At 73.5% G+C, this 57,671-nt stretch carries 44 protein-coding genes; 17 read left to right on the forward strand and 27 right to left on the reverse strand.

Going from position 1 to position 57,671, the window contains the following annotated elements; genetic code table 11:
* The coding region (locus ADK60_RS45975) for a hypothetical protein (RefSeq protein WP_053650409.1) at nt 1-1,041 on the reverse strand (1,041 nt) is incomplete at its 3' end.
* On the reverse strand, nt 1,038-1,907 hold the full coding sequence (locus ADK60_RS31445) for an RNA polymerase sigma factor (RefSeq protein WP_234371391.1): 870 nt from the start codon (nt 1,905-1,907) through the stop codon (nt 1,038-1,040). The genes ADK60_RS31445 and ADK60_RS45975, both read right to left, overlap by 4 nt.
* Before the next feature lie 338 nt (nt 1,908-2,245).
* Between ADK60_RS31445 and ADK60_RS31450 the strand changes: the two genes are divergently transcribed.
* The 4 genes from ADK60_RS31450 to ADK60_RS31465 all read left to right on the forward strand — a co-directional run bounded on the left by ADK60_RS31450 (nt 2,246) and on the right by ADK60_RS31465 (nt 5,576).
* On the forward strand, nt 2,246-2,938 hold the full coding sequence (locus ADK60_RS31450) for a hypothetical protein (RefSeq protein WP_053650410.1): 693 nt from the start codon (nt 2,246-2,248) through the stop codon (nt 2,936-2,938).
* 211 nt (nt 2,939-3,149) lie between these two features.
* A complete protein-coding gene (locus ADK60_RS31455; protein ID WP_053650411.1) occupies nt 3,150-3,854 on the forward strand; it encodes a VC0807 family protein in 705 nt (234 codons plus the stop codon).
* 152 nt (nt 3,855-4,006) lie between these two features.
* A complete protein-coding gene (locus ADK60_RS31460) occupies nt 4,007-4,747 on the forward strand; it encodes a tyrosine-protein phosphatase (RefSeq protein WP_053650412.1) in 741 nt (246 codons plus the stop codon).
* Between the two features lie 67 nt (nt 4,748-4,814).
* Complete coding sequence (locus ADK60_RS31465; RefSeq protein WP_053650413.1) at nt 4,815-5,576, forward strand: Clp protease N-terminal domain-containing protein; 762 nt, start codon at nt 4,815-4,817, stop codon at nt 5,574-5,576.
* Nucleotides 5,577-5,693: 117 nt separating this feature from the next.
* Here the strand turns inward: ADK60_RS31465 and ADK60_RS45235 are convergent, their stop codons facing one another.
* Together ADK60_RS45235 and ADK60_RS31475 are read right to left on the reverse strand one after the other, a co-directional pair.
* Nucleotides 5,694-6,185 carry an NUDIX domain-containing protein gene (locus tag ADK60_RS45235; RefSeq protein ID WP_053650414.1) on the reverse strand — a complete coding sequence of 164 codons (492 nt, stop codon included), beginning with the start codon at nt 6,183-6,185 and terminating at the stop codon, nt 5,694-5,696.
* A 64-nt stretch (nt 6,186-6,249) separates the two neighbouring features.
* The gene (locus ADK60_RS31475) at nt 6,250-6,687 is read right to left on the reverse strand and encodes an SRPBCC family protein (RefSeq protein WP_045937680.1); all 438 of its coding nucleotides are present in this window, start codon (nt 6,685-6,687) and stop codon (nt 6,250-6,252) included.
* Nucleotides 6,688-6,815: 128 nt separating this feature from the next.
* On the opposite strand from ADK60_RS31475, the gene ADK60_RS31480 reads away from it, so the two are divergent.
* Nucleotides 6,816-7,217 carry an STAS domain-containing protein gene (locus ADK60_RS31480; RefSeq protein ID WP_053650415.1) on the forward strand — a complete coding sequence of 134 codons (402 nt, stop codon included), beginning with the start codon at nt 6,816-6,818 and terminating at the stop codon, nt 7,215-7,217.
* On the opposite strand, the gene ADK60_RS31485 is transcribed toward ADK60_RS31480, so the two are convergent.
* From ADK60_RS31485 to ADK60_RS31495, 3 genes are all read right to left on the reverse strand, one after another.
* Nucleotides 7,122-8,102 carry a sigma-70 family RNA polymerase sigma factor gene (locus ADK60_RS31485; RefSeq protein ID WP_199839800.1) on the reverse strand — a complete coding sequence of 327 codons (981 nt, stop codon included), beginning with the start codon at nt 8,100-8,102 and terminating at the stop codon, nt 7,122-7,124. The genes ADK60_RS31480 and ADK60_RS31485 overlap by 96 nt on opposite strands.
* Before the next feature lie 142 nt (nt 8,103-8,244).
* Nucleotides 8,245-8,508, reverse strand: a complete 264-nt coding sequence (locus ADK60_RS31490) for a hypothetical protein (protein WP_159400672.1) — start codon at nt 8,506-8,508, stop codon at nt 8,245-8,247.
* Nucleotides 8,509-8,691: 183 nt separating this feature from the next.
* Nucleotides 8,692-8,958, reverse strand: coding sequence for a UBP-type zinc finger domain-containing protein (locus tag ADK60_RS31495; protein WP_045937683.1), 267 nt, complete (start codon nt 8,956-8,958; stop codon nt 8,692-8,694).
* Nucleotides 8,959-9,035: 77 nt separating this feature from the next.
* Between ADK60_RS31495 and ADK60_RS31500 the strand changes: the two genes are divergently transcribed.
* Nucleotides 9,036-11,621: a lysylphosphatidylglycerol synthase transmembrane domain-containing protein gene (locus ADK60_RS31500; protein WP_159400673.1), complete on the forward strand. Its 2,586-nt coding sequence runs from the start codon at nt 9,036-9,038 to the stop codon at nt 11,619-11,621.
* A gap of 34 nt (nt 11,622-11,655) precedes the next feature.
* On the opposite strand, the gene ADK60_RS31505 is transcribed toward ADK60_RS31500, so the two are convergent.
* The gene (locus ADK60_RS31505) at nt 11,656-11,847 is read right to left on the reverse strand and encodes a hypothetical protein (protein WP_053650418.1); all 192 of its coding nucleotides are present in this window, start codon (nt 11,845-11,847) and stop codon (nt 11,656-11,658) included.
* A 211-nt stretch (nt 11,848-12,058) separates the two neighbouring features.
* On the opposite strand from ADK60_RS31505, the gene ADK60_RS31510 reads away from it, so the two are divergent.
* The 3 genes from ADK60_RS31510 to ADK60_RS31520 all read left to right on the forward strand — a co-directional run bounded on the left by ADK60_RS31510 (nt 12,059) and on the right by ADK60_RS31520 (nt 13,873).
* Nucleotides 12,059-12,526 carry a carboxymuconolactone decarboxylase family protein gene (locus tag ADK60_RS31510; RefSeq protein ID WP_053650419.1) on the forward strand — a complete coding sequence of 156 codons (468 nt, stop codon included), beginning with the start codon at nt 12,059-12,061 and terminating at the stop codon, nt 12,524-12,526.
* A 118-nt stretch (nt 12,527-12,644) separates the two neighbouring features.
* Nucleotides 12,645-13,289 (forward strand): class I SAM-dependent methyltransferase, encoded by a 645-nt coding sequence (locus tag ADK60_RS31515; RefSeq protein ID WP_053650420.1) that lies wholly within the window; start codon nt 12,645-12,647, stop codon nt 13,287-13,289.
* A complete protein-coding gene (locus tag ADK60_RS31520) occupies nt 13,286-13,873 on the forward strand; it encodes a TrmH family RNA methyltransferase (protein ID WP_045937687.1) in 588 nt (195 codons plus the stop codon). The genes ADK60_RS31515 and ADK60_RS31520 overlap by 4 nt, the downstream gene beginning before the upstream one ends.
* Before the next feature lie 59 nt (nt 13,874-13,932).
* On the opposite strand, the gene ADK60_RS31525 is transcribed toward ADK60_RS31520, so the two are convergent.
* From ADK60_RS31525 to ADK60_RS31550, 6 genes are all read right to left on the reverse strand, one after another.
* Nucleotides 13,933-14,991: an MDR family NADP-dependent oxidoreductase gene (locus tag ADK60_RS31525; RefSeq protein ID WP_053650421.1), complete on the reverse strand. Its 1,059-nt coding sequence runs from the start codon at nt 14,989-14,991 to the stop codon at nt 13,933-13,935.
* The gene (locus tag ADK60_RS31530) at nt 14,988-16,814 is read right to left on the reverse strand and encodes a phytoene desaturase family protein (RefSeq protein ID WP_234371375.1); all 1,827 of its coding nucleotides are present in this window, start codon (nt 16,812-16,814) and stop codon (nt 14,988-14,990) included. The genes ADK60_RS31525 and ADK60_RS31530 overlap by 4 nt, the downstream gene beginning before the upstream one ends.
* Before the next feature lie 65 nt (nt 16,815-16,879).
* Entirely contained in the window at nt 16,880-18,070 is a 1,191-nt protein-coding gene (locus ADK60_RS31535; RefSeq protein WP_053650422.1) for a cytochrome P450, read from the reverse strand.
* Nucleotides 18,071-18,200: 130 nt separating this feature from the next.
* On the reverse strand, nt 18,201-27,689 hold the full coding sequence (locus ADK60_RS31540) for a non-ribosomal peptide synthetase/type I polyketide synthase (RefSeq protein WP_079008841.1): 9,489 nt from the start codon (nt 27,687-27,689) through the stop codon (nt 18,201-18,203).
* Nucleotides 27,690-27,878: 189 nt separating this feature from the next.
* The gene (locus tag ADK60_RS31545; protein ID WP_079008842.1) at nt 27,879-28,757 is read right to left on the reverse strand and encodes a sterol desaturase family protein; all 879 of its coding nucleotides are present in this window, start codon (nt 28,755-28,757) and stop codon (nt 27,879-27,881) included.
* Between the two features lie 179 nt (nt 28,758-28,936).
* A complete protein-coding gene (locus tag ADK60_RS31550) occupies nt 28,937-29,968 on the reverse strand; it encodes an Lrp/AsnC family transcriptional regulator (RefSeq protein WP_053650424.1) in 1,032 nt (343 codons plus the stop codon).
* Between the two features lie 128 nt (nt 29,969-30,096).
* On the opposite strand from ADK60_RS31550, the gene ADK60_RS31555 reads away from it, so the two are divergent.
* Nucleotides 30,097-31,626 carry an MFS transporter gene (locus ADK60_RS31555; protein WP_053650425.1) on the forward strand — a complete coding sequence of 510 codons (1,530 nt, stop codon included), beginning with the start codon at nt 30,097-30,099 and terminating at the stop codon, nt 31,624-31,626.
* Here the strand turns inward: ADK60_RS31555 and ADK60_RS31560 are convergent.
* The 4 genes from ADK60_RS31560 to ADK60_RS31575 all read right to left on the reverse strand — a co-directional run bounded on the left by ADK60_RS31560 (nt 31,555) and on the right by ADK60_RS31575 (nt 33,990).
* Nucleotides 31,555-32,934, reverse strand: coding sequence for a hypothetical protein (locus tag ADK60_RS31560; RefSeq protein ID WP_053650426.1), 1,380 nt, complete (start codon nt 32,932-32,934; stop codon nt 31,555-31,557). The two genes, ADK60_RS31555 and ADK60_RS31560, sit on opposite strands and share 72 nt — an antisense overlap.
* A gap of 248 nt (nt 32,935-33,182) precedes the next feature.
* Nucleotides 33,183-33,398, reverse strand: a complete 216-nt coding sequence (locus ADK60_RS31565; protein ID WP_053650427.1) for a hypothetical protein — start codon at nt 33,396-33,398, stop codon at nt 33,183-33,185.
* Nucleotides 33,395-33,628: a hypothetical protein gene (locus tag ADK60_RS31570; protein WP_053650428.1), complete on the reverse strand. Its 234-nt coding sequence runs from the start codon at nt 33,626-33,628 to the stop codon at nt 33,395-33,397. Before ADK60_RS31570 ends, ADK60_RS31565 begins: the two co-directional genes overlap by 4 nt.
* Entirely contained in the window at nt 33,625-33,990 is a 366-nt protein-coding gene (locus ADK60_RS31575; RefSeq protein WP_053650429.1) for an ATP-binding protein, read from the reverse strand. The genes ADK60_RS31570 and ADK60_RS31575 overlap by 4 nt, the downstream gene beginning before the upstream one ends.
* 252 nt (nt 33,991-34,242) lie before the next feature.
* Here ADK60_RS31575 and ADK60_RS31580 point away from each other — a divergent pair, with 252 nt between their 5' ends.
* The 6 genes from ADK60_RS31580 to ADK60_RS31605 all read left to right on the forward strand — a co-directional run bounded on the left by ADK60_RS31580 (nt 34,243) and on the right by ADK60_RS31605 (nt 38,485).
* Nucleotides 34,243-35,106: a helix-turn-helix domain-containing protein gene (locus ADK60_RS31580; protein ID WP_053650430.1), complete on the forward strand. Its 864-nt coding sequence runs from the start codon at nt 34,243-34,245 to the stop codon at nt 35,104-35,106.
* Nucleotides 35,099-35,290, forward strand: coding sequence for a DUF397 domain-containing protein (locus tag ADK60_RS31585; RefSeq protein WP_053650431.1), 192 nt, complete (start codon nt 35,099-35,101; stop codon nt 35,288-35,290). The genes ADK60_RS31580 and ADK60_RS31585 overlap by 8 nt, the downstream gene beginning before the upstream one ends.
* A 50-nt stretch (nt 35,291-35,340) precedes the next feature.
* Nucleotides 35,341-35,532 (forward strand): DUF397 domain-containing protein, encoded by a 192-nt coding sequence (locus tag ADK60_RS31590; protein WP_045941207.1) that lies wholly within the window; start codon nt 35,341-35,343, stop codon nt 35,530-35,532.
* A gap of 269 nt (nt 35,533-35,801) precedes the next feature.
* Complete coding sequence (locus ADK60_RS31595; RefSeq protein ID WP_053650432.1) at nt 35,802-36,212, forward strand: hypothetical protein; 411 nt, start codon at nt 35,802-35,804, stop codon at nt 36,210-36,212.
* 148 nt (nt 36,213-36,360) lie between these two features.
* Entirely contained in the window at nt 36,361-37,080 is a 720-nt protein-coding gene (locus ADK60_RS31600; RefSeq protein WP_045941205.1) for a hypothetical protein, read from the forward strand.
* 148 nt (nt 37,081-37,228) lie between these two features.
* A complete protein-coding gene (locus ADK60_RS31605) occupies nt 37,229-38,485 on the forward strand; it encodes a hypothetical protein (protein WP_053650433.1) in 1,257 nt (418 codons plus the stop codon).
* Between the two features lie 20 nt (nt 38,486-38,505).
* Here ADK60_RS31605 and ADK60_RS31610 read toward each other — a convergent pair whose 3' ends face one another.
* Nucleotides 38,506-39,021 (reverse strand): DUF6879 family protein, encoded by a 516-nt coding sequence (locus ADK60_RS31610; RefSeq protein WP_053650434.1) that lies wholly within the window; start codon nt 39,019-39,021, stop codon nt 38,506-38,508.
* A gap of 148 nt (nt 39,022-39,169) precedes the next feature.
* On the reverse strand, nt 39,170-40,381 hold the full coding sequence (locus ADK60_RS31615; RefSeq protein ID WP_053650435.1) for a glycosyltransferase: 1,212 nt from the start codon (nt 40,379-40,381) through the stop codon (nt 39,170-39,172).
* 18 nt (nt 40,382-40,399) lie between these two features.
* On the opposite strand from ADK60_RS31615, the gene ADK60_RS47900 reads away from it, so the two are divergent.
* The gene (locus tag ADK60_RS47900) at nt 40,400-40,534 is read left to right on the forward strand and encodes a hypothetical protein (RefSeq protein ID WP_286185315.1); all 135 of its coding nucleotides are present in this window, start codon (nt 40,400-40,402) and stop codon (nt 40,532-40,534) included.
* Nucleotides 40,535-40,664: 130 nt separating this feature from the next.
* On the opposite strand, the gene ADK60_RS31620 is transcribed toward ADK60_RS47900, so the two are convergent.
* From ADK60_RS31620 to ADK60_RS31650, 7 genes are all read right to left on the reverse strand, one after another.
* Nucleotides 40,665-41,369 carry a 4'-phosphopantetheinyl transferase family protein gene (locus ADK60_RS31620; protein WP_053650436.1) on the reverse strand — a complete coding sequence of 235 codons (705 nt, stop codon included), beginning with the start codon at nt 41,367-41,369 and terminating at the stop codon, nt 40,665-40,667.
* Between the two features lie 85 nt (nt 41,370-41,454).
* Nucleotides 41,455-41,940 carry a nuclear transport factor 2 family protein gene (locus tag ADK60_RS31625; protein WP_045941200.1) on the reverse strand — a complete coding sequence of 162 codons (486 nt, stop codon included), beginning with the start codon at nt 41,938-41,940 and terminating at the stop codon, nt 41,455-41,457.
* Between the two features lie 57 nt (nt 41,941-41,997).
* On the reverse strand, nt 41,998-44,160 hold the full coding sequence (locus tag ADK60_RS31630; RefSeq protein ID WP_045941199.1) for an MMPL family transporter: 2,163 nt from the start codon (nt 44,158-44,160) through the stop codon (nt 41,998-42,000).
* Nucleotides 44,157-45,590 carry a flavin-containing monooxygenase gene (locus ADK60_RS31635; protein WP_159400675.1) on the reverse strand — a complete coding sequence of 478 codons (1,434 nt, stop codon included), beginning with the start codon at nt 45,588-45,590 and terminating at the stop codon, nt 44,157-44,159. The genes ADK60_RS31630 and ADK60_RS31635 overlap by 4 nt, the downstream gene beginning before the upstream one ends.
* A gap of 84 nt (nt 45,591-45,674) precedes the next feature.
* The gene (locus ADK60_RS31640) at nt 45,675-48,218 is read right to left on the reverse strand and encodes a KR domain-containing protein (RefSeq protein ID WP_053650438.1); all 2,544 of its coding nucleotides are present in this window, start codon (nt 48,216-48,218) and stop codon (nt 45,675-45,677) included.
* A 7-nt stretch (nt 48,219-48,225) separates the two neighbouring features.
* Nucleotides 48,226-56,121 (reverse strand): cytochrome P450, encoded by a 7,896-nt coding sequence (locus ADK60_RS31645; RefSeq protein ID WP_053650439.1) that lies wholly within the window; start codon nt 56,119-56,121, stop codon nt 48,226-48,228.
* Nucleotides 56,118-57,617, reverse strand: coding sequence for an acyltransferase domain-containing protein (locus ADK60_RS31650; protein ID WP_053650440.1), 1,500 nt, complete (start codon nt 57,615-57,617; stop codon nt 56,118-56,120). Before ADK60_RS31650 ends, ADK60_RS31645 begins: the two co-directional genes overlap by 4 nt.
* Nucleotides 57,618-57,671 lie beyond the last annotated feature (54 nt).

The following is a 57,671-nucleotide window of genomic DNA, read 5'->3' on the forward strand; positions in this document are numbered from 1 at the left end:
GGGCTGGGTGCCGGGGCGGGGCTGGGTGGCGGGCGGCTGGGTGGGTGACGGCGGAGTGGCGCCCTTGGGCGTCTTGCCCGAGCCGCCGTTCTCGCCCGAACCCGAGCCGGAGCCCGAGCCGGAACCGCCGGAACCGGAACCACCGGGACCACCGGAACCACGGCCGGTGGAAGCGTTGCCACCGGTCGCGGAACCGGTCCCGGAACCGCCCTGGTGGTCGCCGTCGCCCGTGTCGCTGAGCACCCGGGCGCAGTACTCCTCCGCCCGGTCCGGACCGCCGGCCTCCAGGACCAGCCCGCCGAACTGGGGATCGGCGACCAGCGTGCGCGGGCGCTCGCCCTTGCCCGCCCGGTCGGAGAACGCCTTGCAGAGTGCGGCGATGCCCGTCGGGTAGGAAGGACCGTGCCCGTCCGCCGACGACGGCGCGGACGCCCCGGGCGTCTGCGGCCGGTTCGCCCGGGCCGACGGATCGCCGGAGGTCGGACCGCCGGACACACTGCCGGAGGCGCCGTCCGTTCGGCCGGAGCCGAACGGTGCGACCGCCGGACCACCGGTCGGCGCACCCGAGCGGGTGTCCTGGGTGGACGGCGGAGCGGACGTCACCGGGACGACGCCCCGGCGCGGCTCGTCCGAACCGCCTCCCAGCGCCGACGGCAGATTGCCCGTCCCGGCCGCGACCGCGACCCCGCCGAGCGCCGTGGCACCGAGCACGACGGCAGCGGCCTTCGTGCTGAAGGCCCTGGTCAGGGCTGCGGTGGCCATCGAACGTCTCCGAACGGGTGCGGGTGTGGTGGGTACTGCTGGGACGGGCGCGAGACGGGCCTCCCGGAAGGCGGCCAGGGCCGCTTCCTCCCCGGCCAGTTCGTCCTGCGTCACCGGAGCCGCGGCGGCGGCGAGCACACGGGCAACCCCCGTACGCCCAGTGCTGCCGTCCGGGCCGGTGAGCGAGGCGTCCTGCCCGTCCGACGGGCCGCCCACGGCACCGGCGAGCAGCCGCTCGGCGGTGTCACGGTCGATCCGACGGGATCGGTTGGTGCTCATCTCATGTCCTTCAGCGTCGCGGCGCGGCGTTCCGTCACACCCTGCGGAGAATCTTTTCTCGCGGCTCTTCCGCGGCTCTGCCGGGCGGCCGGATCGGCGGCGTCCCGGCCCGACCGCGCGGCCGGGATCCCGGCGCCGACCGCGCCCGCGCCGCTACCCGGACCGCTCGCGCCGCCGCCGGCCCCGCCGCCCGCCGGGGAGGACTGCTCCAGCAGCTTGGCCAGCCGCTTCAGCCCCCGGTGCGCGGCCATCCGGACGCTGCCGGCGCGCTTGCCGAGTACCTGGGCGGCGCTCTCCGCGTCCAGCTCCATCACCACCCGCAGGAGTACGGCCTCGGCCTGGTCCCGGGGCAGCCGGGAGATCAGCGCCAGCGCGTCCGAGGTGCCGACCGAGGCGAGCGCCGCCCCCGCGGTGTCGTCCCCGGCCGCGCGGTCGAACATGAACTCGAAGGGCAGGTCGGCGACCGGCCGGCGGCGGCGGGCGCGCAGGTGGTCCAGCGCCCGGTTGCGCGCGACGGTCGTGGCCCAGCCGCGGAAGCCGTCGCCGTCCCCGGTGAAGGTGCCCAGGTCGCGGGCGATCTGGAGCCAGGCCTCCGAGGCGATGTCCTCGGCGTCCTGGGCGTCCTCGGGCCGGCCGCCGACCAGGACCCGCAGGTAGCGGAGCAGGCCCGGCTGCACGCTGCGGAAGAGCAGTCGGAAGGCCTCCTCGTCCCCGCGCTGGGCGGCCCGGACGGCCTCGGTCAGATCGACGGGGGCCTCGCGCGCGGGCGGGCCGGGGGGCGGGCCTGACGTCGTCACCGGTCCGGACCGGCCGACGGGGCTGTCGGTGCCCGCTCCGGGGCTTTCTGCACTCTGCACCCGCCACATCATGCGCCATCCGGGCGAACGTCCCGGTCCGGTGAGCCCGACCGTTACCCGGCCCGGACCCGGCCGGGAAGGCAGCCGGCACCGGGGCGGGGAGCACGCGTCGCCGGAGCCGGTCGGCGGGCGGCACCGGGCCCGGCGGACGCCACGTCGCCGGGCCCTTGGGCAGCCCGCGCGCGGGGCGAAGGTCCCGGGACCTGCTGGCCTTCGCCCACGGCCGCGCGGACGCCGCCCTGCCTACGTTGTAGGTGAACGATCCGTTCCGGCCGCCGCCCGCGCCCTGCCCCTCCCGCGCCCCGGGTGCCGCCGAGTGCTGCCTGCCCCGACCCCCAGGGACCGTCATGACCACCGCCCGCGAGTTCCACGAACGCGGCCTGCGCGACCACCTCGCGCCCGCGCTCCGGCTCCTGGGCCTCACCGGCGGGCAGCGGACCTTCGCCCTCCCCGACCCGACCCACTGGGCCCTGGTCGGCGTGGTCGAGCGGCGCGCCGACGGACGGGTCCGCTACACCTTCGACCTGAGCCTGGTCAGCCGCGCCGACTGGTCCGCCGCGGCCTTCCCCGGTCCGCGCCCGGACCCGCGCGCCGTCTACGGCATCGAGTCCTGGCGGTCCCGGATCGGCGAGCTGCTGCCGGTGCGGGAGGACGTCTGGTGGGAGGTGCTGCCCGGCCCGCGCTGGCAGGTCGCGCTGGACGACTCGGTGGCCGCCGTCCGCCACTACGGGCTGCCCGAGCTGCGCCGCCGGCTCGACCTGGAGCGCGGCGGCGGCAGCGGGGAGACCTATCTGTCCGCCGACGAGCTGGAGCAGGTCAACACCACGCTGCTGGCCGTCCCGGTGGCCCGGATCCAGCGCGCGGAGCTGGTCGGCGCGGTGCTGGTGCTGACCGGCGCCTGGACCCGGGCGGACGCGGCCGCGCGCACGGTGCTGCACGGCGTCGCCCAGGGATTCCTGTCGGCCGAGGACGAGCGCTTCGCCGCCGTCCACTGCGCGGACACCCTGGGCCGACCGCTCTGGGACTTCGAGCGCCCCTGACCGGCGGTCGGCCCGACGTCACGTCAATTCGCCCACCGGTCAGACGTCTTCGCAGCTCGGCGGCACGGTCATGGCGCGCACCGTGACAACTGTCATGCGGATCCCGCAACGGACGGCACTGCTGGCCGAGGGGTCCCGCTCGGAACACTGGAGGCACGACGGAGCGGGCAACGCCCCGCCGACCGAGCAGCCAGTCCGGGGAGGACCCACCATGAGCCAGATCGCCGCCACCAGCGCCGCCACCACCGGCACCGCCACCGCCGAGGCCGTCACCGCCAAGGCCCCGCAGCCGCTCGCCAAGGCCCTCCGCCCGCTCGCCGTCGACATCGCCGGCCCGCTCGCCGCCTTCTACCTCCTCCACTCCGGCCTCGGAACGAGCGAGTTCGCCGCCCTGGCCTGGAGCAGCGTGTTCCCGGTCGCCCGGACCGTCCTCGGCCTGGCCAAGGACCGGACGCTGAACCGCTTCGCCGCCCTGATGCTCGGGGTGAACCTGGTCGGCCTGGTGCTCACCGCCGTCAGCGGCGACGCCCGGCTGATGCTCGCCAAGGAGGCCGTGCTCAGCGGCTTCATGGCCCTGGCGATCCTGGGCTCCGCGCTGACCGCGCGGCCGCTGATGTCCACCGCGCTGCGGCCCTTCCTCACCAAGGGCGAGACGGCCAGGGAGGCCGCCTGGGACCGGCTCGCCGCCGGCTCGCGGCCGTTCCGCCGCTACGAGCGGCTGTTCTCCGTGATCTGGGGCTCCGCGCTGCTCGCCGAGTGCGTGGCCCGGGTGGCCGGCGCCTTCACCCTGCCGGTGGCGACCATGGCGTGGCTGTCCACCGTGCTGCTGGTCGGCGCGATCGTCGCGGGTTCGGTGCTCGGCCAGGCCGCCGCGCAGCCGATGGAGAAGCTGGTCCGCGCCGAGGCAGCCGCCTGAACGGCACCCGAACGCCGACGGGCCGCCGACCGAACGCTGTTGCATCGTCACACTCTGATCATCGGACGATCCGAGGAACCATCCCGCTCCACCGGTAGTCCACATAACGAGGGGGTAACGGGACCCCCTCGCCGAGGAAAACGGGGAACCTGATGAGCCGGGCAGACGCGCGCACCACCGCCACCGAGGACCGCACGCTCGCCTGGGACGGCTGCCTCAACGTCCGCGACCTGGGCGGACTGCCCACCACCACCGGCGCCCGCACCACCCACCGGGCGATCGTCCGGGCCGACAACCTCGACCGCCTCACCGCCGAGGGCTGGGACGCCCTGCTCGACCACGGCGTGCGCACCGTCGTCGACCTGCGCAACATCGAGGAGTACAAGCCGCTCCTCCCGCTCCCCGGGGACGTCGAACTGATCCGCGTCCCGCTGGACGAACTCGCCGGCCCCGCCTGGTGGCAGACCTACGGCCACCTCGACGGCACCCCGCTCGCCCTGCGCCCCTATCTGGACCACTGTCCGCGCGCCGCCGCCGAGTTGATCGCGACGATCGCCGGCGCCCGCCCCGGCGGACTGGTCGTGCACTGCGGCGCCGGCCGCGACCGGACCGGCCTCGCCGCGCTGCTGCTGCTCGCCCTCGCCGAGGTCGAGCCCGCCGAGATCGTCGCCGACTACCTGCTGAGCGCCGCCAATGTCCGCCCCCTCTACGGCATGCTCGGCCTCCCGGACCAGTACCGGCGGATCGACGCCGTGCTCGCCGAGGCCGGCACCACCGCCGAAGCCGCCGTGCACACCGCCCTCGCCGGCCTCGACCCGGTCGCCCGGCTGTCGGCCGCCGGCGTCTCCACCGCCGACCTCGCGGCCGTCCGCGGTCGGCTGCTGGCCCTCTGAGACTCCAACTCCGCCCATCGTCAACCGATGGTTGACGATTTGGCGTCGACAACCTACGGTTGACGGCATGGAGAATCCGATCGTTCCCAAGACCACTCCGCTGCGCCTCGACGACCTGATCGACGCGATCAAGAAGCTCCACCCGGATGCGCTCGACCAGCTCTCGGACGCCGTCATCGCGGCCGACCACCTCGGTGAGCTCGCGGATCACCTGATCGGCCACTTCGTCGACCAGGCCCGCCGCTCCGGCGCCTCCTGGACCGACATCGGCCACAGCATGGGGGTCAGCAAGCAGGCCGCCCAGAAGCGCTTCGTGCCCAAGGACCCGGCCACACCCAACGACCTCGACCCCAGCCAGGGCTTCGGCCGGTTCACCGACCGGGCCCGGCACGTGGTGATGGCCTCCCAGGAGGAGGCCCGCCGGGCCGGCAACGCCGAGATCGGGGCCGAGCACCTGCTGCTCGGCCTGCTGGTCGAACCCGACGGCCTGGCCGCGCGGGCGCTCGTCGACCAGGGCGTCACCCCGGAGGCGCTGCGCACCGCCGCGACGGCGGCGCTGCCCGCCCCGGCCGCCGAGGTGCCGGCGCTGATCCCGTACGACGCCCGGGGGAAGAAGGTGCTGGAACTGACCTTCCGGGAGGCGCTGAAGCTCGGTCACAACTACGTCGGCACCGAGCACATCCTGCTCGCCCTGCTGGAGTTGGAGAACGGCGCCGGAGTGCTGGACGACCTCGGTGTGCGGAAGGACGGGATCGAGCGGTTCGTCGTCGAGATCCTCGCCGCGTTCATCGCCCCCGGCACCGACGGCACCGGCGCCGAGCCGGCGTGACCGGACCGTTCCGGGGGCCGCGGGACGGGCGCGCCCCCGGGACACCGGCCGGGACGGCCGGGACGCCGGTCACGGGTCGCGGGTCGCGGGTCGCGGGTCGCGGGTCGCGGGTCGCGGTCAGAAGCCCGACACATGCGTGGTGATGATCCGCACCCGGCCGTCGGCCTGCGCCTCCAGCGCCGCGCGCAGCCGCAACGACCGGGCCGGGCCGAGGAGTTCGAGCGCCTCCTGGTCCTCGACCCAGCGGTGGTCGTCGAGTTCGCCGGCCGGGACGGTCACGGGGGTGCCGTCCGGGACGCTGCCGAAGTCGAACAGGAAGTGCTCGGCCGGGTGGTCGAGTTCGCCCGAGGGGTGGGTCCAGGAGATGGCCAGCAGTTCGCCGGCCTCCCGGACGATGCCGGTCTCCTCCAGCAGTTCCCTGGCCGCGCACTCGGCCGGACCCTCCCCGAGGTCGATCGTCCCGCCCGGGAACTGCCAGTGCTCCCGGTACCCGGCCTTCACCAGCAGGATCCGCCCGGACGCGTCCCGCAGGACGCACCCCGCCGCGGCGTAGATCCGGGGCAACGAGGCCAGCCACTCTTCACGGGACTTCAACGGCTCGACCGGCACGGCGGGCCCTCCTCGGACTCGGGGACGATGTGCGCCCCACTCTGCCAGCCGGGCCCCGCCGGCCTCAGCGACGGGCCGCGAGGTGCTCGACCAGCCGGTCGAAGCTGGAGTTGTGGCCGGCCTCGGCCTCCGGGCCCAGGAACATCGCCGGGACGTTCTCCTGCTCCATGCGCACCTCGGTCCGGCCGTCGCCGAGGTCGGTGAGGGTGATCCGGCCGGTGAGACCGACGCCCTCCTCCAGGAACTCCAGCATCTCGCCCTCGCGGACCGCTGTGAACCGGCCCCGCACCGGGTAGCGGTCACCGGTGGCCTCCAGCACCATCGTGCTGTCGAAGCGCCCGCCCACCTCCGGCTCGATGGTCACGGTGTCCAGCGGGACACTGGTGCCGACCGGGCCCCAGAAGCGGACGAACTGCTCGGGCTCGACGTAGGCCCGGAACACCTCGGCCGGGGTGGCCGGCAGCTCGCGGACGATGGACAGGGTGCCGAGGTTCTCGGTCATGGTGGTGGTTCCCTCTGTTCGGTGCGGGCGCGGCTCGGTGCCGCGCTTTCACAGGGGTAGACCGGGGGCCCGGCGGAAACTCATCGCTCCCCGGCAAAGTTTTTTCCGGAAAAGTTTCCGGCGGGCCGATGAGCCCCGTGCGCCGGAGCGGTCTCCCCTCGGTGAAGACCGAGACCCTTACCTCCGCCACCCGACCGTTGATCTGTGATCTGGGCGCACTGGCCGCCCCCGACCTGGCCGTGGTCGACGCCCTGGCCCGGCTGCGGCGCGCCGCGGCCCGGCACGGCGTGCGGCTCGTCCTGCACAACGCCAACGGCCCGCTGCGCGAACTGCTCGCGTTCAGCGGGCTGGCCGCCGTCCTGCTCGTCGAACCGGACGGCGAGGACGACGAGGACGGCGAGGACGACGGCGGGCAGGACGGCGAGGAGAGCCGGCTACTCCCCGGCCTCCAGCCGGGGCGGCAGACCGAACAGCGGGAAGAGCACCTTGGTGTCGAGGAAGTTGGTGACCCCGGTGATCCGGCCCGCTGACACCTCCAGCACGATCAGCGCCCACGGCTCGTGCCCGCCCTCCGGGCTCGGCCGGTACTGCCCGAAGGCCGGGCTGCCGTTGGCCACCACCGGCACCAGCCGGGAGCCCCGGCAGCCGCACCCGGGGCCGAGCATCCACTCCCGGATGTCCGCGTGCCCGGTCAGCCAGAGCGCGAACGGCGGCATGTTGAGCGTGACGTCCTCGTGCAGCAGCGCCGCCAGACCGTCCATGTCGTACGCCTCGAAGGCGGCGACGTACCGGGCCAGCAGGGCCCGGTGGTCCTCGTCCAGGGTCGGGGCCGGGCGGGTGGCGGCGGGGTCGGCGGCGAGCGCGGCCCGGGCCCGCTGGAGCGCGCTGTTCACCGAGGCGACGGTGACACCGAGCAGTTCGGCGACCTCGTTGGCCCGCCAGCCGAGCACCTCGCGCAGGATCAGCACCGCCCGCTGCCGGGGCGCCAGCCGCTGGAGCGCGGCGACGAAGGCCAGCCGCACCGATTCGCGCTGCGCGGCCACCTCGGCCGGATCGCCGGTCTCGGGCACCACCCGGCCGTCCGGCGCCGGTCCGAGCCAGGTGACCTCGGGCAGCTGGGCATCGGTCGCGGTGGCCACGGTGGACGGACCGGCCAGGTCCATCGGCCGGGCCCGGGCGTTGCGGCCGTTCAGCGCGTCCAGACAGACGTTGGTGGCGATCCGGTAGAGCCAGGAGCGCAGCGCGGCGCGGCCCTCGAAGCCGCGGTGTCCGCGCCAGGCCCGGACCATGGTGTCCTGGACCGCGTCCTCGGCCTCGAAGACCGAGCCGAGCATCCGGTAGCAGTACCCGGTCAACTCCGTCCGGTACCGCTCCAGCTGGAGCTCGACCGGCTCCTCCGTCATCAGCTCGGCCATCGCCCGTACCCCCACTCGCCCGCCGCCGTCGATCACCCCGAACGTACCGCAGGCCACCGACAGCCCCGCCGCGCGCCCCGGACCGGCCCTGACCGCACGTCAGGACAGCGGTCGGGGCGCGCCGACGGGGCGCGCGGCCGGTTCAGTGCGCGCTGTGCTTCTCGGCCCCGCGGTGGCGGTGCCCCTTGAGTTCGGCGTGGTGCGCGGGCACGGAGTGCGGGACGGCGGTCGCGGAGTCCCGGCCGCCGTGCCGGAAGGCGGCGCTCGCCGATCCGGTGGCGGTCCGCGCGGCGCCGGCCGGAAGGGGCGGGAGCGTGATCGGCATCGTGGCCATCCCCCGGCGCTCCAACAGCTCCTGGGTGCCGCGGCGGAGCTTGTGAGGGCTTCCCGCTGTTTGCTTGGTCATCGTCGGCTCCCTTCGGCGGCCGCCGGCCGGACAGGAACCGACCGAGGGCCGTACGGGCGTTATGTCCAGATCTGTCGGGAGTTACACCTCAACCCATGGGCACCCGAACGTCAACCCATGGGCACCCGAACGTCAACCCGGCCCGAACGTCGCCCCGGCCGGGGAGCCGATCCGGCCGGACCCTCACCCCATGAGCTCGTGGACGTAGCACCAGCGCCAGTCCTCCCCCGGCTCGTAGGAGCGGATCACCGGATGGGAACTGTTGTGGAAGTGCGCGGTGGCATGCCGCTGCGGCGAGAAGTCGCAGCAACCGATGCGGCCGCAGTCCAGGCAGAGCCGCAGGTGCACCCAGTCCCGGCGCCCCTGCGCCAGGCAGTCGGCGCAGCCGTCCAGGGGTGGCAGGGGCGCGAGGTCCCGGGGTGCGGCGGCGAGGTCTTCGCAGGCGCTCATGGGACGCAGGGTAGTGACGACGGGCCCGCCCCGCGCCCCGAGACACGCTGCCGGGGGCTCGTGGGAGCATGCCATCCGTGGCGGATGTGGCGGGGAACGCGACAAGTGGCAGGACCGGCGGCACGGTCGAAGGCACGGACGACAGCACGGGGGGCGGCGCTTCGGACGGAACGACGGGCGGCCCCCCACGCCCGCCCGAGCCCCCGGGGATAGCCGCCACCGGCCGGGTCCGGCAGCCGGCCGCGCTGATCCGGCTGCTCGCCGGCCTCGTCGTGATCGCCCTGACCCTGCTGTCCGCCGACTACGCCCGCGCCACCACCAACGGCCTCGCCGAGGACGTCGGCGGCGCCGCCGCCCTGGTCCCGCACCCGCTGGGCGGCGTCGCCACCGGCCTCACCACCGCCGCCCTGCTGCTCCTGCCCGGCTGCTCGGCCGCCCGCCGGCTGCTCGCCCCGGGGACCGACCGGCGGCACGTCCTCCAGCAGCTCGCCGACGGCGTGCTGGCCGCCGTCCTGGCGTACGGCGTCACCCTCCTCTTCGCGCTGTGGATCGACGGCCCCGCGCCGTTCTCCCTGGTCTCCGCGCTGACCCGGCCACTGCCCGGCGCCCCGCTCGCCCACACCGAGCCGGTCTACGGCTACCTGGCACCCGTCCTGGCCTTCCTCACCGCCTCCGCGGCGCGTGAACGCCGGGTGCCGTGGACCGTCCTCACCCTGGCCGCACTGGCCGGGATCGCCGCCGGGGCGGCCACCCCGACCGCGCTGCTGCTCGGTGTGCTGATCGGCTGGACGGCCGCCCACGGCACCCGCTGGGCCGTCGGCACCCCGGACCCCCGGCCCCGGCCCGGACAGCTCCTGCACAGCCTGCGCGAGGCCGGTCTGCACCCGGTCTCCGTCACCCCGGACGGCCCGGACCGCTACCTGGTCCGCCAGCGCGGCGACCACCCCGACCTGGACGTCCAGCTGCTCGACCGGCAGGCGGTCACCGCCGCCCTGGTGCAGCGGGCCTGGCGCCGGCTGCGACTGCGCACCGCCCCGCACCCGCGCGCGCTGCGCTCACTGCGCACCGGCCTGGAGCACGAGGCCCTGGTCTCCTACGCGGCCGTCGCCGCCGGGGTCCGCACCCGCCCGGTCGCCGCCACCGCCGAACTCGGCCGGGACGCCGCGCTGGTCGCCTACCGGCGGCTGCCCGGCCGCACCCTGGACGAGCTGGCCGACGAAGAGGTCACCGACGCGCTGCTCGCCGACGTCTGGGGCCAGCTGGCGCTGCTCCAGCGGCGCGCCATCGCGCACCGCGCGCTGGTGCCCTCCGCGCTGCTGGTCGACCCGGCGGGGGCGGTGCACCTGGTGGGCCTCGCGGACGGGGACATCGCGGCCGGGGAACTGGTACTGCTCAGCGACATCGCCCAGCTGCTCACCACGCTCGCGCTGCGCACCGGGGCCGAGCGCTCGGTGCGCGCGGCGGTGTCGGTGCTCGGCCCGGACGCGGTCGCCGCCGCCCTGCCGCTGCTCCAGCCCATCGCGCTGGCCCGCGGCACCCGGGCGGCGCTCAAGCAGGCCGCCCGTCGCGGCGCCGCGGCGACCGCACCCCGGGTGCCTCCGCAGCGCACCGGCCCGGAGGCGCCCGCCGCCGCGCCCGCCGACGGCCCCGGCCCCGACCTGCTGGACGGGATCCGCGCCGAGGTGCTCCGCAGCCGCCCGCAAGCGCCCGTCCGGCCGGTCCGGCTGGAGCGGCTGCGCCCCCGCACCCTGCTCGCCGTCGTCGGCGGCGTGGTGGCCGGGTGGCTGCTGCTGCCGCAGCTGTTCGCCACCGAGCGGAACCCGATCGCGACCGTCGCCGACGCCGACCCGTTCTGGCTCGCCCTCGCCGTGCTGGCCGCGGCCGCCGGGCATGTCGCGGGGGCGATGGGCTTCGTCGGTTTCGTCCCCGAGCGGCTGGACTTCCGCAACGCCGTGCTCGCCCAGGTGGCCGGGTCCTTCGTCAAGCTGGTCTCCCCCGGCGGGGTCGGCGGGGTCGCGCTGAACACCCGCTTCCTCCAGCGGGCCGGCATCCCGACCGCGCAGGCCCTGTCCAGCGTCGGCGCGGGCCAGCTGCTCGGCCTGGTCCTGCACCTGCTCCAGCTCGGCGCGTTCGTCTACCTGACCGGTGTCGAGCCCGGCAGCTCCGAACTGGACGCCCTGCCGGCCGTGGTCGGCGGCCTCGCCGCGGCGGGCGTCCTGCTGGCCTCGGTGTCCGCGGTGCCGCCGGCCCGGCGCTGGCTGGCCGCCCGGCTGCGCCCGCTGACCGCCGAGGTGCTGCCCCGGTTGGTGGAGCTGCTGCGCAACCCGGGACGGCTGGCGGTCGGCTTCACCGGGCAGCTGCTGGTGTCGCTGACGCTGATCGCCTGTCTGTACTGCTGCGCCCGGGCGGTCGGGCGGGACCCGTCCTTCGCCGCGGTCGGGGTGGTGTTCCTGGTCGGCAACGCGGCCGGGAACGCGGCCCCGACCCCCGGCGGGGCGGGCTTCGTGGACAGCGCGCTGGTGACCCTGCTGGAACTGGTCACCTCGATGGAGAAGGACGGCGCGCTGGCCGCCGTCGCGCTGTTCCGGCTGCTCACCTTCGTGCTGCCGGTCCTTCCCGGCTGGGCGGCGTTCACCTGGCTCCAGCGCCGCGGGGCGCTCTAGCCGGGGCCTGCCCGGGTACGCGAGGGGTCTGCGGCTACTCCCGGTACTCGTCCTCGTCCAGCGGGACGGTCCGGCTCTGCTCGGCGACGTCCGCGACCTCGGTGGCCGGGTCCGCGCCCAGTGCGCGGCGCTCGGCCAGCTCGTCGTACTCGTCCTCCGCCACCTCGTTCTCCGACTCCACGGCCTCGGCGACCTCGTCCAGGTAGTCCTCGTGGTTCTGCGGCATGGTGTCCGTCCTCGTTCCTCGAAGGTTCCTCGGAGGCGTTCCCCGGCCCGTGGGTCCGGCCCGCCGGGGTACTCGCAGTATCCGTCGGCCACCGGCCCGGCGCGACGCGCCGCCGGGCCCCCGGCGTGTTGCCCGCCCCGGGAATTGACCCGGGAGAACGGTCCCGGAATGCACCATGTCCGGGGTGCACCCCGTTCCTAGGCTCGTACCCATGACGAACACCGCCACCCCCCGGCCCACCGCCCGCCTCGACTTCGCCCGCACCGCCCCCAAGGTGTTCCGGGCGATGATCGCCCTGGACGCCGCCGCCCGCGAGGGCCTCGACCCGACGCTGGTCGAGCTGGTGCAGGTCCGCTCCTCCCAGCTCAACGGCTGCGCCTACTGCCTGGACATGCACGTCAAGGACGCCCGCAAGGCCGGCGAGAGCGACGAGCGGATCTATCTGCTCCCGGTCTGGCGCGAGGCCCCCGAGGGCGTCTACAGCGAGCGCGAGCGGGCCGCCCTCGCGCTGGCCGAGCAGATCACCCGCATCGGCGACGGCGTCTCCGACGCGGTGTACGAGCGGGCCGCCGAGCTCTTCCCCGAGCCGGAGCTCGCCGGGCTGATCTCGCTCTGCTTCACCATCAACGCCTGGAACCGGATCAACGTGGCCACCCGCAAGACCCCCGGGGCGCCCTGACCCCCGCCGCGCGGGACACGGGCCCCGCCGGGCACCGGGGTACGATCGGAGCCGTACCAGCAGGGCTTACCCACACCTCCCGGTGGCCCCGAGGCCCTTACGAACGACGGGGAAACGCATGTCCGGCTCGCACTACTTCTCCGGTGCACCCGAGGTCGCCAGCGAGCGCCGGCCGATCACGGTCACCCTGCCGGACCTCACCCTGGAGCTCAGCACCGACGCGGGCGTCTTCTCCCGCAGCCGGTTGGACCCGGGCACCCGGATCCTGCTGGAGCAGGCGCCGCCGCCCCGGGTGCGCGGCCCGATCCTGGACATCGGCTGCGGCTACGGCCCGATCGCGCTGACCTGGGCGAGCCGCCGCAAGCGGCTCCCGGTCTGGGCGGTGGACGTCAACGGCCGCGCCCTGGACCTGGTCCGGGACAACGCCGGGTCGCTGGGCCTGGGCAATGTGCACGCCGCGCTGCCGGAGGAGGTCCCCGCCGAACTGCGGTTCGCGGCGATCTACTCCAACCCGCCGATCCGGATCGGCAAGGCGGCGCTGCGGCGGCTGCTGGAGCAGTGGCTGGACCGGCTCACCCCGGACGGCTCGGCCTTCCTGGTGGTGCAGAAGCACCTCGGCTCGGACTCGCTGCAGAAGTGGCTGAACGAGCACGGCTGGCCGACCACCCGGCTGACCTCGGTCAACGGGTTCCGGATTCTGGAAGCGCGGCCCCGCCCGACGGCGGGCGAGGGCCCCGAGAGTGGACGAGGGACGACGTCGTGAAGCAGCTCCGCGGGACCGAACTGAAGCGGCTGCACCGCTCCTGGCGGCGTGGCAACGAGTTCCGGCTCGCGATGATCCTGGAGAACCTCCAGTCGCCGTTCAACGTCGGCTCGGTGGTCAGGACCGGCGCCGCGATGGGTGCGGAGAAGCTCTACCTCACCGGTGACACCCCGTCGGTGCGCTCGTCCGGCGCGCAGAAGGCCGCGATGGGCACCGACAAGTACCTGAAGGTGGAGCACTTCCCCACCGTCGCCGAGGCGGTGGCCGCGGCGAAGGCCGACGGCTTCAAGGTGGTCGGCCTCGAACTGGCCGACGAGGCGGTGCCGATGTTCGCCGCCGAACTGACCCCGGCCGTCGCCTTCGTGCTGGGCCACGAGGACCGGGGGATCACGGCGGACGCGCTCGCCCTCTGCGACCAGGTGGTCTTCGTGCCCCAGCTGGGCCGGGTCGGCTCGCTGAACGTCTCCGCCGCCGCCACGGTGGCCTGCTACGAGGCGCGCCGCCAGGGGTACGCGATCAGCGGCACCCCGGACGGCTCGGACGCCGGCGCGTTCGACATCGACCTCGACCTCGACGACGAGTGATCCGCCGCCGGCGGGAGGGCACCCCTCCCGCCGGCGGACCGGCTCGGATCCCGGCCGGGTCAGACCTCGACCAGCACCTTGCCCCGGTTGTGCTCGCGGTCCAGGTAGAGGCTGCGGTAGGCCGCCGGGATCCCGTCGAAGCCCTTGTGCACGGTCTGGTGGTAGCGGATCTCCCCGTCCCGGACCAGCCCGCCCAGCTCCTGGTGCATCTGTGCCAACAGCGGCTCGGTGAACCACTCCTGGGCGAAGATGCCGCGGATCGTGGTGCGCGGGAACATGATGTACGGCAGCAGCCTCGGCCCGGTCAGTTCACCGTTCACCGTGGTCGCCCACTGCCAGCAGACCGCCACCCGGCTGTCCACGTTCAGCATCGTGAACACCGCGTCGGTGACCGTGCCGCCCAGGTTGTCGAAGTACCGGTCGACGCCGTCCGGCGCGGCGAGCAGCAGCGCCTGCCGGGCCTTCTCCGCGTCGTCGCCCTGGGTGTAGAGCACCACCTCGTCGAAGCCCAGCTCGCGCAGGTACTCGGCCTTGCCCGGCGAGCCGGTGGTGCCGACCACCCGGCCGGCCCCGGCCCGCTTCGCCAACTGGCCCACCAGGGTGCCGATCGAGCCGGAGGCGCCGCTGACCACCACGGTGTCGCCGGGCCGGACCTCCAGGAAGCGGGTGAGCGTGCCCCAGGCCGTCATCCCGGGCGCGCCCATGATGCCGAGCGCGCTGGACACCGGCAGCCGCTCGTCGTACCAGGACGGGTCGAGCCGGCGGTAGGCCGGGAACACCATCGGGAAGATGCCGGTCGTCCACAGCTCCTCGGCGCCGTTGTGGACGACGTGGGTGCGCCAGCCGCCGAAGCCCTGCACCAGGTCGCCGACCGCGAAGGCCGCCGCCGGACCGGCCTCGACCACCTCCATGATCGAGTCGGCGCCCATGTGGTGGCCGATCGGCGTCTCCAGCGCCAGGCCGTTCTGGTACGGGTCCACCGAGACGTACCTGGTCCGGAAGAGCATCTCGTCCGGCCGCAGGTCGATCCGGACGTCCTCCACGACCTTCTCGTAGACGCGGTTGACGTCGGGCACACCGTCCAGGTGCTCCCGGACCACCCACTTCTCGATCCTCATGCCAGGGCTCCCGTCTGCACGTTCTCGCTGTCCTTGCTGTTCTCGTCGCCCTTGCCGGCGGCGCCGGCCGCGCTGCCCGCCTTTCCGGCGGCCTTTCCGGCGGCCTTTCCGGCGGCTTGCGGCACCGTCCGCCGGCCCGGCTCCGCAGGCCGGCCCACCGGGATGACCAGGTGGGTCGGCATCGGGGCGCTCGGGTCGATCCCGGCGGTGAACTCCACCCCGTCGTCCCGGCAGACGAACTGCATGACGTGCCGCCCGGTGGCGGCCGCCCGGATCAGCCCGCCGATGGTCGCCCAGACCCCGGAGAGGTAGAAGTTCGACAGCCCCGGCAGCACCGGCCCGCTCTTCTTGATCTCCTCCTCCACCGTCTCGGCACCCTCCACGAAGGGGTTCCAGCCGGGGAAGGTGCCGTCGTAGACGCCCGTGTAGCGGACCTGGGTCAGCGGGGTGGAGACGTCGGCGACGGCCACCGCGGCCTTGAAGCCCGGGTACCGCTCGTCCAGGAAGCCGACGATGCCGTTGCGGACCCGCCGCTTGGCCGCCATGTACTCCCGGCCGTGCTTGACCGGCAGGGTGTGCAGTTCCTCGCCGCGCCGCACCCGGGAGGACTGCTCGGGGCCCTCGTGCAGCGCCCGCCAGGGGGCGATGTCGGAGAAGTAGGTCGCGAACACCACGGTGGAGTTCTCCGGCGCCAGCTCCGGGTAGTGCCGGGTGCGGAACTGCACGTTCACCGAGGGGCAGCGGATCCCGGTCAGCTCGGCCGTCTCCCGCTCGCCCAGCAGGTGGGTGGTGCACGGGTCGCCCTCGGGGAAGGGCTTGCGCAGCCCCAGGAAGAGCGACACGTACCCGGGCGACAGCTGGCCCGGCTCGTCGATCAGCGAGGTGTAGAGCCGACGGTAGGTGTCGTTGAGGTACTGGCCCTTGAGCAGCTTCATCACGGTGGTGTGGCCGTCGGCGGCGGACACCACGATGTCGGCGTGGAACTCCCGGCCGTCGCTGAGCCGCACACCCACCGCGCGGTCCCGCTCGACCAGGATCTCCTCGACCTTGGCGTTGTAGGTGATCTCGCCGCCGAGCCCGAGGTAGCGCTCCTCGATCGACCGCGCCAGCGCGAGCGAACCGCCCTCCGGCACCCCGGCGGCGTGGTTGGCGTGCGAGGCGAGCTGGAAGTAGAACGGCAGCACCGGGAAGGCCGGGTGCTTCTCGTAGAGGATGAAGTTGAACGCCTCGCGCAGCAGCGGGTCGCGGAACCGCTGCGAGAAGTCCGTCATCAGCAGCGTGATCGACTTGCGGATGGTGTTGAAGTGGGGGGCGAAGGAGGCCAGCATCCGCCAGCGCTCCAGCCGGCCCATCAGCCCGACCGGCTTGAGGAACGGATAGGCCGCGAGCGCCTTGCGGAAGGTGCGGATCCCGGCGCAGAACTCGCGGATCGGGGCGGCGTCGGCCGGCGAGAGGCCGAGCAGGTGCGCCTCCAGCCGGTCCGGGTCGGAGTAGAAGCGGACCTCCCGGCCGTCCCGGCCCCGGACGATGTTGAAGACGTCGAAGTGCCGCATCTCCTTGCCCTGGAGCGCGCCCAGTTCGAGCCAGATCTGGTACATCTCGTTGCCCGGCCCGTTGCCGAGCAGCCAGCTGATGCACCAGTCGAAGGTGAAGTCGCTGCGGTCCCAGCCGGTGCAGGAGCCGCCGGGGATCTCGTGCATCTCGAAGATCCTGGTGCGGTAGCCGTTCATCCGGGCGTAGCACCCGGTGGACAGGCCGCCGAGACCGCCGCCGATGACGATCATCGACTCCCGCCGGGGTGCGGTGTCTTTCTGCCGTGCCATCTCTGGCCTTCCTCGTGGTCCTTGCCTTGCCTGGAGGTGCCTGGTCGTGCCGCCCGCGGCGGCGGTCACCAGGCGATCGGGAGCGCCTGCAGACCGTTCACCATCGAGGCCTCCTTCCAGCGCAGTTCGCGCTCGGGGACGGCCAGCCGCAGGCCGGGCAGGCGGGTCAGCACCCGCTCGATCGCCACCTGGAGCTCCAGCCGGGCGAGGTGCGCGCCGATGCAGTAGTGCACGCCGTGGCCGAAGCCGATGTGCGGGTTGCCCGGCCGGTCGAGGACCAGCCGCTCCGGCTCCTCGAACACCTCCGGGTCCCGGTTGGCGGCGGCGGTCGCGATCATCACCGCCTCGCCGGCCCGGATCACCACCCCGCCCAGCTCGACGTCCGCGGTGGCGTAGCGGGGCAGGCTGAAGCCGGTGAGCAGCGGCACGTACCGCATCAGCTCCTCGACCGCCCGGGGGATCAGCTCGGGCCGCTCCCGCAGCCGCGCCACCTCCTCGGGATTGACCAGCAGTTGGTGGAAGAAGTTGCCGATCTGGTTGGTGGTGGAGACGAAGCCGGCGATCAGCAGGTCGCAGGCGATGGAGAGGAGCTCCTCCTCGCCGATCAGCCGCTGCTCGCGGCAGGCCCGGACCAGCGTGGTGAGGAGGTCCTCGCCGGGCTCGCGGCCGCGCAGCTCCAGCACCCCGGCCATGTAGTCGATGAACGCCCGCCCCTCGACCGCGAGCACCTCGCCCGGGGTGACGGCGGAGAGCACCGTCTCCGCCCACTGCCAGAGCATCCGGTGGTCCTCGGCGGGGATGCCGAGCACCTCGCAGATGATGGTGGTCGGCATCGGGATCGCGAAGGCCTCGACCAGGTCGGCCGGGCCGCCCGCGGCGAGGATGCCGTCGAGCAGCTCGTCGGCCAGCTCCGCGGCCCGGATCCGCAGCCGCTCCACCCGGCGGGCGCTGAACTCCTTGGCCACCAGCGAGCGCAGCCGGGTGTGCTCGGGCGGCTCGGTGGAGAACAGGCCGGCGCCGGTGCGGGACACCGGGCGCATCCGGGGCTGGTCCTCGGCCATCGCGGCGGCCAGGCTGAACCTCGGGTCGGCGAGCACCGCCCGGACGTCCTCGTACCGGGTGGCCAGCCAGGCGCCGTCGCCGTACGGCATCCGGATCCTGGCCAGCGGCTGATCGCGCAACTCGGCGTAGCGGGGGTCGAGTTCGAGGCCGTTGGGCTCGAACGGGTAGGTCAGCGGCGGGTGCTGCCGGAGCATGGTCGGATCCGTCTCTCGTGCGGGGGCCGCCTCTCGTACGGGGGCCGCCTCTCGGGCAGGGGCCGTGTCTCGTACGGGGGCCGTGTCTCGGGCGGGGGCGGGCAGGCTCGGGGCCCGCCCGGGGGCCGTCTCAGGACGCATGGGTGGCGGCTCCGGTGAGGATCGACCGGGCGAGCCCGGCGTTGTGGGCGATGAACTCGCGGTCGAGCATCTCGGCATGGGTGCCGAAGCCCTTGAAGACCGCCGTCCGGGTGGCCGAGCTGCCGTGCCAGGCGCCGTCCCGGCCGGCCTCGTACAGCGCCACCTTCTCGTCGTCGGAGATCACGCTGAGCGCGGCGGCGACCACCCCGTGGTTGGGGGTGCGGCTGCAGAACCGCAGGTAGTCCCGGGCCTGTTCGCGGGTCTCCCGGGCGACGGCGGCGGAGCCGGTGTGCCGGTGGAGGTGCTCGGCGAGTTCGGTCTCGAAGGCCTGGAGGTGCTCGTCGGCGAGGTCGAAGGACTCCGGGATCCGGTGCGAGTCCATGATCACCACATTGGGCACCGCGCGGCCGCGCCGCTCCAGCTCCTTGGCGACCTCGAAGGCGAGGTTGCCGCCGAGCGAGTAGCCGAGCAGCGCGCACGGGCCCTCCGGCTGGAGCGCCTCGACCAGGTCGGCGTACTGGTCGACCTTGTCGTCCCCGGACACGTAGTTGAAGGCGATCGTGCGGTACTCCGGCAGGTGCGCCGCGAACTGCCGGTACACCAGCCCGTGGCCGCCCGCCGGCGGGAAGCAGAACAGCGTCTGCCGCTGCTCCTGGTTGAAGCCCAGGTAGGGCTGGGCGCCCTCGATCCGGCCGGTGATGATGTGCTCCACGGTCTTCGCCATCCCGTGCAGGGTGGTGACCTTGAACAGCTGGCTGACCGGGATGCTGATGTTGAACTCGGCCTGCAGCCCGTGGATCAGCTCGATCAGTCTGATCGAGGAGCCGCCCGACTCGAAGAAGTCGTGCTGGAGCCCCGGCTCCTCGACGCCGAGCAGTGCGCGCCAGTGCTCGGCCATCCGGACCTCGTAGAGGGTGACCGGCGGCTCGGCGGCCTCGGCGGCGTCCGTACGGGGCTCGGGCAGCGCCGCCACGTCCACCTTGCCGTTGGCGGTGAGCGGCAGCGCGGGCAGCTCGGTGAAGTGGGTCGGGATCATGAAGGTCGGCAGCTGCCCGGCCAGGTGGCGGCGGAGCGCCCGGTGGTCGAAGGTCCGGCCGGGCGCCGGCACGCAGTACGCGCAGAGCACGTGCTCGCCGCCGCGGTCCGCCCGGACGGTGACCACCGCCCGGGCCAGCTCGGGCCATTCGGCCAGCCTGGTCTCGACCTCGCCCAGCTCGATCCGGTGGCCGCGCACCTTGATCTGGGAATCGGCCCGGCCGAGCAGGTGCACCCCGCCGTCGGCGTCCCAGCGGGCGAGGTCCCCGGTGCGGTAGAGCCGGACCGGCTCGGTGCCGTCGGCGCCGCCGAGCGGCAGGGTGGCGAAGCGGCGCGCGGTCTGCTCCTCGTCGCCGAGGTAGCCGAGTGACACGCCGGAGCCGCCGATCCACAGCTCCCCGGTCACCCCGGGCGGGACCGGCCGGCCCTGGGCGTCGAGCAGGTGGAAGGCGCTGTTCGGGAACGGCCGCCCGATCGGGACCATCCGGCTGGGCTCCAGCCCGTCCGTCGGCCCCTCGAAGTACGCGCTGTCGATGGTGGTCTCGGTGAGCCCGTAGGAGTTGACCAGCCTGGTCCGCGGGCCGCACAGGGCGCTCAGCCGCCGGTACTCCTCGACCTTCCAGACGTCCGAGCCGACCACCAGCAGCCGCATGAACGCCAAGTCCCGCCCGGTGCGTTCGCAGTGGTCCAGCACGGTGCGGACCACCGCCGGGACGAACTCCGCGGCGTCCACCCGCTCGGTGCGCATCACCTCGTACAGCCGGGCGGTGTTGAACAGCAGCTCCCGGCCGACCAGCACCAGGGTGCCGCCGGAGCACAGCGCGCGGACCACGTCGCCGGTGAAGACGTCGAAGGCAGGGCCGGCCATCTGGAGGTGGGTCCGGGCGTCGGTGTCCAAGCGGTACTCGGCCTGCCAGGCCCGGTACGCCGAGGCGAGGTTGCCGTGGGAGACCCGCACCGCCTTCGGCCGACCGGTGGAGCCGGAGGTGTGGATGACGTAGGCCGGATCGTCGAGGCCCACCGGCACGTCGGTGAAGCCGTCGTCCTCGCCGGGGCGATCACCCTCGGCGGACCCGTCGGCGCCGAGTTCGGCGGGGGTGACCAGCCGGGCCGGGAGTCCGCCGAGCCGCTCGATGTCGTCGCCGACCAGCAGCCCGGCCCCGGTGTGGCCGACCAGGTACGCCAGCCGCTCCACCGGGTGGCCCGGGTCCAGCGGCAGGTAGGCCGCGCCGGTACGGAGCACCGCCAGCAGCGCCACGATCAGCTCCGGCGACTTCTCCAGGCAGAGCGCGACCACCGTGCCCGGACCGGCGCCCAGCGCCCGCAGCCGGGCGGCGGCCCGCCGGGAGCGCCCGGCCAGCTCGCCGTACGTCAGCCGGGCCGTCGGACCCGACTCGGCCGGCACCGCCACCGCGGGCGCCGCCGGGTCGGCCGCCGCCGCGCGCAGCACCAGCTCGTGGACCGGCTCGGCGAACGGCACCCGCCGGTCGGCGCCGCTCCACTCCCGGAGCACCACGGCCCGCTCCTGCTCGCCGAGCAGCTCCAGCCTGGTGGCCGCCCGCTCCGGCCCCGCCGTGGTCAGCGCGTCGAGCAGATTGACGTAGTGGCGCGCCATCCGCGCCGTCGTTTCGGGCAGGAAGAGGTCGGTGTTGTACTTGAAGACGCAGTGGAAGCGGCGCTCGGCCTCGTCCTCGTAGGCGGACAGGGTGAGGTCGAACTGACCCTCCTCCTCGGGGAGTTCGATGTACTCCAGGTGGTAGCCGTACTTCTCGGTGGCGACCTTGTGGTGCAGCAGGATGAACATCGCCTGGAAGACCGCCGAGCGGCTCGGGTCGTGCTGCAGTCCGAGCTGCTCCACCAGCAGCACGAACGGGTACTCCTGGTGGTCCAGCCCGCCGAGCACGGTGGTCCGCACCCGCTCCAGCAGCTCGGCCACGGTCGGCCCGCCGGCCAGCGAGACGTGCAGCGGCAGCGGGTTGACGAAGTAGCCGTAGACGCCGGCGAACTCCTCGTCGGTGCGGCCCGTCACCGGGCTGCCGACGATGATGTCCTCCTGGCCCGCGTAGGCGTGCAGCAGCAGGTAGTAGGCGCTGAGCAGCACCATGAAGACGGTGACGTTGTGCGCGCGGGCCAGCGCGTGGACCCGGGCGCTGAGCTCCTCGTCCAGGACGAAGAACTCGGAGGCGCCGTTGTGGGTCTGCACCGCCGGGCGGGGCTTGTCGGTCGGCAGGCTGAGCAGCGGCACCTCGGCCGGCAGGTGCGAGCGCCAGTACTCCAGCATCCTCGGCGCCTCGCGGCCGGCCAGGAAGGCGTTCTGCCGGTTGAGGAAGTCCAGGTAGCGGGCGGCGACCGGGGGCAGCTCGGGCGCCCGGCCCCGGCGCAGCCCCTCGTAGACGGCCAGCAGCTCCTCGATGAAGGTGAAGGTGGAGATCGCGTCCGAGATGATGTGGTGGACGGCCTTCATGATCACCCAGCGGGCCGGGCCGCGCCGGAACAGCCGGAACCGCACCAGCGGGTCCCGCTCCAGGTCGTACGGCCGGCGGTACTCGCGGACGATCATCGCGTGGATGTCGTCCCAGGCCAGGTGCTCCACGTCGAAGACGTCGAAGTCCGGCTCCACCTCGGCGGAGATCCGCTGCACCGCCCGGCCGCCGTCGAGCACGAAGTTCGCCCGCAGGCTCGGGTGGCGCTCGACCATCGCCCGGAAGGCCGCGGCCATCAGCTCGGGCTCCAGCTCCACCCGCACCTCGACCGCGCCGCCGATGTTGTAGGCGAAGCCGTCCGGGTTGAGCTGCTTGAGGAACCAGAGTGCCTTCTGGTTGTGGGTCAGCGGGTGGGCGGACTCGTCCTCGTAGCGCTCCACGGCCGCCCCCGGACCGGTCGGCTCCTCGTCCAGCAGCTCGGTCAGCGACTCGTGCAGCCGGGCGACCAGCTCGGCCACCGGCGCGTTCCCGAGCAGCGCCACCACCGGGAGGGTGACCCCGAGTTCGCCGCTCAACCGGGCCCGCAGCTCCATCGCCAGCAGTGAGTCCAGGCCGAGGCCGCCGAGGCCGGCGGCCGGGTCGATCCGGTCGGCCGGCACCCGCAGCACGGTGGCGGCCAGCTCGGCGAACAGCTCGGTGAGCAGCGCCCGCCGCTCCTCCTCGCCGGCCGTCCGCAGGGTGTCCAGCAGTCCGGTCCGTTCGGCGGCCGGCGCGGACTCCCGGGCGGCCGCGGCGAGTTCCGTCACCAGCGGCGGCGGGGCCGGGTACCAGGAGAGGAAGACCGGCCAGTCGACCACGGTGGCGACCAGCAGTTGGGCCCGGTCCTGGCCGAGCACCCGCTCCAGCACGGCCATACCGGTCTCCGGGGCGAGCGAACTCATGCCCCGGCTGTGCCGGTAGTGGTCGATCAGGCCGAGCTCCTCGATCATCCCGGTGGCCCAGGGGCCCCAGTCCAGGCTGAGCGCGGGCAGGCCGAGCGCCCGGCGGTGATGGGCGAGGGCGTCCAGGAAGGCGTTGCCTGCCGCGTAGTTGGTCTGGCCGGCGGTGGTCAGCAGGGAGGCGATCGAGGCGAACAGCACGAAGTGGTCGAGCGGCTCCCCGGCCAGCTGACGGTGCAGGGCGAAGGCGCCGAGCACCTTGGGGCCGTACACGGTGTCGAAGGCCGACCGGTCCAGCTCGCCGACCAGGGTGTCCCTGACCTGCCCGGCGAGGTGGAAGACGCCCCGGACCGGCGGCCGGTCCAGCCGGCGGTACTCGGCCAGCCAGGCGGCCAGCGCGGCCTCGTCGGTGACGTCCAGCGCGGCCGGGACGACCTCGGCCCCGAGCTCCTCCAGCTCGCGCAGGAAGGCCGCCCGCTGCCCGTCCCGGCTCTCCGGGTCGAGCATCCGCCACTGTTCGCGCGGCGGCGGTGTGCTGCGGCCGACCAGGATCAGCCGGCGGGCGCCGCGCTTCACCAGCGTGCGGCAGAGCAGCTGCCCGAGCGCCCCGAACGCCCCGGTCACCAGGTAGGCGCCGTCCGCCCGCAGCCGCGGCGCCAGCGGGCGGCTGAGGCCCTCGGCGGTCCGGAGCCGGCTGGTCAGCCGCCGGCCGCCGCGCAGCGCGATCTCGTCCTCGTCGGCCAGCGCGAACTCGCGCAGCAGCGCCTCGGCCGCCGCGTCCGCCTCGATGCCCGTGGCCGGGAGGTCGATCAGCTTGCCCTGATGGGTGGGGAGCTCCTGGTGCCGCAGGACCCGGGTGATGCCCCAGGCCGGGGCGGCGAGCGGCTCGACGGGCTCGCCGGGGGCCACGGCCTGCGCGGCCCGGGTGACCACATGGAGGCGGCAGTCCGGGAGTTCGGCCGCCAGCAGGGCGGCGAGGGTGACCAGGCTGTAGGCGCCGGGCGCGGTGTGGCCGGCCACGGTGGCGGGGTCGGCGGTGGCCAGCCCGGGGCGGTCGAGGTTCCACAGGTGGACCACGGCGGCCGGGTCGGGGACGCCCTCGGCCCGCCGGTCGGCGAGCAGCCGGGCCAGGTCCTCGGCCGAGCCCGGCTCGACGGTGGCCGGGCGGCCGTCGGCGGCGGCCCGGTAGCCGGTGCCGGGGCGGACCCGCAGGCAGCTGCCGCCGCGCGCGGCGATCCGCTCGGCCAGGGCGTCCGCGACCCCGCCGCCGTCGGCGAACAGCAGCCAGTGGTCGGGGTGTTCGGCCAGCAGGTCCGGGGCGTCACCGGCGGCCGGAAGCTCCGCCCAGGCCGGTTCGGCGAGCCAGCCGTCGATGGTGCCGAGGCCGACCGCGGTGGCGGCCCGCTCGACGTCGGCGGCCCGGAAGCCGGTGATCCCGCCGAGCGGGGCGCCCTGCTCCTCGTACACCGCGAGGTCGCCGAGGAGTTCGGCCCCGGCGTCCCGGGTGACGGTGGCGTGCACCCAGAGCGGGCGGTCGCCGACCGCGTCCAGCCGGACCTCCTCGATCGCCACCGGCAGCCGGATCCCCCGGCCGTCGGCCGGCCGGTCGGCCAGCAGCTGGGGCGTCAGCAGGGTCTGGAAGAAGGCGTCCATCACCACCGGGTGCACCTGGTGCCGCTCGCCCTGCCCGGCGACCCCGGCGGGCGGGCGGATCCGGGCGAGTGCCTCGCCGGGTCCGATCCAGACCTCCTCGATGCCCTGGAAGGCGGGGCCGTAGTGGTAGCCGAGCGCGGCGAGTGCGGCGTAGCAGTCGGGCCCGGCGAGCCGGCGCAGCGCCCGCCCGCGGACCGCCTCCGCGTCCAGCGGGCGGCCGGACCGGCGGCGCTGGCCGGGGCGGACGGTGCCGACGGCGTGCACGGTGCGCTCACGGCCCTCGCCGGTGGCGACGGTGAAGGCGCCCTGCTCGGCGCAGAGGGTGAGCCGGACGGCGCGGCTCTCGTCGTCCGGCAGCAGCAGCGCCTTGCGCAGCTCGATGTCGGCCAGGGCGGCGTCCGTCCCTCCGGTGAGCGCGCGGACCGCCTGGACGGCCATCTCCAGATAGCCCGCGGCCGGGAACACCACGTCGCCCTGGATCCGGTGGTCCTCCAGGTACGGCAGGGCCTCGGCGTCCAGCCGGGCCTCCCAGGCCGGTTCGGCACCGGGCAGCCGGCGGCCGAGCAGCGGGTGGTCGACCCGCCCCTGCCGCACCTCGGCGACCGCCTGAGGCTCGACCCAGTGCCGGTCGCGCCGGAACGGGTAGCGGGGCAGCGGGACGATCCGCCCGGCGGGCTGGAGCACCGACCAGTCGACCTCGACGCCGAGGTTGTGGAGTGCGGCCAGCGAGGCGGTGAAGGTGGCCTGTTCGTCCTCCTGGCGGCGGATCGAGGGCAGGGTCCGCGGCTCGGGCCGGTCGGCCGTGCCCGGGTGGGCCTCGACGGTCTCCTGGATCGAGCGGCCGAGCACCGGGTGCGGGCCGATCTCCAGGAACAGGCCGTAACCGTCGTCGGCGAGCCGCTCCACGGCCTGCCGGAAGCGGACGCTGTCGCGGACGTTGTGCCACCAGTACCCGGCGTCCAGCTCGGTGCCGCGCGCGGTGCCCTCGCGGCCGGTGAGGTAGAGCGGGGTCTGCGCCGGGCGGGCCTTGATGTCGGCGAGCGACTCCAGCAGCTCGTCCTTGATCAGGTCCATCCGGGCGCTGTGGTACGGGACTTCGACGGTCAGCGGGCGGGCGAAGACCTGCTCGGCGGTGAGCGCGGCGGCCAGTTCGGCGAGGGCCGGAGCGTCCCCGGCGAGGGTGAGCGCGGTGGGGCTGTTCACGGCGGCGACCGAGACCGCGCCCCCGTACGGGCGGATCCGGCGCAGCGCCTCGGCCTCGGTGAGCGAGACCGCGAGCATGCCGCCGGTACCGGCCAGCTCCTGCTGGAGGCGGCTGCGGTGGAACACCACCTTGACCGCGTCGGCGAGGTCGTAGACCCCGGCCTCGTAGAAGGCGGCGACCTCGCCGGTGGAGTGGCCGACGATCGCGTCCGGCCGCACGCCCCGGCTGCGCCAGAGCGCGGCCAGGCCGGTCTGGACGGCGAAGTTGGCGGGCTGGGCGAGCCAGGTCTCGGCCATCCGGGACGCCGCCTCGTCGGCGGTGAGCTCGTCGATCAGCGACCAGCCGGCCAGCTCGGCGAGGTGCTCGGCGCAGGACTCGACGGCCTCCCGGTAGACCGGTTCGGTGGCGAGGAGCCGGCGGCCCATCGCCCACCACTGCGGGCCCATCCCGGTGAAGACCCAGGCGAGTCGGCGGTGCCGGGCCTCGCGGCGGTGGCCGGTGAGGACCCGGGGGTGCGGTTCACCGCGCAGATGGGCGGTGAGCGCCTCGTCGAGCGAGGCGCGGGCGGCGTGCTCGCGGGCGTCGTAGACGACCGAGAGCCGGGCGTCGTGGTGCTGGCGGCGGTGGGCGAGGGTGTGGCCGAGGTCGGTCGGGCGGGCCGGGCTGCCGCCGCGGACACCGGCCAGTTCGGCCTGGACGCCGGCGGCCAGTTCGGGCAGCGCGGCGGCCTCCCTGGCGGTCAGCGGCAGCACCGTCCAGCGCGGGCGCCCCTCGGCCGGTCCGGGCGCGGCGCTCTCCTCGGCGGCGTCGGCCGGGGCGGGCACGGGCGCCGGTGAGGGCTCCGGCGCGGCCTCCAGCAGGACGTGGGCGTTGGTGCCGCCGAAGCCGAAGGAGTTGACCCCGGCCCGGGCCGGGCCCTCGTGGGCCGGCCAGGGGGTGACCTCGGTGGGGATCTCGTACGGCAGGGCGGCCGGGTCGATCGCCGGGTTGAGCCGCTCCAGATTGATGTGCGGCGGCACCGTCCGGTGCTTGAGGGCGAGCGCGGACTTGATCAGCCCGGCCAGGCCGGAGGCCGACTCGGTGTGCCCGATGTTGGTCTTGACCGAGCCGACGTAGCACTTGTCGCCCGGGCGGCGCCCGATCGCGAGGGCCCGGGCCAGGGCGCCCGCCTCGATCGGGTCGCCGACCGGGGTGGAGGTGCCGTGCGCCTCGACGTACTGGAGGCTGCCGGGGACGATCCCGGCCTCGGCGCAGACCCGCTCGATCAGGGTGACCTGGGCGTCCGGGTTGGGCACGGTGATGCCGTTGGTGCGGCCGTCCTGGTTGACGCCGCTGCCGATGACGACGGCGTGCACCGGGTCGCCGTCGCGCAGCGCGTCGGAGAGCCGTTTGAGCGCGACCACCGCGACGCCCTCGGCCCGGACGTAGCCGTCGGCCGCCGCGTCGAAGGTGCGGGAGCGGCCCTGCGGGGAGAGGAAGCCGCCCTTCGTCTCCGCGATCGTGTACTGCGGGGCGATGTGCAGCAGGGTGCCGCCGGCCAGGGCGAGGTCGGTCTCGCCGCGCTGCAGGCTCTGCACGGCGAGGTGGACGGCGACCAGGGAGGAGGAGCAGGCGGTGTCGAGGGAGACGCTGGGGCCGCGGAAGTCGAAGCAGTGCGAGATGCGGTTCGACACCATCGTCATCATGGTGCCGGTGGCGGTGTGCGCGGCGAGGGTGTCGAAGGAGAGGTCCGAGAACTGGACGATCTTGTAGTCCAGGGTGAACGCGCCGACGTAGACGCCGACCTCACGGCCGGCCAGTTCGGCCGGCTTCTGTCCGCCGTCCTCCAGTGCCTCCCAGGCCACCTCCAGCAGCTTCCGCTGCTGCGGGTCCATGTGGTCGGCCTCGCGGCCGCTGATGCCGAAGAACGCCGGGTCGAACTCGTCGAAGCCGTCGATGTAGCCGCCCCGGCCGCCGACCAGCCGGCCGGGCTTGGCCTTGTCCCGGCTGCCGAGGGTGGCGACGTCGTAGCGGCTGCGCGGGGTCGGGGTGATGCAGTCCTTGCCGTCGAGGAGGTTCTGCCAGTAGGAGCGGTGGTCGCTCGCCCCGCCGGGCAGGCGGCAGCCGATCCCGATGATCGCGATCTTCTCCCGTCCGGTGCCTGGCGCGGCGGACGGGCCGCCGGGGGCGGTGCGTTCGGAGGGATCGGGGAGGTCCGGGGAGGTGACGAAGCGGGAATCCGTCATAGGAGTCGAGTCCTTGGGTCGCTGCGTTCGCGCGCGCGGGCGGGCTGCGGGAGCGCCGCGCGCGCCGGGGGGGACAGCGGCCGCGCGCCGGGTTCCGGGCAGGCCGGAAGCCGGGTCGGCCGCAGGGGCGAGCCGGTCGGGAGGAGGAGCGGGGACGGAGCGGGACGGGACGGTGGGACGGGGCGCGGCTCAGGTGGTACCGGTCGGGGACCGCTGGGCCCGGGCGGGGCGGCGCCAGGCCTGGAGGTGGCTGGCGACCACCCGGCCGGTGGCGGGGAAGTCGGCCGGGTTCGCCAGCCCCACCGCGAGCGGTCGGCGGCCGGGCCGCCAGGTGAAGCTGCCGAAGGCGTGGTCCCACACCGACAGGTCGGAGCCGTAGTGCCCGGCCTCCGCCAGATCGGTGCTGTGGTGCAGGCGGTGCTGCTCCGGACCGGCGAGCACATGGTTGAGCGGGCCGATCCGGACATCGATGTTGGCGTGCACGAAGTAGCCCTGAGCGACGACGAACATGCCGACCACGAACACCGTCGGCTCCGAGAACCCGGCCGCGGCCAGCGCGAGCTGGACGGCGCCCTGGGTGAGCAGCACGTCCAGCAGGTGGTTGACCCCGTTGTTGCCGACGTTCACCTTGTCGGGCACGTGGTGGATGCCGTGCAGCCGCCAGAGCCGCGGACTGGTGTGGCACCAGCGGTGGACCAGGTAGTTGGCCAGCGATCCGAGCAGCAGGGCGGCCGGGATCTCCACCCAGGGCGGCAGGGCCGACCGGGGCGGGGCCAACCAGCCGACGAGGGCCGCCACGGGCACCTGGGACAGTGCCCCGCCGATCATCGTCAGCAGGAAGTAGACGCCGTACCAGCCCCACTCGCGCACGCTCGGAGACCATTCCGGTTCGTACGGAATCAAACGTTCGAGCAGGGACATAAAGGCGATCACGCCGAGCAGGAACAGCTGGTTCACCCGGTCGAAATCCCAGCGCAGACGCAGGGCCGCGACGGCTATCCCGACCAGGACGACCAGCAGGAACGGGTAGGCGACGTGGCGCAGCACGGTTCGAACCTGCTCGCCCATGACGACCCCCTTCGCCGTCCGCGGCCGAACGGTCACCAAAAGTGTTCGTTCAGATACTAAGGGTGCCCCGAAGTCATGGCGAGGCATTTTCGAGGGGAATCATGGAATTCTCGATTTGTCTGATGATCTGTAGACAAATAATTAGCCAGGGCCCGCGACAATCCGGCCAGGGGCAGGCTTTATGGATTATTCGATGACGGAATCATCATCCCGGCACGTTTGACGCTCCGGAGCAGCGGAGCCGTCTCCACCGCGACCACCCCCTCCAGCTCGCCCAGCCCCTGCGTCAGGTAGTCGTAGAACGCCCCGGTGTCCCGGCAGACCAGCCCCGCCACCAGGTTGCTCGGCCCGGTGGTCGCCGCCACGAAGCCCACCTCCGGGTGCTCCGCCATCGCCCGGCCGACCTCCGCCAGCCGCCCCGGCGCCACCGTCAGCCAGCAGAACGCCTCCACCTCGAAGCCGAGCGGGCGGGGGTCCACGTCCACGTCGAAGAAGAGCAGCCCGCCGTCGACCAGCGCGGCCAGCCGCCGGCGCACCGTCGTCTCCGGGCTCCCCGTCCCGGCCGCCAGCGCGGCCAGCGGGGCCCGCCCGTCCACCGCGAGCGCCGCCAGCAGCGCCCGGTCCAGCCCGTCCGGGACATCTGGAACGTCCGGAGCGTCCGGCCCGCCCGGGGCACTCGGCCCGGCACCCGGGGCATTCGGCCCGGCTCCCGCCGCGGCGCGGAGCCGGCCGATCTGCTCCTCGGTCAGCGTCGAGGTCCGCCCGCTCCACGCCACCTGCCCGCCGACGTAGGTGCGCAGCAGGTAGTGCGCGGAGACCGACAGCACCCGCGGGCTCCGGGGCAGGGCGCCGAGCAGCAGTTCCTCGCGCTCCGGCCGCAGCCGCGCGCGGGCGTTGCAGACGATCTCACCGCCGGACAGCAGGCTCACCCAGGAGGTGTCCGGCCGCCGGGCCAGCGCCTCGGCGAGCGGGGCGGCGGCGTCGGGCACGCACCGGATCCGGGTCAGCCAGTCGACCTGGCCGAGCCGCCGGGCGTCGGTCCGCCCCACCACCCGCACCACCCCGGCGGCGCGCAGCCGCTGGTAGCGGCGGGCGACCGTCTGGTCGGACACCCCGAGCACCTCGGCGATCCGCCGGAACGGCGCCCGGCCGTCCAGGTGCAGGGCGTGCAGCAGCGCCCGGTCCAGTCCGTCCAGCGTCACGGTTTCCACCAGCCGGATGGTAGGTGATGTCGAGATCCACCGGAACCGCCCCCGTGAGCGGCGCGACAGCGGCCGCCGGACCGAGAGTGACGGGGCGTCCGGCCGCAAGGGCCGGGCCTGGACGAGGGGGAACGGGGATGCGCAAGTGGGGACCGCTGGTCGCGGTCTGTCTCGGGGTGTTCATGCTGCTGACGGACGTCAGCATCGTGATCGTGGCCCTGCCGGACATCGGCGCCGGGCTGGACATGGACTTCGACGGCCTGCAGTGGGTGCTCGACGGCTACGCGCTGGCGCTGGCCGCACTGCTGCTCGGCCTCGGCGCCCTCGCCGACCGGGTGGGCCGCCGGCGGGTGTACACGGGGGGCCTGGTGGTGTTCGCGCTCGCCTCGCTGGCCTGCGGCCTCGCCCCGGACGGCGCCACCCTGGTGGGGGCGCGGATCGTCCAGGCGGGCGGCGGCGCGGCGATGTTCGCCACCGCGATGGCGCTGCTCAACCTCGCCTACCGGGGCCGCGACCGGGCGGTGGCCTTCGGCGTCTGGGGCTCCGTCAGCGGCGCGGCGGCGGCCGTCGGGCCGGTGGCCGGCGGTGTGCTCACCGAGTACCTGGGCTGGCGGTCGATCTTCCTGGTGAACCTGCCGCTCGCGCTCGCCGCCGTGGTGCTGGCCCGGCGGACGCTGCCGGAGTCCCGCGACCCCGGCGCCCGCCGGCTCGACCTGCCCGGCGCCGCGGCCTTCACCGTCGCGGCCGGGGCGGCCGTACTGGGGCTGATCCGGGGCGGGACGGACGGCTGGACCTCACCCGCCGTGCTGGGCGCGGGCACGGCTGCGGCCGTGGCGCTCACCGTGTTCGCGCTGGTCGAACGGCGCAGCCCGCACCCGCTGCTGGCGCCCGCGCTGCTGCGCCGGCCGGCCTTCACCGGGGTCCTGCTGTGCGGCGCCCTCTACTCGGCCACCGCCTTCTCCGGCCTGCCGTACATCTCGCTGTGGCTGCAGTCGGTGCTCGGCCTCGGCCCGATGGCCGCCGGGCTCACCCTGCTGCCGATGAGCGTCGTCGCCTTCGCCGTCCCGGCGCTGGCGGGCCGCCGGCTCGCCGCCCTGCCGGTCGCGGTGCCGCTGGCCGGCGGCCTGGCCGTGATCGGGCTGGGCACGCTGCTGCAGGGCGTCCTGGACGGCTCCTCGGGCTGGGCCGCCCTGCTGCCCGGCCTCGCCCTGACCGGCCTCGGGATCGGTGCGGTCAGCCCGGTCCTGGCGTCCGCCGCGATGGCGGCCGTCCCGCCCGAGCGCGGCGGCATGGCCGGCGGCGCCCTCAACACCTTCCGGCAGCTCGGCCAGGCGCTCGGCATCGCCGTCCTCGGGCTCGTCCTGCACGGGGGGCTGCGCGACGCCCTGGCCGGGCACCCGGCGGCCGGCCCCGACCCGGACGCCACCGCCGGCGCGCTGGCCGCCGGCCGGCCCCCGGCCGGGCTGCCCGGGGAACTGCTCCGGACCGCCTTCGCCACCGGCCTCGACCGCACCCTGCTGGCCGCCGGCCTCACCGCCCTGGCGGGCGCCGCGCTGGTCGCGGTGCTGCTGCGGCGCCGGCCGGAGGCGGCGGGGTCACCGCACGGCCAGCCGCCAGCGGCCCTTGAGGCCCCAGGTCTGGACCGCCACCAGACAGCCGGACGGTAGCTCCACCGGCACGTGCCGCCGCCGACCGAAGGTGCTGGTGGCGCCGAGCGGGTTCAGCCGCTCGTCCAGCACAGTCGCCTCCGCGAGCCCTCCGTGCCACCGCCCGGTCCGCACGGTCAGCCGCCCCGGAGGCCCGGCCCAGCGGACCACCTCGGCCCCCAGGCCGGCCAGCCGACCGTCGAAGACGGGCACCGCCGCGAGCGGGACCACCTCCAGCCGCCAACGGCCGCGGCTCTCCACCCGGACCTGCTCCGGTTCGTCCGGCTCCGGCGGGCCGCCGACCGGTATGGCGCCGCCCCACTCCTCCGGGCTGCCGTACCTGGTCGCGATCCGCCGTCCCCCGGCCTCGACCGTGACGGACGAGGCCTTGTCCGCGAGCGACCAGGCCCGCAACACCGCCGGGGGCCCGGTGTAGGCCAGGACGTCGTGTCCGGTGCCGTCCGCCCGGCCGACCAGCTCACGGGCCTCCTCGACCGGCAGCAGTTCCAGCCGCCACGCGCGTCGGCCGCGGGTCACCTCGGCCCGGAACGGGCCGAGCGCCCGCCGGTCCGGGTCGGCCCGCACCAGTACACGCTGGACACCGTTCTCCGCCATGACATGGACGAACGCCAGCCTCCGACCGGCGTGGTCCTCCAGTCCCAGCAGGACTCCGTCCGCCGTCTCGACCTCCAGCAGGGCCGGACCCGTCCCGTCGGGCCACGCGAACACCTCGCGGCGGTCCCCGATGCCGTGCCGCACCGTGTCCGTCGACGGCGGCAGGTCCGCCGGGCGGCCGGTGAGCGACCACTCCTCCCCCTGCTCGACCACCAGCAGCTGCGGGCCCTCCAGCAGCAGCGTCCAGTTGTCCGACCCGTACAGCTTCCCGACCCGGTCACCGGTCGCCAGCACCTCCCGGTCGCCGTCCGCCGTGGGCCGGACCAGCCGGAAGAGCTGGGCGTCCTTCGCCGAGGACCGGTGCGTGACGTCGACCAGCACAGTGCCGCCCGGGTGGACCAGCACCCGGGGACCACCGCCGGTGACCCGGCCGGTCAGCTCGGCCGCCTCCGCCGGATCGTGCAGCCGCAGCTGCCACCGGCGTGGGCCGGTCACGGTGATCCGGCGCAGCTCCTCCTGCCGTGCCGGGGGGACCAGCACGCTCCAGGCCCCCTTCCCCCGGTGCAGCTCGGTGCCGTCCGCCCCGCCCGCGAGCACGGTGATCTCCTCCAGCCTGTCCACCGTCACGGTCAGCACCACCGTCCGGGCCGGGGCAGGGTAGTCGACCTCCACCGTCCTCCCGCCCCGGGCGGTCCACTCCGTCCGTTCCCCCATCACGACCTCCCCTTCGACGGCAGTGTCGCCACCGGGTGGCGACGGGCACCACCCCGCGGACGTCACAACCCCGCGACACCGCCGCGGGGCGGGACCGATCTGGCGGGGACAGCGGCCGTCGTGCCCCCGGCACTGGCGCTGCGGGGCGGTGACGGCCGCAGCATCCTCGCCGGCATCGCGGGCGAGGCGGGCTGAACCGACAGCCGGAGTGGGAAGTCGGAGGAGCCGACTTCCCACTCCGGGGATGGTCACTGGGGTATGTGGGGTTGGTGGTCGGTCTGGTGGGCGGTCCAGGTGTGTTCGGTGGTGCCGTCGGGGAGGGTGTGGGGTTCCCAGTGCCCATTGCGGGTGATCGGCGGCGGGGGCGGGCCGATCTTGAGGGCGGTGACGACGCCGGTGACGACGGTGGCGATCGCGAGCGCCAGGAGGACGGCGAAGGCCGCCCCGATGAGGAAGGTGCTCACCTCCGGGGCACCTCCCGGAGCAGGGTGAGGAGGTTGAGGAGGGTCGAGACCGGGGCGTCTCCGAAGTTGACCAGCAGTCGGCCGTCGATGGTGGGGTCCGAGACGGCGACGGATCCCCACCGGAGACCGAGCGGCGCGCCCCGCTCGTGGAGTTCGAGGAGGAGGGCGGTGACCTCGGGTTCGGTGTAGGTGCGCAGGTAGGGGTCGTGGGGGTCGATGGGGGTGTTCATACGGCGAAGTCCAGTTCGAACCAGACGACCTTGCCGGTCTTGGTGGGGTCGACGCCCAGCCGGTCGGCGAGGGCGCGCACGAGGTGGAGTCCGCGCCCGGAGACGGCGTAGGGGTCGGCGGAGATCCGGGGTTCGGGCAGGTCGGGGCAGTCGTCGCAGACGGCGACGCGCAGGAGGGTCGGCCGCAGGGAGACCAGCACGGCCGGGGCGGGGCAGCCTCCGTGCTGCCAGGCGTTGACGAAGAGTTCCTGGAAGGCGAGTTCGGCGTCGGCGATGGCGTCCGGCCGCCAGCCGGCGGCGTGGAGAACGGAGCGGAGTTCGGCCCGGACGGCGGAGCAGTCGGGCGGGTTGCAGGCACGCATGGCGAACCTCCAAGGGGAGGGCGAGGGAGGGGGGAGGAACGTACGCCGAAAGCGGGCAGCAGGCGCCTACCGCCGCAGGGAACAGGCGTTACTGACGATCCGTCGGATCGACCTGACGGGACCATATCTCAGAGTCATGGGAAAATTTCCACGGAGCCGAGATATTCGCTCTACCGTGGTAACTCCGGCCGTAGATGGACCCACCTCCGACCGGCGCGGCAGACTGTGAACACCCCGGCACGGAAGGACCCCATGGCTCGACCGAACCCCACCCTCCGCCAACGCAGGCTGGGCGCAGAGCTCCGCAGAATGCGCGAACAGGCCGGCTTCGGCGGCAGCCAACTCGGCCGCGCCGTCGGTATGAACCCGGCCCAGGTGACGCAGATGGAGTCCGGGAAGATCGGCATCAGCGTCGACCGCCTGCGCACCATCGCGGCCGCTTGCATGTGCACCAACCAGCCGTTGATCGATGCCCTCGCGGAGATCATCACCGAACGAGGCAAGGCCGGCTGGTGGGAGTCGTACCGGGGCACACTCGCAGAGGACTTCCTCGAGATCGCCGAGCTGGAGGACCACGCTCACGGGCTCGCGACCTACGCCATCACGTTCGTCCCTGGGCTTCTTCAGACAGCCGGTTACGCCGCGGCTGTCTTCTCGCACGCGTACCCGCCTATCCCCCGGCACGAGATCGACCTCAGAACCGCCTTCCGGATCCAACGCCAACAGACGGTCCGATCCGGCGAAACGAAGTATTCGGCTTTCATCCACGAGGCTGCACTGCGCATGCAGTTCAGCGGCCCCAAGGTCCGCGCCGATCAGCTCGATGCCCTCATCGAGGACTCCGAAGCACCTGGCATCGCCGTTCGAGTACTGCCGTTCGACGCCATCGGCCTCCCGAGCCCCATCGACAACTTCACGTATGCCGAAGGACCGATCCCGGACCTCGACACGGTGCATACCGACACCGGATTCGGAGTCCGGCGACTTGACGCCCCTGCCCACGTGGCAAGGTTCCGGGCCATCCTTGCCAAGATGGACTCGATGGCCCTTTCAGTAGATGAGTCACGAGACTTCATCCAGTCCGTGAGAAAGGAAATGAACCACAGCAATGGCTAACGGCACATGGCAGAAGTCCAGTTACAGCGGATCGAATGATGACTGTGTTGAGTTCCGGAGCGCGGGCGCGCTCGTCGAGCTTCGCGAGTCCGATGACGGCGACGTCATTCTCCACACCGCCCCCGCCACCATCGCCGCACTCCTCCTCGCCATCAAGGGCGGCGAACTCGACCACCACGCTTAACCCCAGTTCTTCCCGCCCACAGCGTCCACCCCAACCGCGAAAGGGAAGCAGTGACAGACACCCAATGGCAGAAGTCCACCTACAGCGGATCGCACGACGACTGTGTCGAGTTCCGGGCCGCAGACGCGCTCGTTGAACTCCGTGAGTCCGACGACGGCGAAAACATCCTCCGCACCACCCCTACCGCCATCGCCAACCTCCTCCACACCATCAAGAGCGGCGAACTCGACCACCACGCCTGACCCCCAGCACCCCCGGCGCCCCCTCGCTCGAACCGAGCGAGGGGGCGCAACCACACCCCTCCAGCCTCGGCACCGGCCCTCGGCACCCTGGTGTGCCCACAGCGGCTCTGACACCATCTCAGCTGGTGCACACAGAAAGTGTGCGAATCGTTCATCCCAGCTGCACAGATGCAGCCACCGGACGCCGAGGGGATCCCAGAATGTCAGCGAAGACCTTACGGAGCCGCATCCCGCATCTACTGACGGCCGTACTTCTGCTCCTGGGGCTGATGACCGCCGCAACCGCCCAGGCGCAGGCCGCCCCCCAACGGCTCACCGCCGGCACGACCGTTTGTTCCAACTCGCCCATTCCGGCGGGGTGGGTCGTCACGGGTTCCTACCCCAACAACGGTTGCGCGGGCGCCGGGTACATCTACACGATCCTCGACACCAGCAACCTGAGCAGCGTCACGGTCTGCTCCATCTCACCCATCCCCGCCAGTTGGGTGATCACGGGCTCCTACACCACCAGCACCTGCGCGGGCACCGGCTACGCGTACACCCTCATGAAGCTCACCACCCAGACCACCGCCACGGTCTGCTCCTTCTCCCCCCTCCCCGCCGGCTGGGTCGTGACGGGCTCCTACGGCACCGGCACCTGCGCGGGCAGCAACATCGCCTACACCATCCGCAGGCTCTGACGGACCCTCGGAGGGCGTTCCCACTGCACCCTGGTGCCCCACCAGCATCTCTGACACCATCTCAGCCGCGACGAACAGACAGTGAGCGAATGGTTCGTCTCGGTTGCATCGCCGCAGCCGTGGAACGTCGAGAGGACCCGAGGCCGACATGAAGACCGCACGGAAGCACGTCCCGCACCTGATAACCGCCGTACTGATGCTCCTCGGCCTGATGACCGCCGCGAGCGCGCCGGCCCAGGCCGCCACGCAGCAGGTCACCGCCAGCGCGAGCATCTGTTCCAACAACCCCATCCCGGCCGGGTGGGTCATCACCTGGTCGTACAGCACCAACGCCTGTCCGGGTACCGGCGTCGGCTACAACATCACCGATTCGAACGGTGCGACCAGCCTCAGCGTGTGCTCCATGTCGCCGATCCCGCCGAACTGGGTCATCACCTGGTCCTACAGCACCAACAACTGCATCGGGACCGGCGTCGGCTACAACATCGCCAACGTCACCAACTCCACCAGCGCCAGCGTCTGCTCCATGACGCCCATCCCGCCGAACTGGGTCGTCACCTGGTCGTACAGCACCAACGCCTGCGTCGGCACCGGCGTCGGCTACAACATCGCCAACGTCACCAACTCCACCACCGCCAGCGTCTGCTCCTTCACCCCGATGCCGCCGAACTGGGTCGTGACCTGGTCGTACAGCACCAACAGCTGCGTCGGCACGGGCGTCGGCTACAACATCGCCAAGATCACCACCCAGACCACCGCCTCCGTGTGCTCCTTCTCCCCCCTCCCGGCGGGCTGGATCGTCACGGGCTCCTACAGCACCAACAGCTGCTACGGCAGTGGCACCGGCTACTACATCCGCAAGGCCTGATCACCGCCCTCCGCGCCCGTGCCCCTCGCTCCCCCGGAGCGAGGGGCACTCCCGTGCCCACCCGTCCCGACCAGGTCTTTCTCCGCTCTGATATCACTGGGAGCCTGCCACCAGCCCCCTGCACAGCACCACAGAACGGACCGGCCCCATGGACGACGGGACTACCCCCGCCCCCGGCGGCTACTGGGACCCGCTGCCCACCGCCCGACGGCTGCTCGCCGAGAATCCGTCGCTCGACCAGTTCGGCGGGCTCTGGGCGGGGCGCAACTGGCGCAACGTCCCCGGGCCGTTCTACGGGGCGGACACCGACACCATGCAGATGGGGCGGCTCGACGCGCCGTTCCACATCGCGTACGACGACGAGTTCGGACCGTTGGACGGGCAGGAGTTCGTCTACCGCCAGCCGGCCGACGCCGCGCAGACCAAGGACCTCCTCAGCGGCTGCTTCTTCGGCCACGGCGGCTTCGCCATGGACGGCGACGAGCACTGGACCGACGCCTCCGTGCGCGAGTGGTGGCAGGAGCGCGGGCGGGTGCGCGAGTGGGCGGTCACGACCTCCGACCGCTGGTCGCGGGTCCACGGCCAGTACCGGGAGCACTACCGGGACGCCGCGCAGGGGCTGCGCAGCTACCTCGCCCACCTGGACGGCGGGCTGAACGACTACCTCCGGAACTACCTCTTCCACCTCACGGAAGGCCGTTCGCCGCTCCCCGGCGAAGCCCGCCCCGAACTGCTCCGGCCCCGCAGACCCGCCCCTCCCCGCACCACGGACCCCCTGCTCGCGGGCTACTTCGTCGCCGCGCCGGAGCCCCTGCACGGCTCCGGGATACCCCGCACCGAGCTGCTGACCACCGCCTCCGCCTGCCTGATCGACCAGCTCCCGCAGGACGGCTGCTGGTTCGACACCCCGGCCGAGGCCCTGGCCGCCTGCGGCATGATCGACATCCCCGCCGACGCCCGGCTGTTCGCCCTGCTCGTCCCCGGCGACCACGCCTACGCGCTCGTCACCGACATCCGCGAGGCGGAGACCTACGAACCGGTCCTGCTCGCCCACCTCGACGGCCCCGACCCCACCCCCGAGCCGGCCGACGGCGGCCGCGCCCTCGGCTGGGAGGTACTCGGCTACGACCACGGCATCCTGCACACCTGGCTCTGCAACAACCTCCACAACGACGCCGTCCGCGACCTCGGCATCACCACCGACCACCGCGGCCTGCTCCCCGACCGCACCACCGCCGAACGCCTCGCCACCTGGGCCAACGCCCGCGACGACACCAAACCGGTCACCTGGTTCCCGGCCACCCTGCTCACCTGGGACACCCCCATCGAGACCACCTTCGTCCCCGTCGCCACGGCGCAACCGGCCCCCACCCCCTGGTGGCAGCGCCTCGCCGGCCTCTTCTGAGCCGGGGTGTCCCGCCGTAGTCAGCCACGCGCCGCCACGTAGTCGGCGAACGGCACCGCATGGGCGAGTGCCGTTCGCCTCAGCTCCTGGTACTCCTCCACCCGGTCGTCGGCCAGTTCACGGTTGATCTGCGTACCGTCGGCGCGGAAGTTCAGCCGCACCACCGAGGAGTCGTCGAACATCCACCAGTCCTGGAGCGGAATCCCGAAATCCTGTTCGGTGACGTCCAGGATCCGGATGTCCTCGCCCGCGGCGATGTTGCCGGGGATGCCCCAGGCGAACTGGTAGCGCTGGTAGTCGGTCAACGGCTGCCGCACCACTCGCACCCGCCCGATCGTCCGACCGGAGGAGACGAAGCCCCGCACCCTCGCGTGCCACGCCGCATTGTGCTCGGCGGGCTTCGGCTCGCCCCGCAGGAATCGGGCGACGTTCTCGGCCTCGCGCGGCATCGTGTAGACGGGCTGCGCTTCGAGTCGGAACGCGCTGCGCCGGTAGCCGTCGAAGTGCTTGCGCCACTGGTCACCGTCCAGGAACACGGACAGCCTCCTCCCAACCGGCGGCCGCACACGGGACCCGGCAGGTACGACGCTACGGACGGTGGAGAGCACTCGTCCACCAGAACCTGGAAGGATTCTCCTTTCGGGCCAAAGGACTTGATCGACACCGCTTAGCTGAAGTACCCGATCAGCCCGCGCTCCCTCCCTCAAGGTGAGCCAGGACCGCCGCCGCGCCGTCCTCCGTGGCGATGGCGTGGGCGAGTTCGGTGGCGCGGCGGCGGTGGGACGGCTCGGTGAGGGTGTCCGTGATCGCGGCGGCGAGGGCTTCGGCGGTGAGGTCCGCGAAAGGCAGGGAGCGGGGCGCGACTCCCAGTTCGCACAGCCGGGCCGCCCAGAACGGCTGGTCGGCCATGACCGGAACGGGCACGGCGGGCACGCCGGCCCGCAGGGCGGCGGCCGTGGTGCCCGCGCCGGCGTGGTGGACGGCGGCGGCGGTGCGCGGGAACAGCCAGTCGTGCGGGACGTCGCCGATGGCCAGGATGTCGTCGCCGTAGCCGCTCAGCCCGGCCCACCCGGCCTGCACCACCGCCCGCACACCGGCCCGCTTCACGGCCCCGGCCACCAGCTCGCCGAGCCGCTCGCCCTCCCCCACCGCCATGCTGCCGAAGCCGATGAACACCGGGGGCGGGCCGGCCTGGAGAAAATCGACCAGGTCGGCCGGGGGCTGCCAGCCGTCCGGTCGGGCGGACCACCAGTAGCCGGAGGCATCGACCCAGGACGGCCAGTCCGCGGGGCGCGGCAGCACCGACGGGCTGAAGCCGTGGAAGACCGGCCGGACGCCCGACAGTGCCGACGGCCCCTGGGCGGGGAGCCCGAAGTGCGACCGCAGCCGGGTCGCGGCGCCCGAGAAGACCCCTTCCGCCCGCCGCACCACGTCCCGACCTGCGGCGAGCCTGCCTTCCGGCCCGCCGAGGTCGCCGCGCGCGCTCGGCAGCGCGAACTCCCCGGTGGGGACGGACGGTACGAGGTAGGTGCCGATCACGGGAATGCCGAGCGCCTCCCCCGCCACCCTCGCCAGCGACGCCGGACCGAAGGCCGTGAGCAGCACATCGACGCCACCTTCCACGGCCTGCGCCACCCCGTCGGCGAGCCCGTCCGCGTACGCCCGCGTCAGCGCCTGGACTTCTTCCCGCGACCCCGCCCGGGCCCAGTCCCGGATCAGCCCCTGCGGATCCCCCGGCACCGCCCGGAACCCGAGACCGCACCCCCCGATGAGCGCCTCGAACGCCGAATGCGCGGCCACCGCAACCTCGTGCCCCGCCTCCTGCAACCTCCGCCCCAGCCCCGTGAAGGGCGCGACGTCTCCTCGTGAACCGGCGGTGATGATCAGAGCACGCATGCGGCCGATTCTCCTCCCTTGCCACGGCCCCTGTCGCCGAACGGAGTTCATGGAAGGCTGACCGCCATGGACGAGGTGCCGGACGAGGTCGCCGCGGCGCTCCGCACCTCGCGCTTCGTCACCGAGCCCGCCGCCGTCGTTCTCCGCCAGTGACGCCGCCCCGCAGCCCGCCGTGCTGGAGGACGCCCCCGACGACCCGCACATCCGGGCCGACTTCAGCGCCACCGCCCTGGCCCGGATGCCCACGATCCCTGACCACCGCGCCCCTGCACCACGGCCGGCGTCAGCCCAGGCTGTGCCGCAGCCGGTACTCCACCGCCGCGCCGCCTCCGGCCAGCGCCACCGCGGCGGCGTGCCGGGGCCCCGCCGGTACGTCGGTGACGGCCCAGCCGGCCGGGCGGCGCGCGGGCTCGGCGGTGCCGAGGTAGTCGGCGGCGGGCGGGCGGCCGAGCCCGATGCCGAGGCCCTTGAGATAGGCCTCCTTGCGGGTCCACAGGCGGGCGAAGGCGCCGGGACGGTCCCCCGGCCGGACGCCCGCGAGTTCGGCCTGCTCGGCCGGGTGCAGCGTCGTGGCGAGCACCTCCACGCTGTCGGCCGCGGGCAGCGGCTCCACGTCCACGCCGACGGGGGCGTCGGCGAGGCCGATCAGCACCCGGCCGCCGCCGTGGGAGAGCGAGAAGTGCGGGGCTCCGGCAGGGGCGCCGGCCGGGTCACCGGCCAGCCGCGGCCGCCCGTGCGGTTCGGCGCAGCCGGGGCACGGCTCCCGGGCGAAGGCCAGCGCCGCCGGGGCGAGCCCCAGGCGTCGGCCGAGAACGTGCCGCAGCGCGACGTGCGCGGCCAGGTAGACGGCCCGGTCGGCGTCCCGGACGAAGCGACCGGCCCGCCGGTGCTCCTCCTCGTCGAGGCCGTCCAGCTCGGCCGGTCCCACCGGTACGGCGGCGGCTTCGAGCAGCCACAGCTCGACCGCCCCCGGGTCCTGCGCGTTCATCCCTCCCCCTTCCCCCACACCCACACCGAACGACGGCGGGCGGCCCGGTGTCACCGGACCGCCCGCGTCGGCGTACCCGCGCGCGTCACCTGCCGACGCGCGCCTCGCGGAACGGGCCGGGGCTGCCGACCGGCGTGGCGACGGCCTCGCCGACGCCCTGCTCGCCCAGCTTGTCCAGCACCGACTCCAGCAGCTCGGTGTCGCAGTAGATGTGGAGCTCGGTGATCTTGCCCCACTTGATCCGGACCACGTGCACGCCCTGGTTCGAGTAGCGGTTGCCCTCGCGGTCGGTCAGGTGGTCGACCCACTCGGCGAAGGCCACGGTGTCCCAGGGCCAGCCCTTGGCAACGACCTTCTTCAGCTCGAAGCGCAGGTCGGGCATGACCTCCGCCAGCCGGTCGTACCACCGCTGGATCTGCTCGGCGGTGTCACGCCCGCCCGACAGCGCGTGCGCGCCGGAGAACCAGTGCTCCGCGTCGGGGGTGAACTGCCGCACGATGGCCGCATAGTTGCCGCGGTTGACGTCGGCGAACGAATTGCGGAGGTTGCGCCGGACGATGGCGTGGTACACGTTTCCACCTCTGGTCGTAGAAAGGCCGGTCGATAGTGGTGACGGTGCGTCAAAACCTTACGACTTCTCGACGGCCAGCGGCGGCGCCCCGCCCTCACGGAGCCCGAATCGTTCGTACAGCCACCGGAGCGGAGCCGGGGCCCACCAGTTCCACTGGCCGAGCAGACGCATCAACGAGGGCACCAGCAGCGCCCGGACGATGGTGGCGTCCAGCAGCACGCCCAGCGCGGTGCCGAGCCCGAGTTCCTTGATGAACACGATCTCGGAGGTGGCGAGCGCGCCCAGGGCGACGCAGAACAGCACCGCCGCCGCGGTGACGACCCTGCCGGTGCGGCCCAGGCCCTGGGCGACGGACTCGGCCTCGCCGACCCCGGCGTCCCTGGCCTCCTTGATCCGGGCGAGCAGGAACACGCCGTAGTCGGTGGAGAGTCCGAAGACCATCGCGAACAGCAGCACCGGCTGGGTGGCGTCCAGCGCGTTCTGCGCCTCGGTGCCGAACAGCCCTGCCCCGTGACCCCATTGGAAGACGAAGACCAGGATGCCGAAGGTCGCGGCGAGGGTGAGCAGGTTCATCAGCACGGCCTTGAGCGGCAGCACCAGCGAGCCGGTCATCAGCAGCAGCACCAGCATGCTGGTGAGGAAGACGATCAGCGCGGCGGCCGGGAGCCGGCCGGTGAGGCTGTCCTCCAGGTCGACGAAGGTGGCGGTCTGCCCGCCGACCAGGACCTCGTCCGGGCCGGAGAGCGCCCGGACGTCCTTGACCAGGGTCTGGCTCTCGCCGCTGAGGCCGGGCTCCCGGGGGGTGACCTGGAGCAGCCAGGTGTCCGCGTTCAGCGCCACGGCCGGGGTGACGGCGGCCGCGCCGGGCAGGGCCGCGATCCGGTCGCGCAGCGCGTCCACCCGGGGCTGCGCGCCCGCCGTGTCGCCGCCGGCCGCGACCACGACCTGCACGGACTCCAGCGGGTCGGCGGGGAAGTCGGCGCGCAGGGTGTCGGCGACCGAGCGGCTGCTCGTACTGGTGGGCAGCGAGGACGGGCCGACGGTGGTGAAGGCGACCTTCAGGAACGGCAGTCCGAGCAGCACCAGCAGCGCGCCGGCGCCGATCGCGACCAGCGGGGCCCGCCGCATGACACCGCGGGCCAGCGCGAACCAGCCGCCGTCGGTGTTCTCCGGCGCCTCCAGCGAGCGGCGGAACCGGGCCGGCGCCAGGAAGTCGATGTGCCGGCCGAGCAGTCGCAGCATCGCGGGCAGCACCAGCAGCGCGACCAGCAGCGCCGAGGCGGAGACCAGCAGGCCGCCGACCGCCATCGAGTAGAGGAAGCGCTGGCGGAAGACGAACAGCGAGGCCATCGCGGCGCTCACGGTGAGCGAGCTGAACAGGATGGTGCGGCCCGCGGTGTGCAGGGTGACCCGGATCGCCCGGTCGATGTCGGGCTCGACCGTCATCTCGCTGCGGAAGCGGGAGACGATCAGCAGGCTGTAGTCGATGGCGAGGCCGAGGCCGAGCGCGGTGACCAGGTTGAGCGAGAAGATCGACATCGGGGTGAACTGGTCGACCACCCGCAGCCCGAACAGGGTCAGCACGACGTTCAGGCCGCCGATGACCAGCGGCAGCGCGGAGGCCACCAGACTGCGGAAGATCCACAGCGAGAGCAGGAACAGCACCGGGAAGGCCAGGAGTTCGGCCCGCTCCAGGTCGTGCTGGACGGTGCTGACGACCTGGTTGCCGACCACCTCGCTGCCGCCGAGCTTGACCGCGGCGTCGCCGTCGAGCCGGTCGGACAGCCGGTCGACGGCGTCCTGGTAGTGGTCCTCCGCACTGTCCTTGAGCCGGCCGACCACGATCGTCCGCTGACCGTCCTTGGAGACCAGGTTCTGGTCCTGGGTCCGGTAGTAGGTCAGGACGTCGGCGAAGGTCGGGTCCCCGGCCATCAGCCCGGCGACCTTCTCGACCTCCTCCCGGGTGCGGGGGTCGTCCACCGGGGCACCGGTGTCGACCAGGGCGATGATGCCGCCGTCGCTCTGGATGCCGGTGGCCGCGCCGATCCGGTCGTCCGCCCGGACGCTGCCCGACCCCGGGGTGACGAAGTCCGGGTTGCCGCCGGTCAGCGATGTGACGACGGGCGCGCCGATGAAGGCCGCCACCGCGGCCACCACCACGGCGCACAGCACCATCACCCGGGCATGCCGGTTCGCCAGCCGTGCGATCAGGTCCATCATGCGTGGCTCCTCAGCCGGTTCGCCGCCGGCGCGTTGGCCTGCTCCGCGGGGCCGGTGCCGCCGGCTCCGGCCGCGGTGCCGCGGTTGCGCGCGGCGGGCGGCGGGTCGGCGTTCATCCGGCGGACCAGCTTGCGCAGCAGGGCCCGGTAGGAGAAGTGCTCGACCTGGAGCCAGTGCCGCTCGGAGTCGTAGTACTGGATGCCGCCGTTCAGCTCGGCCGCCGCCATCGGCGTGGACTTGGCCTGCTTGAACCAGGACGCCCGCCGCGGGTCGGTGCGCAGCAGGTGCAGGTAGCGGGCCATGAGCTGGGACTGGTAATCCATGATCGGCCAGTTGCCGGTGGAAGTCTGGAAGTAACCGATGACAAAAAGGTTGTCGTACTCAGGGTGGAACGCGCTGAGGTGCAATTGCGGAGTGCGCCCGTTCCAGTTCAGGTACTTGCGATCGATGAACGGGAACTCGGTCATCCGGTAACCGGTGGCGTAGACGATCACGTCGTACGCCTCCTCGCTCCCGTCGCTGAACTTCACCCGGTCCCCCCGGAGTTCGGCGATGTCCGGCTTCGCCCCGATATCACCGTGCCCCAGGTGGTAGAGGAGCGTCGAATTGATGACGAAATGCTCCTCCAGCAACTTGTGCGACGGCTTCGGCAGTCCGTACTGCTCCGGCCGTCCGGCACTGTTGAGGCGCAGGAAGAGACTACCGAAGAAGCGCACCACCGGCCGGGGCATGCGCCATTTCAGGACGTTCTCGTAGAGCACGTCGGTGGGCATCCCGAACAGGTACTTCGGCCAGTAGTAGCAGCCCCGGCGGATGCTCAGCGAGGTCGACGCGGCATTCTGCGAGGACTCCACCGCGATGTCGCAGCCGGAGGTGCCGCCGCCGACCACCAGCACCCGCTTTCCGCGCAGCGGCTCCGGGTCGCGGTACTCGCAGGAGTGCAGGATCTCCCCGTCGAACTTGCCCGGGTACTCCGGGTACCGGGGGCTCCAGTTGTGGCCGTTGGCGATCACCACCCCGGCGTAGCGGCGGACTTCGCCCCCGTCGAGGGTGACGAACCAGTCCGGCGAGCCGTCCCGGCGCTCGATCGACTCCACCGTGCGGCTGAACTCGACGTGTTCGTACACCCCGAAGTGCTCGGCGTAGGAGCGCAGATAGGCGTGCGCGTGCTCCCGGCCGAGGTAGGTCGGGAAGTGCGCCGGAATCGGGAAGTCGTCGTACTGGATGTAGGGCTTGGACGTGATCAGGTGCACCGAGTCGTAGGCGGCGCTGTAGGTGTTGCCGCCGTACCAGTTGCCGCCCACGTCGTCGGCGCGCTCGATCACGTCGAACTCGATGCCGAACTCCCGCAGGTTCTTGCCGGCGGACAGACCACCTGCCCCGGCGCCCACGACGCAATAGGCCTTCGACCGGTCAACGATCGTGGTCAACGGATCCCCCTGGTGGTGTCGTGCCGTGCCCCGGGGCACGGTGGATTGGTCGGTACCGGACGGCCGGCCTCGGACCGTCCGGTGTCAGTGGTGGCGCAGGCCGGTCACCCGGAGCACCACCGGGCACGGTTCGAAGAGTTCGACCGGGTGGTAGCCGGTCCAGTCGCGGCCGTCCGGGGTGCCGACCAGCAGGACGGCGCCCTCCCCGGCCGACGGCGTGACGGACAGCCGCTCCACCGTGAGCCGCCGGACCCGCCCGGTCGCACCGGTCGCACCCGCGTCGGCCGAGGACGAGCCCGCGCCGGGCGCCTGGGCGAGCCACGCGGCCCGCAGCAGGTTCTCCAACTGGTTGAGCGGCAGGGCCGAACCGGGCGCCGGCGAGGCGAGCAGCAGATCCGCCGTCCGCCCCGGCTCCGCCCGCCCGTACAGCCGGCCGCCCACCGCGTCCCGCTGCCAGGCCGCCAGCCGGAAGGCGTGCCCGCTCCAGCCGAGCGCACCGCCCGGCGCGGGCGGTGCCACGTCCTCCGCCCCCAGCGCCCCGGTCGGCGGCAGCATCGCCCGCTCCGGCGGCAACTCATCGGCGCGGTGGACCAGTTCGGCGGCCGCCAGCCGCCGCCCTTCGCGCTCCAGGGTGACCGCGACCCGCCAGCTGCCGTCCTGCGCCCAGCGGCCCTCGGCGTGCCGGGTCAGCACCGCCGTGCGCCGTCCGGGGCCGACCCGCAGCTCCGCCAGGTCCACGTCCAGGTCCCGGAGTTCGGCGAACCGCAGCTGGTCCCCGTTCTCCGGCAGCACCCAGTCACCGGCCGCCCGCAGGTACTCCAGGCAGAGCGAGACCGGCAGCGCGGGCTCGCCGCCGACCCGGAAGTCGTCGCAGCACGGCAGCTCCCCGGCCGTCAGCAGGTGCTCCGTGGTCAGCGCGGCGTACGGCCGGAAGTCCAGCGGCTCGCCCAGGTAGTAGCGGCTCGCGGCGAGCCGCTCGATCCCGGGCAGACCGGTGTCCTGCTGGTAGCCGCGCAGAACGGACGGCAGCATCGCCGGACCGACGTCGCCGATGAACGTCGACTCGCCGCTGCCGCCGGAGAACAGCTCGCGCTTCCAGTGGTACAGGCCCTCACGGACGTCCACCGCCGACATGTAGCGCAGCGTGGCCTCGTAGTTGGTGATCATCCCGAGGCGTTCCCAGGTCGGCCAGCAGACCGTGGACACCGGCGTCCGCCGGACCCGGCCCGACTGCTCGCCGTCCTGCGAGGCCCACAGCCCGAGCCGGCTCAGCGCCTCGTTGGCGGCCCCGTAGTCGAGCTGGCCGACCATGCCGCCCCAGCGGCCGGTCAGCGAGCCCACGCTGCAGAAGAACGCCAGCGGCGGCCGGTCCGCCACCGCCCGCAGCAGGTTGAGGAAGCCCCCGACCTTGACCCGGACGACCAGCGAGACGATCTGCTCGGTCTTGCCCGGCAGCCGCACCGGCACGTCCACGCCCGCGTTGTGGACGACGCCGGCCAGCCGGTCGCCGGCCTCGTCGACCAGCCGGGCGACCTGCGCGGGATCGGTGATGTCGCACTGCACGTAGTCGATCCGCAGACCGTCCTCGCGGGCCGAGACGAGGTTGGCCCACAGCTCGCGCTCCTGGGCCAGCTTCTCCAGCTCGCCGCGGACCTGCGGCACCCGGCGGGCGGCCACGGCCTCCCGCAGCCGCTCGTCCCGGTAGCGCCGGAACTCCCGCTCGTCGAACGCCAGCGCCGGGACGGCGGCCGCGTCGGGCACCGCGCCACGACCGCTGACCACCACCCGCGCGCCGAACTCCTCGGCGAGCGAACGGGCCAGCGCGTAGCCGATGCCGCGCCCGCCGCCGGACATCACCACCGTGTCGCCGGGCCGCAGCGCACGGACCGGCGGGGCGGGCTGGGCGTGGCGGGCCCGCAGGCTGTAGCGGCGGCCGCCGTGGTGGCCGATCTCGAACGCGCCCCAGCGGTACAGCTCCCGGCTCACCAGCTCGCCGATCTCCTCCGCCGAGTGCTCGGCGGTGAGGTCGAGGATCCTGATGTTGCAGTTCGGGACCTCCCGGGGCAGGCCCTTGGCGAGCCCCGCCCACAGGCCGCCGAGCGGCTGCTCGACCCGGTCCGCGCCGAAGCCCATCCGGCCGCCCAGCCAGGTGACCGGCAGGTAGAACAGCCGCACCGCGTCGGTCTCGGTGATCCAGTCCGCGAAGCAGGCCTGGAGCATCGCGACCGTCTGCCGGAACGGTGCCTCCCAGCCGTCCGGGCCGCTGCGGTCGAAGGGCTCCTCGAGGTTGAGGTCGACGATCCCGTCGATCCGCCCGGCCGCGGCGAACAGGGCCGCCGCGGCCTCGGCGAAGCCGCCGCGCTGCCCCTCGGCGGGCGGGGCGAGCCGGTGCGCCCGCGCCCCGGCCGCGGTGAGCGCCGCGGCGACCGCGGCGGCGGTGGCCTCCCGGCCACCGACCACCGCGATCGAGCGCCCGCGCAGCCCGGGGGCGGCGCCCGGCGGGAGCGCGGCGGTCTCCACCGGCTCCCACACGTGGCGCCGCACGGGGCGCACCGATCCGTCCTGCGGGTAGTCCACCACCGGCGGGGCGAGGGCCTCCGCGAGGGTGATCGGTTCCTTGAGTGTCATCGGCGTGTCATCGCTTCCTGGGCTCCACGACGAGGCGGATACCGTCCACCGGGCGGAAGGACACCAGCGTGCCCAGCGTCAGCGGGTGGTCGGGGACCAGCCGCAGCCGGAAGCGCTGGGCCACCATGGCCAGCGTCAGGTGCGTCTGCACCAGCGCCATCTGGTTGCCGATGCACTTGCGCTGGCCCCCGCCGAACGGGAAGTAGGCGTACCGGGGCTGCTGGGCGCGGTTCTGCTCGGTGAAACGCTCCGGGTCGAAGCGCTCCGGGTCGACCCAGTAGTCCGGGTGCCGGTGGGTGACGTACGGGACCATGAAGACGCTGCCGCCGGCCGGCACGTGCCAGCCGTTGACGTCGTCCTCCGCGACGGCGTCGCGCGGGTACACCCAGATCGGCGGGTGCAGCCGCAGCGTCTCGTCGGTGACCATCCTGGCGTACGGGAGCTTCGGCAGGTCCTCGATGGTGGGCGTGCGCCCGCCGAGCACCTGCTCGACCTCCTCGTGCAGCCGCTCCTGCGCCTCCGGGTCCTTGGCCAGCTCGTAGAGCGCCCAGGCCAGGCCGGTGCCGGTGGTCTCGTGGCCGGCCATGAAGACCGTCATGATCTCGTCCCGGACCTGCTGCCGGGTCCACTCGCCGCCGCTCTCGTCCCGGGCCTGGAGGAGCAGGCTGACCAGGTCGGTCAGCCCCTCGTGCCGGCCGTCCCGGTGCGCCTCGACGATGCCGTCCACCACGTCGTACATCACCTTGCGCGCCTGGCGGATGCGCCGGTTGTACGGGATCGGGACGAACTCGGGGGTCAGCTGGTTGAGGGTGCCGCGGAAGACCATGGCCTCGATGGAGGTGACCATCGCCGGCCCCACCCGGTCACTGAGCGGGTGGAGGTCGGTGTCGAACATGACCTTGCCGAGGGCCCCCAGGGTGAGGTCCATCATCTCCGGCACCACGTCGATGCCGGCCTTGTCCGACCCGCCCTGCTCCCAGCGGTCGAGCACCAGGGCGGTGGAGTCGGTCATGGTGGTCGCCATGTTGTCGATCGCGGTCTTGTGGAACAGCGGGTTCACCACCCGGCGGTGCTGCTTCCACTCCTCCCCGTCGAGGGTGAGCAGGCCCATCCCCATGAAGATCTTGAAGGCGTCGTAGCCCTTGCCGCGGATGTAGTTCTGGTTGTTGTCCTGGAGGACGTACTTGATGTTGTCCGGGTGGTAGTTCAGGTGGACGGTGAAGTAGCCCAGCGGCAGCCGGACCATGTCCCCGTAGGCCCGGCTCAGTTCGGTGAACAGGGCGGGCGCGTTGCGCTGGAACTTGCGCAGGTTGCCGGGGACGGTCCGCAGTCCGCGCGGCCCCGGGGCGGGGCGGGCGAGCCGCGCGACGGCGGGCGCGGGGCGGCGCGCCGGGCGGCGCTCGGGCGCGGCGACGACCGTGGCCACCGCCGTACCCGGCTCCGGGGCCGGCTCCCCGCCGTTCTCCTTGCTCGCGGTCACGTCGGTGCTCGCCTTCCTGCTCGTGGCGTACTGGGGGTCCGTGGCCGCCGGCGTCGGCCCACCAGCCGCGCCGGCCTCAGCTTTTCCCATCGCCGTCACCACCTCACTGGCCTCGGCGGGAGCCACCCCGGGATCTGCCGGCCCGGGATCTGCCGCCCCGGGATCTGCCGCCTCGGGTTCCGCTCTACCGGTACCGGTACCGGTACCGACCGCCCGGGCGGCGGCCGCCTCGGCCACCTCCTCGGGAGTCACGAACTTCCCGGTGCTGCGGTCGAGATAGCCCATCAGCGTCCAGTCCAGGTCCTTCATCTGGATCAGGATCCGCCCGTCCGGACGGACGGCGACGAAACGGTTGCCGCTGCCCGCGTTCCGCCCGTCGGCCTCCGCCCCGGGCAGCACCGCGTACAGGTCGACCCGGCCGTACCGGGCCGCGACATGGCTGTCGCCGCCGTGCTCGTAGACGTCGATCCGGCCGATGCCCAGCGGGGCCGCGAGCGGGATCAGGTCACCGTCGACCAGGGCCAGCACCCCGGTCCTGGCCAGCCCGTCGAGCAGCACCACCGGGATCCCGAAGCTCCCGAAGACCCGGTGGTCGGTGGGCAGTTCGAGGTTGTAGGTGGCGCGCTTGCCGTCCGGGTGCAGCCGGGTGTCGGTGGTCGACACGAACAGGTCGGTCAGCAGCACCGGGGAGCCCGGGCTGTGGTACGGGTCGGGCACCGGCGTCTCCGCGGCGGGGTGCCAGGCCTTCCAGTGCGGCGCGTCCGGCAGGTCGCCCGCCAGCAGCACCCGCACCTCGAAGTGCAGCCGGTCCTTGACCAGCACGGTGCCGTTGGGCGCCACCACGTCGTGGGTGATCCGCACCGCCACCACGGCCTGGCCGAGATCGGCCCGCCGCTCCACCAGCTCGGCCCGGATCCGCTTCCGCAGCCCGGCCCGGTCCGACTCGCGGACCTTGAGGAAGTGGTGGAAGCGCAGGTCCTCGAAGGCGTACACCTTGAGGTCCGGCACCAGCCAGGAGGCCGCCTCGAAGGCGATCTCGGTGACGAACGTCCCCGGCAGGGTGGGCGCGTCGCCGACCTTGTGGTGGCGCAGGTAGTCGTCCCGCTCCAGGTCGAAGACCCGCTCGAAGGTGACCGAGTCCGTGCCGCGCTCGACCACCTCGCCGAGGTAGAACGGCAGTACCGCCGGCTCCACCGGTCCCGCCGCGGTCGGCCGCTCCGGGCGCACCGGCTCCTGCGGCACCGCCGAGTCCGTCCCGCCGCGCGGCGCCCCCGGGTTGAGGAAGCCCGGCAGCAGCCGGTCGACCGCCCGCCGCTCCGCGTCACCGAGGTGCACGGTGTACGGCGAGGGCTTGGCCAGGTTGAGCTCGCGGACGAAGTGGTGCACGCCCTCCGCGGTGCTCATCGCGGAGTACAGGCCGCTCTTCTCGAAGTACGCCTTGGTCAACTCGTTGGCGCCCAGGCCGACCTCGCCCCACAGGGTCCAGCCCACGGTGAACTCGTGGATGCCCAGCACCTGCTGGTGGTAGGTCGCCGCGGCCCCGAGGAAGTCGTTGCCCGAGGCGTAGTCGGCCTCGCCGACCTGGCCGGTCATGCCCAGCAGCGAACCGAAGTTGCACCAGGCACGCGGCTGCCGGCCCCGGAGGGCGTGCTTGAGGTTGAAGTAGCCCAGCACCTTCAGGTCGCGGACCTGCCGGAACTCCGCCAGGCTCTTGGTCGCGATCGGCGCCGAACGGTTCAGCCCCGCCGCGTTGACCAGCAGGTCGATCCGCCCGGCCTCGGCGTGGATCCGGTCCATCGCGGCCGTCACCTGCTCGCGGTCGGTCACGTCGCAGGGCACGTAGTGCACCGCGCCCGCACCGCTGTGCTCGGCGATCCGGCGCAGGTTGGCCCGGATCACCCGCGCCTGGCCGATCCGCTCGTACGCGCGGTTGAGCTGCGCGGGGTTGCGGCCGGTCCGCAGCGCCAGCTGCTTGCGGATGTAGTCGGCGCGGCCCTTGGCGAAGGCCTCGTCGTCCAGCTCCAGGTACTCGGCCGGGTGGGAGTCCACCGGGTTGCTGCCGAGCACGTACACCCGGGGCCGGAAGTGCCGGGCGACCTCGGCCAGCAGCTCGGCGGTGATGCCCCGCCCACCGCCGACCGCGACCACGACGCTGTCCGGACCGAGCGTCGCCTCCCCCGGCGGCAGCAGCTCGCCGGGCTCCTCGGCGAGGGTGACGGTCAGCCGCCGCCCGCCGTCGTGGAAGGCCGAGGGGACGCCGCGCCGGAACGCCGACTCCCGCTCCGCCTGCGCGACCCCGGTGGCGGCCTCCCGCGCCCCGGTGATCAGCGCGTAGGTCAGGCACTGCGGCGCGTACTCCAGGTGGATCACCTTGAACAGGCCCGTGAACATGCCCGTGAAGGGGTGCGGGGTGCGGTCGGTCATCGCCCCGAGGAACAGCCCGACGCAGCTCGCGCCGCCGGCCTCGTCGGCCAGCGCCTCGTGCCGCTGCTGCACCGTCAGGAAGACCAGCTCGTGCAGGGCGCTCAGCGCCTCCGCCTCCGCCGGACCGGCCGTGTCCGCGCCGGACAGGTCGGTGACCACCCGGATGTGCCGGATCAGCCGCCGCGGGTCCGCCTCGTCCAGCAGCCCCGCCAGCGCCTCGGCGTCCGGCACGTGCCGGACCCCGGGACCGCCGGGCACGGTGGACAGCACCAGGGTGCCGGCCGGCGCCCCGGCCGCCGTCACCGTCTCCGGCCGGTCGGTCAGGACGACGGTGGGCTCCGCGGGCCAGAACGGCAGCTCGGCGCGGACCGGCTCGCCGGGCGTCTCGGTCAGCCCGGGCACGTGCCGGCTCACCACCAGCGGGTGCCGGTCGTCGTACAGCCGCTCGTCGTAGAACGCGGACGGCACGTGGAGCTCGGCCTCGGGCGCCGGCACGGCCGCCGACAGCGGGGCCGAGACCCGGACGCTGAGGTCGGGCGCGCCGTTCTCGCCGCGGCAGACCACCAGCGCGTCGCGCTCGGCCGGCTCCTCGGCCAGCACCTGGAGGATGCCGATCGCACCCTCGGCGCCCAGGTAGCAGACCTCCCGGCCGGGGCGGACGGCGCCGCACTCGACGGTCGGCACCGGCCCTGCGGCCGAGGCCGCCTCTCCGTCCCGCTCCGCCTCGGCGAGCGGGGTGTCCAGGTAGCCGAGCACCTCCAGCCCGGCCGCGGCGGCGGTCTCCTCCGTCACCAGGGCGAACAGGAAGGCGCCCTCGGCCAGCACGCTGCGGTCGTCGAGGGCCTCGTCCAGCAGCTGGCGCACCTCGTCGGTGCTGTTGCCGTTGATGCCGCCGACCAGTGCCATCGTCAGCTCGCCCTGCCGCAGGTAGCGGATGGCGACGTCGATCGCGCTCAGGGTCGAGGTGAACCCCGTGTCGACCGTCATGTTGAGGCCCTTGAGGTCGAAATAGTTGGCGACCCGGGCCGGGATCACATTCGGCATCATGCCGGGGAAGGAGTCCTCGTTGGACGGCGGGACCAGCCGCCGCACCTCGGTCCTGAGCAGCTCCAGCGCCTCCGGCAGCCACGGCGCCGAGGCCAGCGAGGCATCGGCCTTCAGCGCGATGGTCAGATCGTCCAGGTAGCAGCGCAGCGCGTAGAGCGTCGCGTTGCGGGTCGCCCCGAGGTGGCCGAGCACCACGCCGGTGGTCTCGCTGTTGTCCTCCCAGAACGCGCCCAGGCTGTCGCGCAGCCGGTGGGCGCACTTGAGGATCATCAGCTGGCAGCGGTCGATGCCCCGCATCATGCCGGGGGGCATCCGCACCTGCTGGAACGACGGCAGCGGGTAGGTGTCGCCGAAGGACACGTCCTCCGGACCGGTCCGGCCCAGCCAGGTGGCCAGCTCGTCGGCGGTCTCGGTGCCCGGCACGTGCGCCGTCCGGGCCACGATCGCGATCCGCTGCGGCTTCACCTGCTCGGTCCGCGCCGGCAGCGGGAGTCCGGACGGCGCCTTCGGCGCCGCGGGCGGCTCCTGCACGACCAGGTGGGCGTTGGTGCCGCCGAAGCCGAAGCCGGAGACGGCGGCCGTGCGGCGGCGGGCGCCGCGCGGCCAGGGCACCGCCTCGGTCGGCACGACCAGGTTGGAGCCGCCGATCGCGAAGTCCGCCGGGGTCTCGGTGAACCGGTGCTGCGGCGGGATCACATCGTGCCGGAAGCCCAGCACGACCTCGATCAGCGAGGCCACGCCCGCGGCCCAACCGGTGTGCCCGATCACCGACTTGTTGGAGGTGACGACCACCGGGGCACGGCCGGGCTCATGACCGCCCAGCGTCTCGCGCAGGGTGGTGAACTCCGCCAGGTCGCCCGCCGGGGTGCCGGTGGCGTGGGCGACGATCCAGTCCGGCCGCACGTCGTCCATCCCCGGCCGGTCCAGCGCCCGGCGGATCGCCAGCTTCTGGCCGGCCGCGCTCGGCGCGTAGATCGCCTTGCCCTTGCCGTCCGAGGACGAGCCGAAGCTGCGCAGGGTGGCCAGCACCCGGTCGCCGTCCCGGCGGGCCCGGCTGAGCCGCTTGAGCACGACGGTCGCGGCGCCGTCCGAGAACAGCACCCCGTCGCTGTCCTTGTCGAGCGAGCGGACCTCGCCGCTCACCGACAGGCCGTTGAGCTTGGCGAACAGGATCGACCCGCGCGGGCCCACGGCGAACGAGCCGCTGCAGACCGCGATGTCGTGCCGACCCTCCAGCAGGCCCTTGAGGCCCAGGTCCACCGCGTAGAGCGAGGAGGAGCAGGCGGTGTCCACCAGCAGCAGCTCGGCGGAGTCCGGCAGCACGTCGCGCATCGCGTTGAGCCCGACCCGGTGCGGGAAGAAGTGCAGCGGCTCGGGGCCGCTGCGCGGGTAGTGCCCGGCCAGCCGCCGCTCGACGGTGGCCAGCGCGGCGGCCCGGTCCGCCCCGGACAGGCCGAGACCGTCCAGGATGGGCGCGATCCGGCCGAGCACACCGGCCCGGACGGTCGCCTCCTCCAGGTGCTGGCTGCCGTCGGCGGTGTAGCCGACCAGGAAGGAGCAGCGGTCCTCGGGGTTGTGCCGGACACCCTCCATGGCCTGGAGCAGCGAGTGGCGCAGCCAGAGCGTGGTGGACTCCACCGCGTTCGGGTCGGTCCCCGCCTCGGCCAGCTCGCGGGCCAGCTGCGGGTGCGGCACGAAGTCGGTGATGAAGGCCGAGCGCTTGGAGTAGGTCTTGTCCTCGTCGCGCTTGTCGGCCGAGTGGAACTTGTCGTTGTCCCACCGGTCGGCGGGGATCTCGACGAACCGGTCGGCGCCGTGCATGAGCTCGTGCCAGTACTCGTCGAGGTCGTTGGCGCCGGGCACCACGATGCCCATGCCGACGATGGCGATCTCGTCGTCCTCGTCGAACGCCTCCTCCTCGACCGCCTCCTTCGCGGCCACCGGGGCGGGCGGGGCCGGCGCGACCGGGGCCGGCGCGGCCTTGACCACCGGTGCCTGACGCGGGGTCACCGCGGCCTGCACGGCGGCGGTGACGGGTGCGGCGACCGGGGCGGTCACGGGCACGGCGGCGGCGGTGACCACCGGCGCGTCCTCCGCCCCCTCCGACCCCTCCACCGGCTCCCCGACCGGAACGGTCGGCGGCACCGGCTCCACCAGCGCCCGCGGCGGCGAGAGCAGCGCCTGCCCGGTGGACAGTCCGCCGTCCGCCAGGATCACCTGGCCGGTGATCCAGCTCGACCTGGGCGAGGCCAGGAAGGCCACCACCTCGGCCAGCTCCTCCGGGTGGCCGAGCCGCCCCATCGGAGTGGCCTCGACGGTCGCCCGCTGCATCCGCTCGGCGTCCGGGAAGAGGTCCACGACCTCGCTGTAGAGCATGCCGGCGGCGGCCGTGTTGACCCTGATCCCGTCCCGGGCGTAGTCGACGGCCAGGTAGCGGGTCATCGCCTCCACCGCGGCCTTGGCCGGCCCGCAGGCCAGGTAGTTGGCCATCACGAACTGGCCGCCGCCCAGCGTGGACAGGTTGACGATGCTGCCCCCGCCCCGCCGCGCCATCAGCGCGGCGGCGCGCTGGGCGCACGCGAGGCCGCCCTTGAGATTGGTGTTGAGGGCCCGGTCGATCAGCTGGTCGGTGACCTCGCCGCCCGGCACCAGGGCACCGTTGGCGGCGTTGTTGACCAGGATGTCGAGGCCGCCGAAGCGCTCCTCGATCTCGTCGAACATCCGGTCGACCTGGCCCCGGACGGCGACCGACGCCCGGATGACGTACGCCTGGCCACCGGCCCGCTCGATCTCCTCGGCGGTCTCCCGGGCGGGCCCGGGCGAGTGCAGGTGGTTGATGACGACGAGCGCGCCGTCGGCGGCGAGACGCTTGGCGATGACCTTGCCGACGTTCCGCGCCCCTCCGGTGACCAGGGCGATCTTTCCCTGCAGTTCCTGGGACACCTCGCTCACACCGATCCGCCCGAGGCGATGATCAGGTCAGCGATCTTGCCCAGGGTGTTGTAGGCGGCCGGACGGACGTCGGACGGCCGGGGCGGCAGCTCGTAGCGGTTGCCGACGCGCACCAGCAGCTCCGTCTGCTTCACCGAGTCGACACCCAGCTCGGCCTCCAGGTCGGTGGCCTCCTCGAACACCTCGGCCGGGTACTCCAGCGCCTCGGCGTAGATGTCGGCGAGCTGACGGACCAGGGTGTCCCGGTCCACCGCCACCGCCACCGCCGGCACGGCCGCGGCGCTCAGGTGGCCGTTGACACTCCCGTTGGCGCTGCCGTTGAGGCTCCCGTTCGCCGCGCCGACGCTCGGCTCCTCCTCCTTGGCGCCCAGGTAGGTCAGGTAGGCCTCGCGGGCGAACGCCCGGACCTCCACGCCCCGACCGTTCCAGAACGCCTCGAAGTCCTCGGCCGGCACGTCGGACAGCAGCGCCGCCCGCAGCTGGTCCGCCGAGGATCCGCCCGCACCCGCGGCGACCGCACCCACCGAGGCCAGCCGGTCGAGCGCCTGCCGCAACACGGCGGCGCCCCCCGCCTCCGGCAGCAGGGTCGGCACGGTGGTGACCGGCGACTCCACGATGCGGCCGGTGATCCGGCTCAGCGCGTCCAGCGCGCCGCTCTCGACGAACACCGACACACCGGTTCCCGCCAGCTCGCGGACGGTGTCGCCGAAGCGCACCCGGGCGGTGAAGTGCCCGGCCAGCAGCTCGGTCAGCCGGTCCGCGTCCTCGTAGGCGCGGCCGATGATCGGCGAGTGGACGGTGGTCTCCAGCGGACGCTGGCGGATGTCCGCGATCCGCGCGGCGAACTTCTCCGCCGCCGGGCCGAGCAGCGGGCTGTGGAAGGCGTACGGCGACTTGAGCCGGGCGAAGTCGATCTTCAGCACGGCGGCCAGCCGGCCGATCGTGTCCAGCGTCTCGGCCCGACCGGACAGCACGGTCTGGCCCGCGTGGTTCTCCACCGCGATACCGGTCAGCGGGTCGCCGACCAGGTCGACGAGCCGCTGCGCCCGGCCGGCGTTGGTGCCGATGGCGGCCATGTAGGCGTCGCCCAGACCGGCCTCGCGCAGCGCGATGCTCCGGTGGCAGACGATCTCGGCGCCCTCGGCGGGCGTGAACGCGCCCGCGGCGACCAGCGCGGCGATCTCGCCGAGGCTGTGGCCGATCAGAACGTTCGGGCGCAGACCACGGGCCCGCAGGACGGCGTAGGTGGCGGTGGACACCGCGTAGATCGCCAGCTGGAGCGCCTCCGGGGCCTCCCGGAGCAGCTGCTCGGTGTCCGGCGTCCGCGTCGCGAACAGCTGGTCCACCGCGCGGTCGCCGAGCAGCGGACGGGCGGCGTCACCGATCTCGGCGAGGACCGGTCCGACCTCGGGGAACTCGTCCCGCAGGTCGGCGAGGGCACGGCCGTAGAACGCACCCTGCCCCGGAAAGAGGACGGCAATCGAAGTTTCAGGCATGACGCACACTTCCCCCATACTCATTTGCGTGATCAGCTGCACCGGCGGATCGCG

The organism is Streptomyces sp. XY431 (genome assembly GCF_001279805.1).
GTDB classification, from domain to species: Bacteria; Actinomycetota; Actinomycetes; order Streptomycetales; family Streptomycetaceae; genus Kitasatospora; species Kitasatospora purpeofusca.

Coding starts and splice junctions, on each gene's coding strand:
- ADK60_RS31445 (WP_234371391.1), bottom strand. CDS start 1,907: ATGTGGCGGGTGCAGAGTGCAGAAAGCCCCGGAGCGGGCACCGACAGC.
- ADK60_RS31450 (WP_053650410.1), top strand. CDS start 2,246: ATGACCACCGCCCGCGAGTTCCACGAACGCGGCCTGCGCGACCACCTC.
- ADK60_RS31455 (WP_053650411.1), top strand. CDS start 3,150: ATGAGCCAGATCGCCGCCACCAGCGCCGCCACCACCGGCACCGCCACC.
- ADK60_RS31460 (WP_053650412.1), top strand. CDS start 4,007: ATGAGCCGGGCAGACGCGCGCACCACCGCCACCGAGGACCGCACGCTC.
- ADK60_RS31465 (WP_053650413.1), top strand. CDS start 4,815: ATGGAGAATCCGATCGTTCCCAAGACCACTCCGCTGCGCCTCGACGAC.
- ADK60_RS31475 (WP_045937680.1), bottom strand. CDS start 6,687: ATGACCGAGAACCTCGGCACCCTGTCCATCGTCCGCGAGCTGCCGGCC.
- ADK60_RS31480 (WP_053650415.1), top strand. CDS start 6,816: ATGAGCCCCGTGCGCCGGAGCGGTCTCCCCTCGGTGAAGACCGAGACC.
- ADK60_RS31485 (WP_199839800.1), bottom strand. CDS start 8,102: ATGGCCGAGCTGATGACGGAGGAGCCGGTCGAGCTCCAGCTGGAGCGG.
- ADK60_RS31490 (WP_159400672.1), bottom strand. CDS start 8,508: ATGACCAAGCAAACAGCGGGAAGCCCTCACAAGCTCCGCCGCGGCACC.
- ADK60_RS31495 (WP_045937683.1), bottom strand. CDS start 8,958: ATGAGCGCCTGCGAAGACCTCGCCGCCGCACCCCGGGACCTCGCGCCC.
- ADK60_RS31505 (WP_053650418.1), bottom strand. CDS start 11,847: ATGCCGCAGAACCACGAGGACTACCTGGACGAGGTCGCCGAGGCCGTG.
- ADK60_RS31510 (WP_053650419.1), top strand. CDS start 12,059: ATGACGAACACCGCCACCCCCCGGCCCACCGCCCGCCTCGACTTCGCC.
- ADK60_RS31515 (WP_053650420.1), top strand. CDS start 12,645: ATGTCCGGCTCGCACTACTTCTCCGGTGCACCCGAGGTCGCCAGCGAG.
- ADK60_RS31525 (WP_053650421.1), bottom strand. CDS start 14,991: ATGAGGATCGAGAAGTGGGTGGTCCGGGAGCACCTGGACGGTGTGCCC.
- ADK60_RS31530 (WP_234371375.1), bottom strand. CDS start 16,814: ATGGCACGGCAGAAAGACACCGCACCCCGGCGGGAGTCGATGATCGTC.
- ADK60_RS31535 (WP_053650422.1), bottom strand. CDS start 18,070: ATGCTCCGGCAGCACCCGCCGCTGACCTACCCGTTCGAGCCCAACGGC.
- ADK60_RS31540 (WP_079008841.1), bottom strand. CDS start 27,689: ATGACGGATTCCCGCTTCGTCACCTCCCCGGACCTCCCCGATCCCTCC.
- ADK60_RS31545 (WP_079008842.1), bottom strand. CDS start 28,757: ATGGGCGAGCAGGTTCGAACCGTGCTGCGCCACGTCGCCTACCCGTTC.
- ADK60_RS31555 (WP_053650425.1), top strand. CDS start 30,097: ATGCGCAAGTGGGGACCGCTGGTCGCGGTCTGTCTCGGGGTGTTCATG.
- ADK60_RS31560 (WP_053650426.1), bottom strand. CDS start 32,934: ATGGGGGAACGGACGGAGTGGACCGCCCGGGGCGGGAGGACGGTGGAG.
- ADK60_RS31570 (WP_053650428.1), bottom strand. CDS start 33,628: ATGAACACCCCCATCGACCCCCACGACCCCTACCTGCGCACCTACACC.
- ADK60_RS31575 (WP_053650429.1), bottom strand. CDS start 33,990: ATGCGTGCCTGCAACCCGCCCGACTGCTCCGCCGTCCGGGCCGAACTC.
- ADK60_RS31580 (WP_053650430.1), top strand. CDS start 34,243: ATGGCTCGACCGAACCCCACCCTCCGCCAACGCAGGCTGGGCGCAGAG.
- ADK60_RS31585 (WP_053650431.1), top strand. CDS start 35,099: ATGGCTAACGGCACATGGCAGAAGTCCAGTTACAGCGGATCGAATGAT.
- ADK60_RS31595 (WP_053650432.1), top strand. CDS start 35,802: ATGACCGCCGCAACCGCCCAGGCGCAGGCCGCCCCCCAACGGCTCACC.
- ADK60_RS31600 (WP_045941205.1), top strand. CDS start 36,361: ATGAAGACCGCACGGAAGCACGTCCCGCACCTGATAACCGCCGTACTG.
- ADK60_RS31605 (WP_053650433.1), top strand. CDS start 37,229: ATGGACGACGGGACTACCCCCGCCCCCGGCGGCTACTGGGACCCGCTG.
- ADK60_RS31615 (WP_053650435.1), bottom strand. CDS start 40,381: ATGCGTGCTCTGATCATCACCGCCGGTTCACGAGGAGACGTCGCGCCC.
- ADK60_RS31620 (WP_053650436.1), bottom strand. CDS start 41,369: ATGAACGCGCAGGACCCGGGGGCGGTCGAGCTGTGGCTGCTCGAAGCC.
- ADK60_RS31630 (WP_045941199.1), bottom strand. CDS start 44,160: ATGATGGACCTGATCGCACGGCTGGCGAACCGGCATGCCCGGGTGATG.
- ADK60_RS31640 (WP_053650438.1), bottom strand. CDS start 48,218: ATGACACTCAAGGAACCGATCACCCTCGCGGAGGCCCTCGCCCCGCCG.
- ADK60_RS31650 (WP_053650440.1), bottom strand. CDS start 57,617: ATGCCTGAAACTTCGATTGCCGTCCTCTTTCCGGGGCAGGGTGCGTTC.